At 68.1% G+C, this 54,763-nt stretch carries 53 protein-coding genes, 1 tRNA gene and 2 pseudogenes (1 of these 56 cut by a window edge); 32 read left to right on the top strand and 24 right to left on the bottom strand.

Features of this window, described 5'->3' with window-relative positions; translation table 11 throughout:
- The first annotated feature begins 74 nt into the window (after positions 1-74).
- Positions 75-758: a GntR family transcriptional regulator gene (locus tag AC3FJ6_RS11660; RefSeq protein ID WP_488772367.1), complete on the top strand. Its 684-nt coding sequence runs from the start codon at positions 75-77 to the stop codon at positions 756-758.
- A 19-nt stretch (positions 759-777) separates the two neighbouring features.
- On the opposite strand, the gene AC3FJ6_RS11655 is transcribed toward AC3FJ6_RS11660, so the two are convergent.
- Together AC3FJ6_RS11655 and AC3FJ6_RS11650 are read right to left on the bottom strand one after the other, a co-directional pair.
- The gene (locus AC3FJ6_RS11655) at positions 778-1,239 is read right to left on the bottom strand and encodes a (2Fe-2S)-binding protein (RefSeq protein WP_487522286.1); all 462 of its coding nucleotides are present in this window, start codon (positions 1,237-1,239) and stop codon (positions 778-780) included.
- Entirely contained in the window at positions 1,206-3,572 is a 2,367-nt protein-coding gene (locus tag AC3FJ6_RS11650) for a xanthine dehydrogenase family protein molybdopterin-binding subunit (protein ID WP_488771995.1), read from the bottom strand. Before AC3FJ6_RS11650 ends, AC3FJ6_RS11655 begins: the two co-directional genes overlap by 34 nt.
- A gap of 229 nt (positions 3,573-3,801) precedes the next feature.
- On the opposite strand from AC3FJ6_RS11650, the gene AC3FJ6_RS11645 reads away from it, so the two are divergent.
- The 10 genes from AC3FJ6_RS11645 to AC3FJ6_RS11600 all read left to right on the top strand — a co-directional run bounded on the left by AC3FJ6_RS11645 (position 3,802) and on the right by AC3FJ6_RS11600 (position 13,823).
- Positions 3,802-6,159 (top strand): hypothetical protein, encoded by a 2,358-nt coding sequence (locus tag AC3FJ6_RS11645; protein WP_488771994.1) that lies wholly within the window; start codon positions 3,802-3,804, stop codon positions 6,157-6,159.
- Positions 6,160-6,165: 6 nt separating this feature from the next.
- Entirely contained in the window at positions 6,166-7,131 is a 966-nt protein-coding gene (locus AC3FJ6_RS11640) for an NAD(P)/FAD-dependent oxidoreductase (RefSeq protein ID WP_488771993.1), read from the top strand.
- Positions 7,132-7,293: 162 nt separating this feature from the next.
- Positions 7,294-8,112 carry a class I SAM-dependent methyltransferase gene (locus AC3FJ6_RS11635; RefSeq protein WP_488771992.1) on the top strand — a complete coding sequence of 273 codons (819 nt, stop codon included), beginning with the start codon at positions 7,294-7,296 and terminating at the stop codon, positions 8,110-8,112.
- A gap of 179 nt (positions 8,113-8,291) precedes the next feature.
- A complete protein-coding gene (locus AC3FJ6_RS11630; protein WP_488771991.1) occupies positions 8,292-8,684 on the top strand; it encodes a hypothetical protein in 393 nt (130 codons plus the stop codon).
- A 136-nt stretch (positions 8,685-8,820) separates the two neighbouring features.
- Complete coding sequence (locus tag AC3FJ6_RS11625; RefSeq protein WP_488771990.1) at positions 8,821-9,525, top strand: cysteine hydrolase family protein; 705 nt, start codon at positions 8,821-8,823, stop codon at positions 9,523-9,525.
- A gap of 54 nt (positions 9,526-9,579) precedes the next feature.
- The gene (locus AC3FJ6_RS11620) at positions 9,580-10,470 is read left to right on the top strand and encodes a LysR family transcriptional regulator (RefSeq protein WP_488771989.1); all 891 of its coding nucleotides are present in this window, start codon (positions 9,580-9,582) and stop codon (positions 10,468-10,470) included.
- A 200-nt stretch (positions 10,471-10,670) separates the two neighbouring features.
- Positions 10,671-11,009 carry a hypothetical protein gene (locus tag AC3FJ6_RS11615; RefSeq protein ID WP_153945944.1) on the top strand — a complete coding sequence of 113 codons (339 nt, stop codon included), beginning with the start codon at positions 10,671-10,673 and terminating at the stop codon, positions 11,007-11,009.
- A gap of 268 nt (positions 11,010-11,277) precedes the next feature.
- On the top strand, positions 11,278-11,571 hold the full coding sequence (locus AC3FJ6_RS11610) for a GYD domain-containing protein (RefSeq protein ID WP_153945945.1): 294 nt from the start codon (positions 11,278-11,280) through the stop codon (positions 11,569-11,571).
- Positions 11,572-11,853: 282 nt separating this feature from the next.
- The gene (locus tag AC3FJ6_RS11605) at positions 11,854-12,159 is read left to right on the top strand and encodes a DUF485 domain-containing protein (protein WP_153945946.1); all 306 of its coding nucleotides are present in this window, start codon (positions 11,854-11,856) and stop codon (positions 12,157-12,159) included.
- Positions 12,156-13,823, top strand: a complete 1,668-nt coding sequence (locus tag AC3FJ6_RS11600; protein WP_488771988.1) for a cation acetate symporter — start codon at positions 12,156-12,158, stop codon at positions 13,821-13,823. Before AC3FJ6_RS11605 ends, AC3FJ6_RS11600 begins: the two co-directional genes overlap by 4 nt.
- An 86-nt stretch (positions 13,824-13,909) precedes the next feature.
- On the opposite strand, the gene AC3FJ6_RS11595 is transcribed toward AC3FJ6_RS11600, so the two are convergent.
- Positions 13,910-14,242 (bottom strand): DUF2322 family protein, encoded by a 333-nt coding sequence (locus tag AC3FJ6_RS11595; protein ID WP_488771986.1) that lies wholly within the window; start codon positions 14,240-14,242, stop codon positions 13,910-13,912.
- 74 nt (positions 14,243-14,316) lie between these two features.
- A tRNA-Val gene (locus AC3FJ6_RS11590) sits at positions 14,317-14,393 on the bottom strand.
- Between the two features lie 242 nt (positions 14,394-14,635).
- On the opposite strand from AC3FJ6_RS11590, the gene AC3FJ6_RS11585 reads away from it, so the two are divergent.
- Positions 14,636-15,514 (top strand): c-type cytochrome, encoded by an 879-nt coding sequence (locus tag AC3FJ6_RS11585; RefSeq protein ID WP_488771985.1) that lies wholly within the window; start codon positions 14,636-14,638, stop codon positions 15,512-15,514.
- Between the two features lie 38 nt (positions 15,515-15,552).
- Here AC3FJ6_RS11585 and AC3FJ6_RS11580 read toward each other — a convergent pair whose 3' ends face one another.
- A complete protein-coding gene (locus tag AC3FJ6_RS11580) occupies positions 15,553-17,190 on the bottom strand; it encodes an acyl-CoA synthetase (RefSeq protein ID WP_488771984.1) in 1,638 nt (545 codons plus the stop codon).
- Positions 17,191-17,379: 189 nt separating this feature from the next.
- On the opposite strand from AC3FJ6_RS11580, the gene AC3FJ6_RS11575 reads away from it, so the two are divergent.
- Together AC3FJ6_RS11575 and AC3FJ6_RS11570 are read left to right on the top strand one after the other, a co-directional pair.
- Entirely contained in the window at positions 17,380-18,060 is a 681-nt protein-coding gene (locus AC3FJ6_RS11575; protein ID WP_400395990.1) for a Crp/Fnr family transcriptional regulator, read from the top strand.
- 95 nt (positions 18,061-18,155) lie between these two features.
- Positions 18,156-18,911 (top strand): HAD family hydrolase, encoded by a 756-nt coding sequence (locus tag AC3FJ6_RS11570; protein ID WP_488771983.1) that lies wholly within the window; start codon positions 18,156-18,158, stop codon positions 18,909-18,911.
- A 1-nt stretch (position 18,912) separates the two neighbouring features.
- Here AC3FJ6_RS11570 and AC3FJ6_RS11565 read toward each other — a convergent pair whose 3' ends face one another.
- The 4 genes from AC3FJ6_RS11565 to AC3FJ6_RS11550 form a co-directional block, all read right to left on the bottom strand.
- Positions 18,913-19,092 (bottom strand): hypothetical protein, encoded by a 180-nt coding sequence (locus AC3FJ6_RS11565; protein ID WP_249641031.1) that lies wholly within the window; start codon positions 19,090-19,092, stop codon positions 18,913-18,915.
- A gap of 90 nt (positions 19,093-19,182) precedes the next feature.
- Positions 19,183-19,497 (bottom strand): hypothetical protein, encoded by a 315-nt coding sequence (locus AC3FJ6_RS11560; RefSeq protein WP_488771982.1) that lies wholly within the window; start codon positions 19,495-19,497, stop codon positions 19,183-19,185.
- A gap of 89 nt (positions 19,498-19,586) precedes the next feature.
- Entirely contained in the window at positions 19,587-20,837 is a 1,251-nt protein-coding gene (locus AC3FJ6_RS11555; RefSeq protein ID WP_488771981.1) for a serine hydrolase domain-containing protein, read from the bottom strand.
- A 45-nt stretch (positions 20,838-20,882) separates the two neighbouring features.
- Positions 20,883-21,788 carry a DMT family transporter gene (locus tag AC3FJ6_RS11550; protein ID WP_488771980.1) on the bottom strand — a complete coding sequence of 302 codons (906 nt, stop codon included), beginning with the start codon at positions 21,786-21,788 and terminating at the stop codon, positions 20,883-20,885.
- 141 nt (positions 21,789-21,929) lie between these two features.
- Here AC3FJ6_RS11550 and AC3FJ6_RS11545 point away from each other — a divergent pair, with 141 nt between their 5' ends.
- From AC3FJ6_RS11545 to AC3FJ6_RS11515, 7 genes are all read left to right on the top strand, one after another.
- Positions 21,930-22,367 carry an Lrp/AsnC family transcriptional regulator gene (locus AC3FJ6_RS11545; protein WP_488771979.1) on the top strand — a complete coding sequence of 146 codons (438 nt, stop codon included), beginning with the start codon at positions 21,930-21,932 and terminating at the stop codon, positions 22,365-22,367.
- A 150-nt stretch (positions 22,368-22,517) separates the two neighbouring features.
- Positions 22,518-24,377, top strand: coding sequence for a dihydroxy-acid dehydratase (gene ilvD, locus AC3FJ6_RS11540; RefSeq protein ID WP_400392783.1), 1,860 nt, complete (start codon positions 22,518-22,520; stop codon positions 24,375-24,377).
- Between the two features lie 368 nt (positions 24,378-24,745).
- Complete coding sequence (locus AC3FJ6_RS11535; protein WP_488771978.1) at positions 24,746-25,720, top strand: Bug family tripartite tricarboxylate transporter substrate binding protein; 975 nt, start codon at positions 24,746-24,748, stop codon at positions 25,718-25,720.
- 9 nt (positions 25,721-25,729) lie between these two features.
- Complete coding sequence (locus AC3FJ6_RS11530) at positions 25,730-27,004, top strand: 3-isopropylmalate dehydratase large subunit (RefSeq protein WP_488771976.1); 1,275 nt, start codon at positions 25,730-25,732, stop codon at positions 27,002-27,004.
- Positions 27,001-27,519 carry a LeuD/DmdB family oxidoreductase small subunit gene (locus AC3FJ6_RS11525; protein WP_488771975.1) on the top strand — a complete coding sequence of 173 codons (519 nt, stop codon included), beginning with the start codon at positions 27,001-27,003 and terminating at the stop codon, positions 27,517-27,519. Before AC3FJ6_RS11530 ends, AC3FJ6_RS11525 begins: the two co-directional genes overlap by 4 nt.
- 5 nt (positions 27,520-27,524) lie before the next feature.
- Positions 27,525-28,382 carry an isocitrate lyase/PEP mutase family protein gene (locus tag AC3FJ6_RS11520; protein WP_488772365.1) on the top strand — a complete coding sequence of 286 codons (858 nt, stop codon included), beginning with the start codon at positions 27,525-27,527 and terminating at the stop codon, positions 28,380-28,382.
- A gap of 100 nt (positions 28,383-28,482) precedes the next feature.
- Positions 28,483-29,268, top strand: a complete 786-nt coding sequence (locus AC3FJ6_RS11515) for a GntR family transcriptional regulator (RefSeq protein ID WP_488771974.1) — start codon at positions 28,483-28,485, stop codon at positions 29,266-29,268.
- On the opposite strand, the gene AC3FJ6_RS11510 is transcribed toward AC3FJ6_RS11515, so the two are convergent.
- Positions 29,269-29,835, bottom strand: a complete 567-nt coding sequence (locus AC3FJ6_RS11510; protein WP_488771973.1) for a helix-turn-helix domain-containing protein — start codon at positions 29,833-29,835, stop codon at positions 29,269-29,271. It lies immediately after the preceding gene.
- A 152-nt stretch (positions 29,836-29,987) separates the two neighbouring features.
- Between AC3FJ6_RS11510 and AC3FJ6_RS11505 the strand changes: the two genes are divergently transcribed.
- The 3 genes from AC3FJ6_RS11505 to AC3FJ6_RS11495 are packed head-to-tail and all read left to right on the top strand — an operon-like array spanning position 29,988 to position 33,140.
- Positions 29,988-31,361, top strand: coding sequence for an LLM class flavin-dependent oxidoreductase (locus AC3FJ6_RS11505; RefSeq protein WP_488771972.1), 1,374 nt, complete (start codon positions 29,988-29,990; stop codon positions 31,359-31,361).
- 11 nt (positions 31,362-31,372) lie between these two features.
- Complete coding sequence (locus AC3FJ6_RS11500) at positions 31,373-31,876, top strand: flavin reductase (RefSeq protein ID WP_488771971.1); 504 nt, start codon at positions 31,373-31,375, stop codon at positions 31,874-31,876.
- Between the two features lies 1 nt (position 31,877).
- The gene (locus tag AC3FJ6_RS11495; protein ID WP_488771970.1) at positions 31,878-33,140 is read left to right on the top strand and encodes an MFS transporter; all 1,263 of its coding nucleotides are present in this window, start codon (positions 31,878-31,880) and stop codon (positions 33,138-33,140) included.
- Positions 33,141-33,234: 94 nt separating this feature from the next.
- On the opposite strand, the gene AC3FJ6_RS11490 is transcribed toward AC3FJ6_RS11495, so the two are convergent.
- The 3 genes from AC3FJ6_RS11490 to AC3FJ6_RS11480 form a co-directional block, all read right to left on the bottom strand.
- Positions 33,235-34,290, bottom strand: coding sequence for a porin (locus AC3FJ6_RS11490; protein ID WP_488771969.1), 1,056 nt, complete (start codon positions 34,288-34,290; stop codon positions 33,235-33,237).
- Between the two features lie 203 nt (positions 34,291-34,493).
- Positions 34,494-35,291 (bottom strand): ABC transporter permease, encoded by a 798-nt coding sequence (locus AC3FJ6_RS11485; RefSeq protein WP_488771967.1) that lies wholly within the window; start codon positions 35,289-35,291, stop codon positions 34,494-34,496.
- Positions 35,288-35,950, bottom strand: a complete 663-nt coding sequence (locus AC3FJ6_RS11480) for an ABC transporter ATP-binding protein (protein WP_488771966.1) — start codon at positions 35,948-35,950, stop codon at positions 35,288-35,290. The genes AC3FJ6_RS11485 and AC3FJ6_RS11480 overlap by 4 nt, the downstream gene beginning before the upstream one ends.
- A 365-nt stretch (positions 35,951-36,315) precedes the next feature.
- Here AC3FJ6_RS11480 and AC3FJ6_RS11475 point away from each other — a divergent pair, with 365 nt between their 5' ends.
- Both AC3FJ6_RS11475 and AC3FJ6_RS11470 read left to right on the top strand, forming a co-directional pair.
- The gene (locus AC3FJ6_RS11475; RefSeq protein WP_092598271.1) at positions 36,316-36,495 is read left to right on the top strand and encodes a CsbD family protein; all 180 of its coding nucleotides are present in this window, start codon (positions 36,316-36,318) and stop codon (positions 36,493-36,495) included.
- Positions 36,496-36,713: 218 nt separating this feature from the next.
- Positions 36,714-37,619, top strand: a complete 906-nt coding sequence (locus tag AC3FJ6_RS11470; RefSeq protein WP_488771965.1) for an EamA family transporter — start codon at positions 36,714-36,716, stop codon at positions 37,617-37,619.
- Here AC3FJ6_RS11470 and AC3FJ6_RS11465 read toward each other — a convergent pair.
- The 5 genes from AC3FJ6_RS11465 to AC3FJ6_RS11445 all read right to left on the bottom strand — a co-directional run bounded on the left by AC3FJ6_RS11465 (position 37,543) and on the right by AC3FJ6_RS11445 (position 43,966).
- Complete coding sequence (locus AC3FJ6_RS11465) at positions 37,543-38,955, bottom strand: FAD-binding oxidoreductase (RefSeq protein WP_488772364.1); 1,413 nt, start codon at positions 38,953-38,955, stop codon at positions 37,543-37,545. The genes AC3FJ6_RS11470 and AC3FJ6_RS11465 overlap by 77 nt on opposite strands.
- A 72-nt stretch (positions 38,956-39,027) precedes the next feature.
- A complete protein-coding gene (gene hpaI, locus AC3FJ6_RS11460) occupies positions 39,028-39,831 on the bottom strand; it encodes a 4-hydroxy-2-oxoheptanedioate aldolase (protein WP_488771964.1) in 804 nt (267 codons plus the stop codon).
- A 49-nt stretch (positions 39,832-39,880) separates the two neighbouring features.
- Positions 39,881-41,350 (bottom strand): NAD-dependent succinate-semialdehyde dehydrogenase, encoded by a 1,470-nt coding sequence (locus AC3FJ6_RS11455; protein ID WP_488771963.1) that lies wholly within the window; start codon positions 41,348-41,350, stop codon positions 39,881-39,883.
- Positions 41,351-41,395: 45 nt separating this feature from the next.
- Positions 41,396-42,919, bottom strand: a complete 1,524-nt coding sequence (locus AC3FJ6_RS11450; protein ID WP_488771962.1) for a UxaA family hydrolase — start codon at positions 42,917-42,919, stop codon at positions 41,396-41,398.
- Between the two features lie 21 nt (positions 42,920-42,940).
- On the bottom strand, positions 42,941-43,966 hold the full coding sequence (locus AC3FJ6_RS11445) for a tripartite tricarboxylate transporter substrate binding protein (RefSeq protein ID WP_488771961.1): 1,026 nt from the start codon (positions 43,964-43,966) through the stop codon (positions 42,941-42,943).
- A 145-nt stretch (positions 43,967-44,111) separates the two neighbouring features.
- Between AC3FJ6_RS11445 and AC3FJ6_RS11440 the strand changes: the two genes are divergently transcribed.
- The 3 genes from AC3FJ6_RS11440 to AC3FJ6_RS11430 all read left to right on the top strand — a co-directional run bounded on the left by AC3FJ6_RS11440 (position 44,112) and on the right by AC3FJ6_RS11430 (position 47,475).
- On the top strand, positions 44,112-45,134 hold the full coding sequence (locus tag AC3FJ6_RS11440; protein WP_488771960.1) for a LysR substrate-binding domain-containing protein: 1,023 nt from the start codon (positions 44,112-44,114) through the stop codon (positions 45,132-45,134).
- Positions 45,131-46,396, top strand: coding sequence for an NAD(P)/FAD-dependent oxidoreductase (locus tag AC3FJ6_RS11435; RefSeq protein ID WP_488771959.1), 1,266 nt, complete (start codon positions 45,131-45,133; stop codon positions 46,394-46,396). Before AC3FJ6_RS11440 ends, AC3FJ6_RS11435 begins: the two co-directional genes overlap by 4 nt.
- Before the next feature lie 326 nt (positions 46,397-46,722).
- Positions 46,723-47,475, top strand: a complete 753-nt coding sequence (locus AC3FJ6_RS11430; protein WP_488771958.1) for an SDR family NAD(P)-dependent oxidoreductase — start codon at positions 46,723-46,725, stop codon at positions 47,473-47,475.
- A 19-nt stretch (positions 47,476-47,494) separates the two neighbouring features.
- On the opposite strand, the pseudogene AC3FJ6_RS11425 reads toward AC3FJ6_RS11430, so the two are convergent.
- Positions 47,495-47,647 (bottom strand): annotated as a pseudogene (locus AC3FJ6_RS11425) (L-rhamnonate dehydratase); the annotation flags it as partial.
- Here AC3FJ6_RS11425 and AC3FJ6_RS11420 point away from each other — a divergent pair.
- The 3 genes and pseudogenes from AC3FJ6_RS11420 to AC3FJ6_RS11410 form a co-directional block, all read left to right on the top strand.
- Positions 47,644-47,793, top strand: a pseudogene (locus tag AC3FJ6_RS11420) (L-rhamnonate dehydratase); the annotation flags it as partial. The pseudogenes AC3FJ6_RS11425 and AC3FJ6_RS11420 sit on opposite strands and share 4 nt — an antisense overlap.
- A gap of 220 nt (positions 47,794-48,013) precedes the next feature.
- A complete protein-coding gene (locus tag AC3FJ6_RS11415; protein ID WP_488772363.1) occupies positions 48,014-48,874 on the top strand; it encodes a sensor histidine kinase in 861 nt (286 codons plus the stop codon).
- Positions 48,871-49,632, top strand: coding sequence for a LytR/AlgR family response regulator transcription factor (locus AC3FJ6_RS11410; RefSeq protein ID WP_488771957.1), 762 nt, complete (start codon positions 48,871-48,873; stop codon positions 49,630-49,632). Before AC3FJ6_RS11415 ends, AC3FJ6_RS11410 begins: the two co-directional genes overlap by 4 nt.
- A 16-nt stretch (positions 49,633-49,648) precedes the next feature.
- On the opposite strand, the gene AC3FJ6_RS11405 is transcribed toward AC3FJ6_RS11410, so the two are convergent.
- The 5 genes from AC3FJ6_RS11405 to metC all read right to left on the bottom strand — a co-directional run.
- A complete protein-coding gene (locus tag AC3FJ6_RS11405; protein ID WP_488772362.1) occupies positions 49,649-49,981 on the bottom strand; it encodes a 2TM domain-containing protein in 333 nt (110 codons plus the stop codon).
- A 153-nt stretch (positions 49,982-50,134) separates the two neighbouring features.
- Positions 50,135-52,381, bottom strand: coding sequence for a molybdopterin-dependent oxidoreductase (locus AC3FJ6_RS11400; protein ID WP_488771956.1), 2,247 nt, complete (start codon positions 52,379-52,381; stop codon positions 50,135-50,137).
- A gap of 4 nt (positions 52,382-52,385) precedes the next feature.
- On the bottom strand, positions 52,386-53,306 hold the full coding sequence (locus AC3FJ6_RS11395; protein ID WP_488771955.1) for a Bug family tripartite tricarboxylate transporter substrate binding protein: 921 nt from the start codon (positions 53,304-53,306) through the stop codon (positions 52,386-52,388).
- A gap of 98 nt (positions 53,307-53,404) precedes the next feature.
- Positions 53,405-54,436 (bottom strand): M14 family metallopeptidase, encoded by a 1,032-nt coding sequence (locus AC3FJ6_RS11390; protein ID WP_488771954.1) that lies wholly within the window; start codon positions 54,434-54,436, stop codon positions 53,405-53,407.
- Positions 54,420-54,763: the final stretch of a cystathionine beta-lyase gene (gene metC, locus AC3FJ6_RS11385; protein WP_488771953.1), read on the bottom strand. 871 nt of this gene lie beyond the right edge of the window; the window shows 344 of its 1,215 coding nt (coding positions 872-1,215); its start codon lies off the right edge, out of view — the gene reads right to left on this strand; its stop codon occupies positions 54,420-54,422. The genes AC3FJ6_RS11390 and metC overlap by 17 nt, the downstream gene beginning before the upstream one ends.

The following is a 54,763-nucleotide window of genomic DNA, read 5'->3' as shown; positions in this document are numbered from 1 at the left end:
GGTGCAGATTCCCTATTCTGGTGACGTTCGTGACACAAGTGCTTCCTAAAACCGCCCGCCTGCGCACACTGGGCATGTCGGCCGAAATCGCGGCGCGGCTGCGCACGATGATCCAGGAGGGCGAGTTGCCGCCCGGCGTGCGCATCGACGAGAAGGCCTTCTGCGACGCGTTCGACGTATCGAAGACGCCGTTGCGCGAGGCGCTCAAGGTGCTGGTGTCCGAAGGGCTGGTGCTCCATCGCCAGTACATCGGCTATCGCGTGGCACCGCTCGACCTTGACGAACTGCGCGCCACCTTCGAGACGCTGCACGGGCTTGAGGCCCACGCGGGCGATCTGGCCGCGCAACGGCTCGACGATGCGGCGCTGGCGAAGATCGAACGCAAGCATCGAGCCATGGTCGACGCCCACGATGCCGGGCGCCGCACCGACTACTTCCGCATCAACCAGGAAATCCACCAGATGATTGTCGACAGCGCCGACAACGCCGTGCTGTCGGGCATCTATGCCACGCTGATGAGCAAGGTGCATCGTGCGCGCGGCGCGGCGAATGCCGACCTGATGCGCTGGCAGGAATCGCACGAGGAACACGAGGCCATCATGACCGCGCTGCACGAACCGGGGCGTCCGCGCCTGGCGGGCATCCTGCGCGAGCATTCGGAAAACACGGCCCGGGAAGTGCTGCGTGTGGTGGAACTGACGCTGGCCGAATCCGCCGAGCCGGCAGCCCGCGTGGCCAACGCGCGGCGCGGCCGCTGACGCTTCCGGCGCCAGCCGCTCAGCCGCGCCGGCACATGGCGGCTGCCTTGTGGATGGCCTTGCGGATGCGCGGAAACGTGCCACAGCGGCAGACGATGCCTCGCATCGCCATATCGATCTGCAGGTCTGTCGGCACCGGGCAGCGGGCCAGCAGCGCCGCGGCCGCCACCAGCTGACCGCTCTGGCAGTAGCCGCACTGCACCACATCGAATTCGATCCACGCCGCGCGCAGGGCCTGCGCGACCGGGCCTTGCAGGCCTTCGACCGTGGTGATGCGCGCACCGCGCAGATCCTTCAGCAGCAGCTGGCATGCCGGCGTGGCACGGTTGTCGAGCAAGACCGTGCACGCGCCGCACACGCCGATGCCGCACCCGAACTTGGTGCCGGTCAGGCGCTGCTCGCAGCGCAGCGCCCAGAGCAGCGGCGTGTCGGTGGCGGATTTCAGGTCTACGGTCTTGCCGTTGAGACGGACTGACACCATGGGTCGTTGCCCTCCGGTACGGCAGGTGTCGCCTGTAGCGGCAGCCTGCGGTGGCGCTGCCCGGTCAGCGCGAACAAGGCGTTGGCCACGGCGGGCGCGATGGGCGGGGTGGCGGATTCCCCCACGCCTTCTGGCGCCGCGTCGCTGTCCAGCACATAGGTCTCGATGACGGGACAGGTCTCCATGTCGATGATCGGGAAGTCGGGAAAGTAGTGCTGTTGCACCTGCCCGTTGCGCAACGTGATGGCCTGTTGCAGCGCGGCCGACAGCCCGAACACGATGCCGCTTTCCATCTGTTGCTCCACCAGGTTCGGATTGATGGGGCGGCCGCAGTCGATCACGCAGACCACCCGCGTCACGCGGAAATCACGCTCGGCCGGCGCGCCCTGTCGCTCGACCTCCGCCACCTCGGCCACCTGGGCTACCACGCTGCCGAACGATTCGTGCATCGCCATGCCGCGTGCGAAGGTCACGCCATCGCGGTCCGTCCATTGCGCGGGTCCGCGCCATGCGGCGCGCTCGCGCAGCGTCTCCAGCACGCGTACGTGGCGCCGGTGCGCCGGCTGCGTGAGCAGTGCCAGCCGGAATGCGATCGGGTCCTTGCCAGCCGCCGCCGCCATCTCGTCGAGAAAGCACTCGACGAAGAACGCCTGGTGCGAATGGCCGACGGAGCGCCAGTAGCCGACGGGCACGGGCAGTTCGACGCGATGGTGGTGCACCCGCATGTTGGGGCACGCGTAGGGCTGGTCGAACGCGCCCTCGGCCATGGTGGCATCGGGCAGCAACCGGGTCAGGAAGCGCGGCTTGCCGAACGCGCGCGGCAGCGCCTGTTCGGCGATCGACTGGCTGGCCGTGACGCTTTCCCACCCCACAAGCCGCCCATCGGCGTCCAGCGTGCCGCGGCAGACCGCCATGCAGGCGGGCCGGTAGAAATCATGCGTCATATCCTGCGGGCGCGACCAGATGGTCTGCACCGGGTTGGGCGAAGCGTGCCGTGCGATGGCGGCGGCCTGCACGATGAAGTCGATTTCGAGCCGTCGCCCGAACGCGCCGCCCAGCAGTAGCTGGTGGAGCTGCACGTCATCGACGCTCAGGCCCAGCATGTTTGCCACCGCCTTGCGCGCGGCCATCGGCACCTGTGTGGACACCCACACCTGGGCCTTGCCGCCGTCCACCTGCACCGTGCAGTTGACCGGCTCCAGCGCGCCATGCGCGAGGTAGGGCACCTCGTAGCGCATTTCCAGCACCTTGCCGCGCTTGAGCGCCGCTTCGGCGTCGCCGGTACGATAGAACGTGTGGCCGCCGCTGCCGGATTCCAGCGCACGGGTCAGCGCCGCGCGCACGTCTTCGGTGTTCAGACCCGCGGCCGGCCCGTGATCCCATTCGACCGGCAATTCGCACAGCGCGCGCATGGCGAGGAACGGATTCTCGGCGATCGCTGCCACGCCCCCCGTGCCGCCGTGGTAGGCATCGATCGGATAGAACCCCTTTACGCCGATCTTGTGCATCACCCTGTTCACGTCGAACTTGCGCACGGTGCCGCCGAGGGTCGGGCACATCAGCACGCTCGCATAGAGCAGGTGGTCGGGCAACGCGTCGATGCCGAAGCGCGCGGTGCCATCGAGCCTGGCCTTTGCCTCGATACGGCCCAGGCGCTTGCCGATCAGCGTGAACGTCTTCGGGTCCTTAAGCGTGAGATGGGCGGGATGGGGCACGTCGCGCGCGTCCGTGGCCAGTTCGCCAAAGCTGGCCGAACGCCCCGATGCCGCGTGGAACACGCGTCCGGAGCGGGCCTGGCACTGTTCCGCGGGCACATCCCAGCGGCGCGCGGCCGCGCCGCACAACATGGCGCGCGCGGAGGCGCCTGCTTCGCGCATCGGCTGCCACAGGTCCACGATGCTGGTCGATCCGCCGGTCACCATCGACCCCAGCAGGCGCGCGCCGCGCCGGGCCAGGTATTCGCTGATATGGGCCAGCGCGCCGTCGTCGTCGGGACGGAACGGCAGGCTGCGCGGCAGGTTTTCGTGATTGACGTAGAGCGGTGCGATGGCGGACTGCTCCACGCGCACCTGCGACCAGTCGGCATCGAGTTCCTCGGCCAGCAGCATGGCGGCGCCGGTATGCACGCCCTGGCCCATTTCGGCCTTGCTCATGACGATGGTCACGTGGTTGTCGGCGCCGATCACGACCCAGCCGTTCAGGCGCGCATCGCCGGTGGTGGCGGGCGGCGGCAGGTCGGCGTCGAGACGGTCCTCGGGCCGCAGCAACGTCCATCCCACCACCAGCGCGCCCGCCGCCGCACCGCCGAGTAGAAAGGTTCTGCGCGTCAGCATGACATGGCCCCTGGTCGCAAACGCAAGCGCAAGCCCGATTCTCTTGCTGCTGCGATCACCTATATTAGTCAATGTCGCCCGCCATCGCGAGGCGGCAACGGTACGTCTAGGCCTAAAGGCCAACGCGTACCCGCCAGACATCAATGCGATGGAATACGGATGGAAATCCGATGAAAGCGCGCGCCCCGCGCATGCGGGCACGCCGCCAGCTGTCGGGGGGAGGTGCGCGATGCCCGTCGAAGCGATGCATGCCTGGGTGCTGCGATTGTCGGCGCCGTGGAAACAGGCGCTGCTGCGGCATGGCCTGGACCTGTCCATGGTCCGATCGGCCGACGACACCGCCGACATCCTCGAACGTCCGCTGCGGATCGACTGGTCGGACCCGCGCGTGGCCGAACTTAGCCGTGCCACGCAGCGTGCCGTGGAGCCGGGGGACCCCGCGCGCAGCCTGCTCTATCACATGCTGGCGCTGGCGGAGTGCCCGACGCTGGATATGGGAGTCGAGCTGGCCGACCTGGACCTGCTGGAAAACTACATCTATTCGCGCGCGCCGTTGCCCGGCGACTGGGCATCGCTCGATATCGCGGTGCTGGCCTGCCAATATCGGCCGGCACGCCGCACCGGGCACCAGCAGCACGCAGACCTGGTCTTCTCGCGGCTCGGCATCGCGCGCAACGGCGACACCGAATCGAGCTACGACCCCCGCACGCGCAGCCACGTGCCGACCGTGGCGGGGCACCCGGACCACGTACGCGTGCTGCCCGCCCACTACGCGGCATTCCTGGTGCGCAGGACGCGCGGTGCCGGCGCGCTGAGCCTGGTCGAAGGCGAACGCGAGGGCGACGCAGCGCGCGAGTTCCTGGTGCCCGTGCGCAAGCTGTTTGCCAGCGGTTGCGTGCCGGGGCAGGACCTGACGCTGGAATTTGGCCACCATCACGTTGGCGACAAGCTGCGCCGCGCCGTGCAGGCGCGCTGGGGCGTGAAGCCGGAGCCCAAAGCCGTGCTGGCCGATCCGCCGTATTCGCAGTCGTGGCGCTTCCCGGATGCCGCGCAGAGCGCCGCGCCGGAGCCGGGCTCCACGGCACCGCCGATCGCGCTGGTGCGCAAGGGCGATTCCGTGTGGTTGATGCCGGGGGCGTTGCCGTTGATCGAGCCCCTGACGCCTGAGCATTTCAGGATTCGGGGCTTCCGCGTGCCGGCGCAATGGCGCGTGGTGCCGGTGGTCAACCGGCGCTTCACCACCCAGCGCATTTTCTCGGACCTGTTCAAGCTGTTCCTGGAGGGCATCAACGCGTTGCGCGAGCGATATATCCCGCATTTCGCCCCGGCGTTCCTGCGCTATCCGGAGCCTCGCAACGCCCCCGAGTACATCAATATCCGACACCGCTGGCAAGACGACGGGGCCACCTATCGCGACATGTGCGCGGAGCCGTCGGACCGCGACCAGTTCCTGGCCGAAGTCAAGCAGGGCGGCTATCACGCACAGCTGTTCCTGGACCACTGCGCGGAAGGGGCGGTCAGCGTGCGCGTGGCGCAATGGCCGCGCCGCCATGTGTTTCCGGCCTATTCCGTGGTGGCCGCGCCCGATTTCTATCCCTACGCCGACCAGGCGGAGTTGCAACGGTGGTTCCGCGAGCAGAACATCGACCCGAAGTCGCAATTTCGCAGCGGATCGCCGCTGTCGCTCAGTGCGGAACGGCTGCCCGCCAATCCCATGCACCGGGACCCGTTCAGCGGGGCGCGGGCGTTTGCGCCCGGCGAGACCACCATGCCGGTGTCGTTCAGCCTGGCGCCACGCGGGCAGGCACCGCAGGCAGACGGCATGCATGTGCCGCGCATGGTGTCGTTCCTGTCCGATGCATCGTCCAGCGTGTTCGCGCCGGGCTGGGATGTGACCTATGCCGGCGGATGGGGTGGCATCTATCTGGCCACGTTCGGGCTGGGCAGCCCGTTTGCGGAGGACATCAAGCTGTGCGCGGCGTCGAACAGCTTCTGGCCGGCGCTAAGCCCGGATGCGTCGCGCACGTTCCGTCGCGCCGATGCCCCCACGGCGCTGCCGATGCTCGATGACGAACTGGGCTATCACCCGTCGCATCCGCTGGCGCATGGCGGGGCGGCACGGCCGGGCTGGGACGGGGAGTACGGCCCGTACCTGACCCCGGCGGGCGAGGTGGACTACGCCGACATCCATCGTTCGGATTACGTGGCCAATGCGTTGCGTGGCCAGATGCTGTTCGGTGCGTTCGAGCATGTCGACTCGGCCGAGCTGATTCGCCGGATCAGTGCGCTGCGCCACGCGGTGGCGGCGTGCGACAACGGGCAGGTGCCGTCGCACACGCGGTTGTGGCTGGTGTCGGCGCGCAGGCTGGACGCCGCTCCCGCACTTGCCCACGATGGCGCCGCCGATATCGTCTATCGCTTCGTGTTCGTGCTTCCCGCCGATGCCAGCGCCGTGCCCCGCCAGCATGAACCCGGGCGGCTGCGCGTGCCGTATGCCGAGGCGCTGCAATGCGATGCCACCCCGGCGGGCCTGATCGGCGCGGTGCGGCGCCGGCCGCCGGGCCCGCAAGCACTGGCGCTGTACTGACCAATCATGCGCAATGGTGGCGTGCTGGTGATCGGCGACGGTCCCGCGGGATGCGCGGCGGCCATTGCGGCGGCCCGAGCCGGCTACCCGGCGACGATGGTGGGCGCCGGCCGTACGCGGGCGGTGCCGGAATGCGCGTCCGAAGGGGCGTTGCGGCTCCTGGATGCGATCTCACCTGCATTGGCTGCCCGGTCCGACATCTGGCTCGACCATGCAGGGCACGAAACTACCGTTCCTGCACAGCGAGGCCGTGCCGTCGATCGTGCGCAGCTCGATCGCGGTCTGCGCGAGGCGGCGGTGCGTGCCGGAACTGACTACCAGGTCATGCCCGCGGCCATGTTGCGGCCGGTTGTGGCCGGCCATCGCGTGAGGGGTGTGGAAGGCATGTCCGGCCGAGGCCTTGCTGCCGGCGCATACGTCGTGATCGACGCGTCCGGCGTGAACGGCTGGCTGCGCCGCTGCCTGGGCCTGCCGGAAGGCATCGACTCGCGGGCCTGGTGGCTGCAGCGCGGCTTTGGTGTGCTGGTTGCGGAGCAGGCCAGCGCACCGGGTACGCAATTCGTGATTGGCCCCGGCGGATGGCTGTGGCGGCACGCCACCCCGCAGGGCTGCATCTGGACGGCGCTGTGCGGCACGCGCGACGCCAGCGTGGCATGGCCTCCCGGCATGCGGCCCGTTGGCCGGATCTGGCGCGAGTGCCGCCGTTGGCGGCATCTGCGGCAGGCCGCAGGCGCGGGGTACTTCGTTTGCGGCGATGCCGCCGGCTATCTCGATCCGGCTACCGGCGACGGCCTGCGCTTTGCGCTGGAATCGGGTGCCCGTGCCGGCGCGCTGGCCGCCGATGTGGTGCGCTGGCCGCAGCGGAGCAGCCTGGTGGCCGCGTTGTACGCGGACTGGGTGTTGCAGACCTACCGCGCCAGTCGCGCCGCACTGAGCGACGTGTACGCCCGCGCGCATCTGGCTGTGCGGTGACCGCCCGGTCCCCCGGGTGTCTTGTCCGTCGCGCGGGGCTTCGGTCCCATTGCCCGCCACTGTCCCATGCACTACAAAACCAGAACCCGCAACGCGGGTGCCGTGTGCCGACGGTATCGGCACGGGCAACGATCCAACGACATGGCAACAAGGGGGCACCCGATGAATCCGAACAAGGCGCTGTGGGAAAAGGGCGACTTCACGCGGCTGGCGGCGACCATGCGCGAGAGTGGCGACGAACTGGTGGCGCGGCTGGGCGTCGCGCCCGGCATGAAGGTGCTGGACCTGGCTTGCGGGGACGGCACCACCGCACTGCCCGAAGCGAAGCGCGGGGCCGACGTCCTGGGCGTCGATATCGCCAGCAACCTGGTGGCCGCCGGCAACCGGCGCGCGCAGGAAGCGGGGCTCGGGAACCTGCGCTTCCAGGAGGGCGATGCCTGCGCGCTGACGGACCTGCCGGATCACACCTTCGACCTGGTCGTCAGCATGTTCGGCGCCATGTTCGCGCCCAAGCCGGCGGAGGTGGCCAGCGAGATGGTGCGCGTGGCCAAGCCCGGCGGGCGCATCGTGATGGGCAACTGGATTCCGAACGATCCCACGCTGGTCGCGCAGGTGCTGAAGATCAGCATGGCCTATTCGCCGCCACCGCCGGAAGGGTTTATCAGCCCGATGCTGTGGGGCCACGAGATCATCGTGACCGAGCGATTCGGCGCCGCAGGCGTGCCGCCGGAGAACATCGGCTTTGACCGCGACACCTATGTCTTCTGGTACGCCGGCAAGCCCTCTGACTTCCTGGCGACGTTCCGTGATTTCTACGGCCCGACCATGAACGCGTTTGCCGCCGCAGAGGCGAACGGCAAGCGCGACGATCTACAGCGCGAACTCGAGGCGCTGTTCAACGCGCAAAACCGGAGTGGCAAGCCCGACGTCACCGAGATTCCGGCGACCTACCTGCGCGTGACGGTCATGACGCCGCCCTGATCGTGCCGCCGCACGCGACCCACGCCAGGTGGCGGCCGATGCACGCGCGCGCAAATACCGCGCATGAATGTCGGCCGCAAGCCTCGTTAATGACAGTTGCAAAACGGAACACTTTGTCAGGTGCCTCGACGCTACAGTGGGCGTTCCCAAGTCTGTAGGCTTTTTCTGGAGGTACACGAATGAAGCAACATCTGGCGAAATCCCTGTTGATGGCTGGCGCACTGATCGCGTCGTACCCACTGCTCGCGCAGCAGTTGGCCCCAGCCCAGCAGGCCCAGCCGATGCCCGCCACCCAGGCAGCGCCGGGCGCGCCTGTTGCCCCTGCCGCGTCCACGGGCTACGCAGCGCCGGCCGCACCGGCCGCACCCGTTGGCGTCGCGCAGCAGCAGCCCGCCGCCAATCCCTACGCCCAGGGTTCGATGGAAACCGTGCAGATGGGCGTGCCGCCGGCGCCGGGTGTCGCGACCATGGCACCTGCGCCGGGCGCCGTCGACCCCGCCAGCATGAGCCTGCCGCCGGACGCCCTCGGCAGTCGCCTGGGCCGACGCAACGTCTACCTCGACGGCGCCTGACCTGATCGACGCCGGTGCCACCGGCGTGGCACCGCGCACCTGTGCATGCGCCGCACAAATGCTGTGCGGCGCATGGCGTTGAACAGGCCACCCGTGCAAACCTAGACTGGCGCCTCGATTCATTGAGGAGCCTGTCATGACCCTGACCCTGTTGCGTTGCTTCCGCCTGGCCACCGTGAGCCTGTCGCTTGCGGCATCTGCCGGCGGTGCCGTCCACGCGGCGCCCGACAACGCCCACCCGGGCATCCGTGCGATGCTGGGTGCCAAGCCTGTCGAGCATCTCGATCCGCGCAGCACGGCGCTGGTCGTCATCGACTTCCAGAAGGAGTACTTCTCCGGCCGGATGCCGATTCCCGATGGCCAGCGCGCGATGGAAAACGCGCAGCGCCTGCTTGCGTTTGCCGATCGCCACCGTATTCCCGTCTTCCAGATCCAGCACATCGCGCCGGCCGGCGCCGCCGTCTTTGCCGAGGATGGCCAGACGGTGGACTTCCAGCCCGGCATGGCGCCGCGCCAGCAGGACGTCGTGCTGCGCAAGGAAACCGTGAGCGTGTTTGCCAGCACGGACCTGGAGCGCCGCCTCAAGGCAATGGGCATCAAAACCATCGTGCTGGCGGGCCTGATGACCCATGCCTGCGTGGCAGGCGCTGCGCGCGACGCGGTGCCGCTCGGGTTTCACGTTGTGGTAGCATCCGACGCCTCGGCCACGCGCGCCATCACGCGCGCCGATGGCCGTACGATCGGCAAGGATGCGCTGCATGATGCCGCGCTTGCGGAGATCGAAGACACCTTCGGCGATGTAATGACCACTGCAGCCATCACGCATCTGCCGCTGCGCTGACACTATCCTGGAACGCCCCGTGGGGCGTTTCTGCTTTTGGGGGACGGCATTTTCATGGACCAGCTGCTTGCCATGCGTGTCTTTCGCGCCATCGTCGAGGCCAGGGGATTCTCGGCGGCGGCGGAGCGGCTCGACCTGTCCCACTCCACCGTGTCCCGGCAGCTCAAGCAACTGGAAGCCAGCATGGGCGTGCAGCTGCTGAACCGCAACACGCGGCGCTTCGCGTTGACGGACGCCGGCGAACGCTACCACCGCCACTGCGCCGATATCCTCACGCGCATCGACGCCATGAACATGGCGATGACGGGTGAAGGCGCGCAACTGTGCGGGCCGCTGCGCGTGACGGTGCCGCTGGCCATCGGCACGCTCGAACTGCAGGACTGGCTGCCTGCGTTTCGTGCGCGCTATCCGGAGATCCGGCTGGAACTGTCGTGCAGTGACCAGTTTGTCGACCTGGTGGCCGAGCGTTTCGACATGGCGCTGCGCATCTGCAGCGCACCGCTCGCCGACAGCAGTCTGATGGCCAGGCGTCTGGCCAGGTCCGATACGGTCCTGGTGGCGTCACCGGCCTACCTGGCCACAGCGGGCCTGCCGGTGAACGCCAGCGATCTGGCCCGCCACCGGTTGCTGGCATTCGCCGCAGCGCCCGACACCTGGCAACTGACCGATGCCAAAGGCCAGACCGAACGGGTGGCCGTGCGCGGCGCGCTGGCTGCAGATGCGATCACCGCGCTGTATGCGGCGGCGCTGGCCGGCGCCGGCATCGCGGCCTTCACCGAGCGCACGGCGCGCAGCGAACTGGCGCGTGGCGGTCTGGTGCGTGTGCTGCCGCAGTACCACGCGGGGGCCAGCCACTACTACGCGCTCTATCCGCAGACCCGGCACCTGACGCCCCGTGCGCGCGCCTTCATCGATTTCATGGCGGAGCACTACGGCGCGCAGTGATGCACGCGACGCATGGCGGCACGGCGACCGGCATCGATGCGCGGTGCATCGCCCCGGTGCAGGTGTCTGTCCGATGCGAGGGCGGGCGTGAAAAATCCGCCTGGTGCGCCTGAAGCGCCTAAAGTAGTGAAAGTCCCGGCGCCGGAAGCGGCGTGGGCACGGTCTTTGCGCGATACGGCCAGAGTTGGCCCACCCTCATCATGCAAGAGCTTGCCTTTCGCACCCTGCTGTATCGGTACTTCTTTTTCGACTGGATGTTCGCGGACGCCAGCCGGGGGGACCTGATCGCGCGCACGGCGGCCTGGCGCTTCAACCAGGCCCGCGCGCACTGGCTGCTGACCTATATGCGGCGGTGGCTGTGGTGTGGCGTGCTGCTGTACGGGCTGGGCGGTGCCGTAGAGGTGCTGATGCGCGCGCCGGTGCTGTCGGCGTGCTTCTATGTGCCGGGCGCGCTCAGCGTCCCGGTCAATATCGTGATTGGCGTGATATGGCTAGGGCTCAAGGCGTGTCCGGGTCCGGTGCGCACGCCGTCACGCTGACTGTTTCAGGCTTGCAACGGCCTGGGCGCGAATCATCCGCGTAATGGATGGCCGCTGCCCGCCAGCCTGCATGGTGCGGCCAGTGGCTCGCTCCTTGCATCGATGCGAAGTTGCTCACACTCCCCGGCGTGTCGCCTGCAAGGTGTACGCGTCCACGATCCGGTTTTGCCAGGACGGTGCGTTGCGCGCACCTGTCGGGTCACGCTCCGAAGCCATGAGCCGTTGTCAGCGCGCTGACGACGCTGTCCCATCCTGTCGGAGATTTGCCATGACCCGATACATCGTGCTCGCAAGCTTTACAGACCAGGGCATACGCACTGTCAAGGACACCACCAAACGCGCCGCGGCCGTGCGCGAAATGGCGCCGCAGTTCGGCGTGAAGGTGACCGACGTGTTCTGGACGCTCGGAAAATATGACGTGATCCTGACGCTGGAAGCGCAGGACGACGCCTCCGTGACGGCCTTTGGTCTGTCGATCGGCTCGCAGGGGAATGTTCACACGCAGACACTGCGCGCCTTCACCGAAGACGAGATGAAGGCGATCCTCGGCAAGATGCGCTGAACGGCGCTTGCCACGCCGCGCGCGTCGCACCCGCGAACGGGTCGACGCGCGCGGCGCCCCCCGGCGCAGATTCCCTGCGGCCATCCGGATGACGCGACCTCCCTGGACCTCGACGGACTTACGCACAGGCTAGGCGTTTACCCCCGCATCGCCAGGCGCACCGTGTAAGAACCGGGTAAGGGGCGCGCATTACCTTGTCACCACGCCATGCGGAGGAAACCCGCACGGCAAACGCAAAACTATGTGGCAAGCACGTGCAGCAGCGATGCGCAGGAGACAAGCATGCAAGAGGATGTGATCGAGAAACTGAAGGCCAGCCGGCAGTATCAGGAACTGGTGCGTCGGCGCGGCCGGCTTGGCTGGCTGCTGACGGCCGTGATGCTGGTGGTGTACTACGGCTACGTGCTGCTGATTGCCTTCGACAAGGAGCTGTTGGCAACGCGCGTGGGACAGGGCGTCATGACCTGGGGCATGCCGATCGGGCTGTTCGTGATTCTCTTTACCGTCGTGATTACCGGCCTGTACGTGCGCCATGCCAACCGCGTCTATGACGACCTGACCGATCGCATCAAGCAGGAGGTGGCATGATGACCCGTCACGCATTTGGCGCCGCCGCGCTCGGCGCGGCACTGCTGCTGTCCGCCAACGCCTTCGCCGCCGGTGGCGATCTGGGCCAGGCCGTGAAGCAGGCCACCAACTGGACGGCCATCGGCATGTTCGTGGTGTTTGTCATCGGCACGCTGTTCATTACCAAGTGGGCGGCCAAGAAAACCAAGTCCGCCGCCACGTTCTACACGGGCGGCGGCATCACGGGCTTCCAGAATGGCCTGGCGATTGCCGGCGACTTCATGTCGGCCGCGTCGTTCCTGGGCATTTCCGCAGCGGTGTACACCAATGGCTACGACGGGCTGATCTATTCGATCGGCTTCCTGGTCGGCTGGCCGATCATCACATTCCTGCTGGCCGAACGGCTGCGCAATCTCGGCCGCTTCACCTTTGCCGATGTGGCGGCGTACCGCTTCAAGCAGGCGCCCATCCGTGCCTTCGCGGCGTCGGGCACGCTGGTGGTGGTGGCGTTCTACCTGATCGCGCAGATGGTGGGCGCGGGGCAACTGATCAAGCTGCTGTTCGGTCTGGAATACTGGGTGGCCGTGGTCATCGTGGGCGCGCTGATGATGATCTACGTGCTGTTCGGCGGCATGACCGCCACCACGTGGGTGCAGATCATCAAGGCCTGCCTGCTGCTGGGCGGTGCGTCGTTCATGGCCTTCATGGTGCTGGCGCAGTATCACTTCAGCCCGGAGCAGCTGTTCGCCAAGGCCGTGGAAGTGCATGCGAAGAAGGACTCGATCATGAGCCCCGGCAACTTCATCAAGGACCCGATCTCGGCCATCTCGTTCGGCATCGCGCTGATGTTCGGTACCGCCGGGCTGCCGCACATCCTGATGCGCTTCTTCACCGTGCCGAACGCCAAGGAAGCCCGCAAGTCGGTGTTCTGGGCCACCACCTGGATCGGCTACTTCTACATCCTGACGTTCATTATCGGCTTTGGCGCGATCGTGCTGGTCGGCACCAACGCCAGCTTCCAGGACGGTAGCGGCAAGCTGCTGGGTGGCGTGAACATGGCTGCCGTTCACCTGGCCAGCGCAGTGGGCGGCAATGTGTTCCTGGGCTTTATCTCGGCGGTAGCCTTCGCGACGATCCTGGCCGTGGTGGCGGGCCTGACACTGGCCGGTGCGTCGGCGGTGTCGCACGACCTGTACCAGACGGTGTTCAGGCACGGCAAGGCCACCAGTGCCGAGGAACTGCGTGTGTCGAAGCTCACGACCATCGTGCTGGGCTTCATCGCCGTGGTGCTGGGCATCGTGTTCGAGAAGCAGAACATCGCGTTCATGGTGTCGCTGGCGTTCGCGGTGGCGGCATCGGCCAACTTCCCGGTGCTGTTCCTGTCGGTGCTGTGGAAGGGTTGCACCACGCGGGGCGCGATGGTTGGCGGCTTCCTGGGGCTGGTGTCGGCGGTGGTGCTGACCGTGCTGTCCCAGGCGGTCTGGGTCGATGTGTTCCACTTCAAGAACGCGCCGTTCCCCTACACGTCGCCGGCGCTGTTCTCGATGACGATCGGTTTCGTCGGCATCTGGCTGTTCTCGGTGACCGACAAGTCACGGCGCGCCCTGCTGGACAAGGCTGGTTTCGAGGCGCAGGAACTGCGCTCCGAGACGGGCATCGGCGCGGGCGAAGCGACCGCGCACTAGGATCTCGCCACTCCGTAGTAGTAGAACGGCCCCTCGCAAGGGGCCGTTCGTCTTTTTCTGCGTCGCGCGGCGGACGGCAGGCCGCTTTAGGCGCGGGCGACGACTTCGATCCGCAGGGCTTCGCCGCCGCTGGCGACGGCCAGCAGGCGGTCCACGTTCGGGTGTGCGCCCGGCCGGTTGCGCGCATCGGCGGTGTGTTCGGCAAAGACGGCCAGGCCATGCTCGGCGGCCTGGGCATCGAGCTTGCCGAAGACCTGCTGGAGGTAGTGGTACACGGCCAGCGAGCCTTGCTTGCCCGGTACGTTCTCGATGCTGGCCACCACGGTGCCCCCGGTGTCGACCAGGTCGATGCGGGCGATGCCGTCGATGGCGGGCAATTGGGCGAGGTTGTCCTTGAATACCGGGCTTGGCTGGATCATGAAAGGGTTCCGTTCGGTCTGGAATGCAAAAACGGACGGTGCCGAGGGGCGACCGTCCGTTCCTGTTTGTGCGTTGGTAGGCTCGATTGGACTCGAACCAACGACCCCCACCATGTCAAGGTGGTGCTCTAACCAGCTGAGCTACGAGCCTAGCGAAGGCGCGAATTCTATAGACGACTTTGGCAAAGCGCAAGCATTTCTTTTGCAAAACCTTTGCTGGGGGGCGGCGCGCCACATGCCGACCGCCAGCCAGCATCCCCCGAAGCATGCGTCATGCGGGCGGACAGGTGTGTTGGGGGACAGGGAAGATTGCAGCCTGTCATGGGCATCGTTTAGGGTTACGGCCAGGGCGCCCGCCTCGATAACACCCCAGCGCCCGCACGAGGAGAGAACATGACCCCCTGGCTCACCCGCGCCGCCGCAGCCATCGGCTGCACGCTGGCCCTGATCGGCGCCGCCCCCGCGCACGCCGAGGACGCCGCCAAGCTGACCATCACCGCTGGCGACCAGCAGAAGATCCTGACCCGCGATGCGCTGCTGAAAGACCGGCGCCTGGCCAGCGTCACCGTCGATGACGACAACTACAAGCGCCGCATGACGTTCAAGGCCATCCCGATGGCGGCGCTGCTGGCAGGCCTGCCGGCAACGCCGGACGGCAGCGCCACCACGGCCGCCACCGATGGCTATGTCTCGCATTTGCCGCTGGGCCTGCTGCTGGCCGACCGCCCCGACGGCCCGCGTGCGTGGCTGGCGGTGGAAAACCCGGCAAAGCCGTGGCCGAAGCTGAAAGGGCAGGACATCGGCCCGTTCCGGCTGATCTGGACCGTGCCGAAGTCGGCCAGGCAGCCCGAGGCGCCGGTGCGGATCACCGAAAGCCTGTGGACCTGGGCGATTGCACGCATTGATCTGGGCGGCGCCGCCGCCGAGCGTTTTGCGGCGATCCGCCCGGCCGAAGGCGAGCCCGCCGACGGCCCGGTCATGCGCGGCTTTGCGGCGTTCCAGCGCGTCTGCTTCTCGTGCCATTCGATGAACCGCGCCGGCGACGCCAACCTGGGGCCGGACCTGAACGTGCCCTACAACCCGGTGGAATACCTGGGCGACGACAAGCTGTCGAAGCTGATCCGCGACCCGCAGGCGCTGCGCTGGTGGCCGGGCTCGAAGATGTCGTCGATCGACCAGAAAACGCTGTCCGACGCCGAGCTCAAGGATCTGCTGGCCTACCTGCACCACATGGCAGGGCGCAAGGCGGACGCCCCGGCGCCCAAGCCCTGAAGCGCGGCGGCGCGGCGGTGTTGCACGGCGGGGGGGCGTCAGACGTCGATCGCGGCGGCAGACTGCAGCTGGCGCCGGAGTTCGAACTTCTGGATCTTGCCCGTCGATGTCTTGGGCAGCGGGCCGAAGTACACGGCCTTGGGCACCTTGAAGCCGGCCAGCAGCGTGCGGCAGTGGGCGATGATTTCCTCGGCGGTGGCGCTCGCGCCGTCCTTGAGTTCGACGAACGCGCACGGGGTTTCGCCCCACCTGGCGTCGGGCTGGGCCACCACGGCGGCGGCCATGACGGCCGGGTGGCGGTAGATCGCGTCCTCGACCTCGACGCTGGAGATGTTCTCGCCGCCCGAGATGATGATGTCCTTGCTGCGGTCCTTGATCTTGATATAGCCGTCGGGCATGCACACGCCCAGGTCGCCCGTATGGAACCAGCCGCCGGCAAACGCCTCGCGCGTGGCGCGGTCGTTTTTCAGGTAGCCCTTCATGCAGATATTGCCGCGGAACATGATCTCGCCGATGGTTTCGCCGTCGCGCGGCACCGGCTGCATGGTGTCTGGGTCCAGTACGGCCACGCCTGCCTGCAGGTGGTAGCGCACGCCCTGGCGAGCCTTCAGGACGGCCCGTTCTTCCATCGACACGTGGCGCCAGTCGTCCTGCTCCGCACAGGCCGCGGCCGGGCCGTACACCTCGGTCAGGCCATAGACGTGCGACAGTTCGAAGCCCATCTGTTCCATCTGCGCCAGCACCGCAGCCGGCGGCGGTGCGCCCGCCACCATGCCGCGCACCGGCCCGCGCAGGCCTTCGCGCCACGTGGCCGGTGCACTGACCAGCGCGGTATGGACGATGGGCGCCGCGCAGTAGTGGGTCACGCCCTCGTCGCGCATCAGATCGAACACCAGCTTCGGATCGAACTTGCGCAGGCAGACGTTGACGCCGGCGCGGGCGGCCACGGTCCACGCAAAGCACCAGCCATTGCAGTGGAACAGCGGCAGCGTCCACAAGTAGACCGGATGCTTGGCCATGTCCCATTCCAGGATGTTGGACACCGCGTTCATGGCCGCGCCACGGTGGTGGTAGACCACGCCCTTGGGGTCGCCCGTCGTGCCGGACGTGTAGTTGAGCGCGATGGCATCCCATTCGTCAGCCGGCATCTGCCAGTCGTAGTCGGGGTCGCCGCCGGCCAGGAAGCTCTCGTAGTCGGTGTCGCCAAACGGCGCGTCGGGCTCGGGGCCGAGCACATCATGGACCGCGATGACCTTGAGCCCCTGCACCTCGCGCGCAAGCTGGCGCGCCACATCGGCGAACTCGGTATCAGCCAGCAGCACGCGCGCCTCGCCGTGGCGCAGCATGAAGACCAGGTTGGCGGCATCGAGGCGGATGTTCAGCGCGTTGAGCACGGCGCCGGACATCGGCACGCCGAAATGCGCCTCGATCATGGCCGGCGTGTTGGGCAGCAACGCGGCGACCGTGTCACCCTTGCCGACGCCGGCGCGCGCAAGAGCACTGGCCAGCCGGCGGCAGCGTGTATAGGTATCGCGCCAGTTCTGCCGTAGCGGACCATGCACGATGGCCAGCCGCTGGCCGTAGACTTCGGCCGCGCGGGCGATGAAGTCGAGCGGGGTCAGCGGCACGAAATTGGCGGCGTTGCGGGCCAGCCCGGTATCGAAGTCGGTCGGCATGATGCGTGTCTCCTGTCTGGATCCTGTTGGATTCGTGTTGTGTGCTCGGGGGCCACGCTATCATTCTCGCGCGGGCCGACTCTGTCATGCAGGCGACAGATCTGCCCCAACCGCGACATTGATGCATCTTGTGCCCCGTTGGCGTAAGTTTCGCGTCAGATTTCATTGCGTAACCGTTGCCGCAGGCTCATGAACGTCCACGAATTGCTTGAACAACACGACTGGTATCGCGCGCTGGCGCCGGAACACCAGGCGCTGGCGGCGTCGGGCACCGGGGTGCGGACGTTCGCGCCCGACAGCTATATCGCGCGGCGGGGCGAATATTCCCGCCACTGGATCGGCGTGGATGCTGGCCTGATCAAGCTGGCGGTCTACACGCCGGACGGGCGCGGCTGCACCTTCTGTGGCGTGCCGGCCGGTGGCTGGTGCGGGGAGGGCAGCGTCATCAAGCGCGAAGACCGGCGCTACGATGTGATCGCCATTCGCGAATCGCGCGTGCTGCTGGTGGCGGAAACGGTCTTCAACACGCTGCTGGCGGACAGCCTGCCCTTTGCGGGCTACGTGGTGCGCCAGCTCAACGAGCGCATGGGCCAGTTCATCGCCATGGTGCAGAACGACCGCCTGCTGGGCGCCGATGCCCGCGTGGCGCAGGCCATCGCCCAGCTGTTCCACCGGGCGCTCTATCCGAAGACGACGGCGGTGCTGGAGTTGTCGCAGGAGGAAATCGGCCTGCTCACCGGGCTGTCGCGCCAGCGCGTGAACCAGGCGCTGCGGCGGCTGGAGGCCGAAGGCATGGTCGGGTTGTCGTACCAGACCATCCGGGTCACGGACCTGGAGGCGCTGCGGCGTTTCGGGATATCGGAACTGTAAGGCGGCCAGCGTACCGAATGCGGGCGATTGCCGTACGGGGCGCGGCGAACCCTGGCACAATTCGGACCGATTCCCCATTCCGTGCCCCTGTCCCCATGCAACAACCACTGGCCAACCTCGCGGCCATTTCGCTCGATCTCGACGATACCCTGTGGCCCTTCACGCCCGCCGTCATCCGGGCCGAGCAGACCCTGCACGACTGGCTGCTGGCGCAGGCGCCGCGCACATCGGGCCTGCTGACGTCGCCGCAAGTGCTGGGGGAGCTACGCGCGCGGTTCCAGGCCGAGCGCCCCGACCTATCGCACAGCCTGCGCGAACTGCGGCTGGGATCGATCCGCATGCTCCTGCAACTGTCGGACGAAGACCCGCAACTGGCCGAGGCGGCCTATGACGTATTCTTTGCCGCGCGCCAGCGCGTGGATTTCTTCGACGATGCATTCCCGGCGCTGGAATGGCTGAGCGCCCGCTTTCCGCTGGTGGCCGTGTCCAACGGCAACGCCAGCCTGCAGGTGACGGGCGGCCATCACTTCTTCCATGCGGCGTTGAATCCGGAGACCGCGGGGTGCGCCAAGCCCGATGCCGCGATCTTCCATGCGGCGGCCGAACTGGCCGGGTGCCGGCCCGAACGGATGCTGCACGTCGGCGACGATGCGGATCTGGATGTGGTGGGTGCGATCGCGGCTGGCTTTCAGGCCGCGTGGGTGGTGCGCTCGGACGATGCCGCTGCGGCGCGCTGGGCCCGCAGCAGCCCGGCGCCGCATGTGATCGTGCGCGATCTCTATGCGCTGTGCCGGGCCATCGACCCGACCTGCCCGGTGGCGCGCGCGATGCCGGCGGCCCCGGCGATTTGATTCAGTCCTCGGTTTTTTCCTGCGGCACGGCCTTGCCGAGCAGCTTGCCGAGCAGGCCATTCTTGCCGGTGCCCTGCTGGCGCTGCGACTTCGGGAGCCCACCTGCCCGGTTGGCGCCGGCCTGCTTCAGATTGTTGTTGATCTTCAGGCCCTTGTTTTTTTCCAGGTCGGTTTTCTTCACGGACAGCTTTCCAATTGGTTAAGCCGCGCATTGTACGCATGTGCGGCGGGGCGGCGCGACATCGGGCCTGATCGTCCGCGCAATCCGGGATTAATCCTCGCCTCGGCCTTCGCTCTTCCCGTCGCCCTTGATGGCCTGCTTGGTCGCCTGATAGCCGCGTTTCGTGGTGTCGGCCACCGCGTGGCCGGCGTCCCGTGCGCCATGGCCGATGGTGATGCCGGCTTCCTTGGCGCCGTGGCCAATCGTGCGGGCCACATCGGCCACCGCGTGGCCGGTTTTCTTGCCGGCTTCCTTGACGCCTTCCTTGAAGGCGTGTGCATCGGAAGACACACTGGCGTGCGCCAGGGGGCTCAGGGCGCCCATGGCGGCCAGCGACATCGTGACGATCGTCGTGCGGAGCTTCATGTTTCGGTCGGGTCCGTAGCGGGTTTCACGTGGCCGCATTTTACTCGCGCCCGCGCCGGGCCGCTCTGGCTCTAGCGCGGGCCGCCGGGCTAGCGCGGTGCGGGCCCCGATTCCGTGATCGCGCTGTAGACCAGCGTGCGCAACTGGCGGCGCACCGGGTAGGCCGACGACGGCAGCAGTTGGGTCAGGAACAGGCCGATCAGGTCTTCTTTGGGATCGACCCAGAAGAACGTGCTGGCGGCGCCGCCCCAGAACATGTCGCCGGCGCTGCCCGGAATCAGCGTGCTGGCCGGCGCGATGGTGGTGGCGAAGCCCAGGCCGAAGCCCACGCCTTCGTAGGTGGCTTCACTGAACATCGAGCGCGACAGGCGCGGCAGGTCCACCCCGCCGGGCAGGTGGTTGGCCGTCATCAGCGCCAGCGTCTTGGGACCGAGCAGGCGTACGCCGTCGAGTTCGCCGCCGTTCAGCAGCATGCGGGCAAAGCGCATGTAGTCGGCGGCCGTCGATACCAGGCCGCCGCCGCCCGACAGGAACCCGGGCGGCTGCAGGTAGGGGCTGGTCTGCGGATCGTCCTGCAGCATCGGGCCGCGCGGCGAGATCACCTTGGAACCGAGCGCACCGACCGCGTAGCACGCGCAGAACCGGGCGGCCTTGTGCGCGGGCACGTGGAAGCCGGTATCGACCATGCCCAGCGGATCGAAAATCCGCTTTCTCAGGAAGGTGTCGAACGGCATGCCGCTGATCTTGCCGACCAGGTAGCCCAGCACGTCGGTGGCCACCGAGTAGTTCCAGGCCTCGCCGGGCGAGAATTCCAGCGGCAGTGTGGCCAGCTTCTCGATCATGTCGTCGAGCGTGCCGTCGGTGGCCAGTTCGCCGATCTTCAGCTTGCGGTAGGCCGCGTCGACGTTGCTGTTCTGCTGGAAGCCGTAGGTCAGGCCGGCGGTATGGCGCAGCAGGTCCACCACCAGCATCGGCCGTGCGGGCGGGCGGGTCTGGAAGCTCTCCATGAAGCCACCCGCGAACACGCCCAGTTTTTCCCAGGCCGGGATGTACTTGCTGACCGGGTCGTCGAGGGCGATCCTGCATTCCTCCACCAGCATCATGATGGCCACCGACGTGATCGGCTTGGTCATCGAATAGATGCGGAAAATGGCGTCTTCGGCCAGCGGCACCTGCCGCTCGCGGTCGGCCTGGCCCAGCACAGCATTCAAGGCCAGTTCGCCGCGCCGCCAGACCTGCACCAGCGCGCCCGACAGCTTGCCGGTGGCGACGTAGGTCTCGTCGATAAAGCGTCCGATCCGGTCCAGCCGATCCCGCGACATCCCGTGCGTCTGCTGCATCTGCGCGCCTCCCTGTCAGATTTGAAGTCGGGGCGCGGGCCGCCGTCAGGCAGAGGGCTTGCGCGCCCCCCACGGCAGCATTCCGCGCCAGGGCCATCCCAGCGTCATGCCCGCGGCGGCCAGCAGGATCAACGCCGCGCCGCCGATTTGCGACAGGAGCAGATGATGTCCGAAGGCCAGCCGGTCCACCAGAATGGCCACGATAGGATAAATGAACGACAGGGCGCCTGTCAGGTGCGTGGGCAGCTTCTGGATCGCGCCATACAGCAGGATGTACATCAGCCCGGTATGGACAAAGCCCATGGTCGCCAGCGTGGCCCAGGGCAGGGCGCCGGTCGGCAGGTCGGCGCGCAGCGCCATCGGCAGCAGCATGACGGTGCCCACCAGCACGTGGATCAGCGCGATCAGGTGCGGCGGCACGCCCTTGAGCTGCTTGGCGATCAGCGCCGCCAGCGCGTAGAAGAAGGCCGCGCCCAGTGCCAGCCCGATGCCCAGCAGGTAGTTGCCGTGCGCCGCGCCAGCGCCGGGCTTGCCCTGCACGATCAGCAGCATGCCGCCGAACGCCAGCAGCAGCCACGCCACCTTGGCCACGGTCAGGCGCTCGCCCAGGAACAGCGCGCCCAGCGCCACCAGCATGAACGGCTGGGTGTTGTACACCGCCGTGGCAATCGAGATCGATGCGCCTTCGTAGGCTGAAAAAAGAAGCAGCCAGTTGGCGACGATGGCCACCCCGCCGGCCACCGCCAGCAGCGCCTGGCGCAGCGAGATGCCGCCCGGCCGCAGGTAACCACGCGCCAGGCAGACCGGCACCAGCACCACCGCGCCGAAGGCGCACCGCCAGAACACCACCTGGGTGACCGGCCGCCCCGATACCACCACCAGCCAGCCGATGGTGCCCGAGATCACCATCGCCGCCACCATTTCCAGCATGCCCCGCGTTCTGTCGTCCACGGCTATCTCCTGTCCCTGTGCGTGCATCGTTGCAAAATGAGGGTTGCAGTTTAAGGCCTGTGGCCTACAATCCACAGTCGAAAATGCAGGCATATCTCGCTTTCTTTTGTATTTTGTAAGGCGTTTTCAGGAAAATACCTTATGTCGCTTGACGATATCGACCGTCGCATCCTGGTCCTGCTGCAGCAGGACGCCCGCATGCCGGTAAAAGCCCTGGCCGAGCAGGTGGGCCTGTCGTCCCCCGGCGCGTCGGAACGGCTGCGCCGGCTGGAGGACCGTGGCGTGATCCGCGGCTTCACGGTCGATGTGGAACCGCGCACGCTCGGCTTTCCGATGCAGGCCATCGTCCGCATCAGGCCGCTGCCCGGCAAGCTGCAGGCGGTGCAGAAGCTGATCGAGGCCATCCCCGAATTCGCCGAATGCGACAAGGTGACCGGCGACGACTGTTTCATCGGTCGGCTGTATTTGCGATCTATCGAGCACCTGGACCATATCCTGGAGCAGATCACCGAGATGGCCGAGACCAGTTCGTCCATCGTCAAGTCGCAGCCGGTCAAGCGAAGACTCCCGCCGCTGTAGCCTCAGACCGGCACCCAACCCGGGCAAGGGCTGTGGGATAATCCCCAGCTTTGCCCGGCGCCCGGCTCACAAGGCCGCCCGCACGGGTTTGTCCTGGCCCTGTCGATCCGCTGTGGGCCGCTGCGTTTGCGTTATTTCCAAGCACCCACAATGCCCACATACCGTTCCAAGACTTCCACCGCCGGCCGCAACATGGCAGGTGCGCGCTCGCTGTGGCGCGCCACCGGCATGAAAGACGAAGACTTCCAGAAGCCGATCATCGCGGTGGTCAATTCGTTCACCCAGTTCGTGCCGGGCCACGTCCACCTGAAGGATCTGGGCCAGCTCGTCGCGCGCGAGATCGAAGCCGCCGGCGGCGTGGCGAAGGAATTCAACACCATCGCCGTGGACGACGGCATCGCCATGGGCCACGACGGCATGCTGTATTCGCTGCCCAGCCGCGACATCATCGCGGATTCGGTGGAATACATGGTCAATGCCCACTGCGCCGACGCCATGGTGTGCATCTCGAACTGCGACAAGATCACCCCGGGCATGCTGATGGCCGCCATGCGCCTGAACATCCCCGTGATCTTCGTGTCGGGCGGCCCGATGGAAGCCGGCAAGACGCGCCTGGCCAACCCGGTGACCAAGACCATCGAACTGAAGAAGCTCGACCTGGTGGACGCCATGGTGATGGCCGCCGATCCGTCGTATTCGGACGAGGATGTGGCGCAGGTCGAGCGTTCGGCCTGCCCCACGTGTGGCTCGTGCTCGGGCATGTTCACGGCCAACTCGATGAACTGCCTGACCGAGGCGCTGGGCCTGTCGCTGCCCGGCAACGGCACCGTGGTGGCCACGCACGCCGACCGCGAACAGCTGTTCAAGCGCGCCGGCCAGCGCATCGTCGATCTGGCCCGCATGTACTACGAGCAGAACGACGAGCGCGTGCTGCCGCGTTCGGTGGGTTTCAAGGCGTTCGAGAACGCCATGACGCTGGACATCGCCATGGGCGGGTCCACCAACACCATCCTGCACCTGCTGGCGATTGCCCGTGAAGCCGAGATCGACTTCACGATGGCCGACATCGACCGCATGTCGCGCTCGGTGCCGCAGCTCTGCAAGGTGGCGCCGAACACCAACAAGTACCACATCGAGGACGTGCATCGCGCCGGCGGCATCATGGCCATCCTGGGCGAGCTGGACCGCGCCGGCAAGCTGCACACCGACGTGCCGACCGTGCATACGCCCACGCTCAAGGACGCGCTGGACCAGTGGGACATCGTCCGCACGCAGGACGAAGCCGTGCGCACGTTCTACATGGCTGGCCCGGCCGGCATCCCCACGCAGGTGGCGTTCAGCCAGAACACGCGCTGGCCGAGCCTGGACCTGGACCGCGCCGAGGGCTGCATCCGCTCGTACGAGCACGCGTTCTCGAAGGAAGGCGGCCTGGCCGTGCTGACCGGCAATATCGCGCTGGACGGCTGCGTGGTGAAGACCGCCGGCGTGGACGAGAGCATCCTGGTGTTCGAGGGCACGGCCCACGTGACCGAATCGCAGGACGAGGCGGTCGAGAACATCCTGAACGACAAGGTCAAGGCCGGCGACGTGGTGATCGTGCGCTACGAAGGCCCGAAGGGCGGCCCGGGCATGCAGGAAATGCTGTACCCGACCAGCTACATCAAGTCCAAGGGACTGGGCAAGGCGTGCGCGCTGCTGACGGACGGCCGCTTCTCCGGCGGCACGTCGGGCCTGTCGATCGGCCACTGCTCGCCCGAGGCGGCGGCCGGGGGCGCCATCGGCCTGGTACGCGATGGCGACAAGATCCGCATCGACATTCCCAACCGCACGATCAACGTGCTGGTGTCGGACGAGGAACTGGCCACCCGCCGTGCCGAGCAGGACGCCCGTGGCTGGAAGCCGGCCAAGGCGCGTCCGCGCAAGGTGTCGGCCGCGCTCAAGGCCTATGCCAAGCTGGTGATGTCGGCCGACAAGGGCGCCGTGCGCGACCTGTCGCTGCTCGACGACTGATCTGCCGGGCCCGCGTGGCCCGCTCGATCGCGCAACGCCGCGCGCCCCGCCAGTCGGGAAGCGCGGCGTTTTTGCATCGGGCACCGGTTTCAGCCGGTAAATGGCGCTTTCGCGTCGCCCCCGACATTCCCCCTTTGCATTGCATTGCGTTGTATTGACTTGCGCCATGTCTGTGTACCATGGCGCGCTTTCGGACGGCGCGGCGCGGCGTGCACATGGATGCCTGCCATGCGGGGCCGACAATGTCTGTACATCCATTGCGCTGACTGGTCCCGTGGATAGGACCAGCTGGTTCCATTGAGTGACCGGGCCATGGGGCATAGAGTCCGCCTGAACCCCACAGGAAGTACACAGAGGCGGAGACACGGATGTTGATCAGTCGAAGAAAGCTGTTGGCCGGCGCGACGCTGGCCTTGTTTGCGATATTGGCCCCGGTCCAGCGCGCGGCGGCACAGGACAAGCCCATCACGATCGTGGTGGGCAGCCCGGCAGGCGGCACCACCGACGCACTGGCGCGCCTGATTGCCCGCTCGCTGGGCGACACGCTGCACCGGACGGTGGTGGTGGACAACCGGCCCGGCGCTGGCGGCAATATCGCCGCGCAATATGTGGCGCGCGCCACACCGGACGGCAGCACGCTGCTGATGAGCTTTACCGGCCATACCATCAACGCGTCGCTCTACAAGAACCTGCCGTTCGATCCGGTCAAGGACTTCACGCCGATCACGATGGTGGCGCGCGTGCCCAGCGTGCTGGTGGCCCGCAAGGGCGTGCCGTTCGACAACACGGCAGGGCTGATCGCCTACGCGAAGAAGCACCCCGGCAAGCTCACGTTTGCGATTGGCGCGCAGGGCTCGTCGCTGCATCTGGCCAGCGCGCAGTTCAAGCTGGCCACCGGCACCGACATCGTGAACATCCCGTACAAGGGGACCAACCCGGCGCTGACCGATGTACTGGGCAACAACACCGTGGACCTGATGTTCGCCAGCACCGTGAACGTGCTGCCGCACCTGAAGTCGGGCACGCTGAAGTTCCTGGGCGTCAGCAGCCGGGATGCACTGCCGCAGTTCCCGGGTGTGCCGCCCATCGGCCAGACCGTGAAGGGCTTCGAGTCGTCGGCGTGGTTTGGCCTGTTCGGCCCGGCCCAGCTGCCGCCGGCCGTCACGGACCAGCTCTATCGCGCGGTGAAGGTGGCCGTCGAAGACCCGGCCTACAAGCAACGCATGGAGACCGAAGCCGCCACGGCCGTCAGCATGACGCCGCAGGCGTTCGGCGCGTTCGTGCGCAGCGACATCCAGCACTGGGCCAAGGTGATCCAGGCGTCCGGTACCAAAGTCGAGTAAGGAATAGCAATGACGGGCCAGACATTGGCGCAGAAGCTGTTGGCCAGGGCCGCGGGCCGGGCCGACGTGGCGCCCGGCGAGATTGTCACGTGTCGCGTGGATCTGGCGATGATGCATGACTCCAGCGGCCCGCGCCGCGTGAAGCCGATGCTCGAAAAGCTCGGCGCGAAGGTGTGGGATCCGGACAAGGTGGTGCTGGTCACCGACCACTACGTGCCCGCGCATGACGCCGACAGCCGCAGGATCGTGCAGATCGCGCGCGACTGGGCGCGCGACGAAGGCGTGGCGCGCTTCCATGACATGGAGGGCATCTGCCACGTGGTGGTGCCGCAGAAGGGCTATCTGCGCCCGGGCATGTTCGCGGTGGGCGGCGACAGCCATTCGTCCACCGGCGGCGCGTTCGGTGCCTACATGTTCGGCATCGGCGCCACCGAGATGCTGGGCGTGCTGGTGACCGGCGAGATCTGGGTGCGCGTGCCGCAGACCATCCGCATGCGCTGGCATGGCCGCCTGGGCGCCGGGGTCTCGGCCAAGGACATGATGCTGCGCATGTGCACGCGCTTCGGCATGGACGGCGGCCAGTACCAGGCCGTGGAGTACACCGGCGACGCCGTGTCGGCGCTGTCGATGCAGGATCGCATGACGCTGTCGAACATGACCGCCGAACTGGGCGGGCAGGTGGGGCTCATCGCCCCCGACGCAACCACGCGCGACTGGCTGCTGGCCGCCGGTGCGCCGGCCGATGCCATCGATATCGACGGCTGGCAGTCGGACGCCGACGCGGCCTGCCTGGCGGTGCATGACTTCGATGCCGCGACGCTGGCGCCGCAGGTGTCGCGGCCGCACACGCCGGCCAACGCCGACGACGTGGGCACGTTCGGCAGCGTGGGCATCGACATCGCCTATATCGGTGCCTGCACCGGCGCCAAGCTGGACGACCTGCGCATGGCGGCACAGGTGCTGCGCGGCAGGCGCGTGGCACGGGGCACGCGGCTGCTGGTGGCGCCCGCCAGTGCCGCCGACCAGCAGCGCGCCGCGCAGGAAGGCACGCTGGCCGTGCTGACCGATGCCGGCGCCGAGCTGCTGCCCAACGCCTGTGGCGCCTGCGCGGGCTATGGCGAGCACCGGTTTGGCGAAGACAGCGTGGTGATCAGCGCCACGGCCCGCAATTTCAAGGGCCGCATGGGCGCGGCATCATCGCAGGTCTACCTCGGCTCGCCGTACACGGTGGCCGCTTCGGCCATTGCCGGCCGCATTGCCGATCCACGGGAGGTGCTGGCATGAGTCGATTTTCCGGCCGGGCCTGGGTGTTCGGTGACGATATCAATACCGATTTCCTGGCGCCGGGCGCCTACATGAAGTTTGGCATCGAAGAGATTGCGCGCCATTGCCTGGAAGCCGTGGACCCGTCGTTCGCGGCACAGGTGCGCCCCGGCGACATCGTCTTTGGCGGGCGCAACTTTGGCGCGGGATCGTCGCGCGAGCAGGCGGTCGAGGTATTGCGCCACCTGGGCGTGGTGGCGGTGGTGGCCCCCTCGTTCGCCGGCCTGTTCTACCGCAATGGATTCAACCTCGGGCTGCCGTTGTTGACCTGCCCGGCGCTGCCGCCGGTGACGCCCGGCCAGCGCGCGGGATGCGAGATCGACACGGCCCAGGTCTATATTGACGACGCGCCGGCGCTGCAGTGCGAGCCGGTGCCCCCGCATCTGGTGGCCATGATCCGCGATGGCGGACTGGTCCCGCACCTGGCGCGCCGGATCGCGTCGGGCCAACTTTCGGTCAAAGAGGGAGTGCAATGACTGCAATGACGCTGAAGCAACGCCTGCAGGGCACCGGCATCGTGACCGCACCGGGCGTCTACGACCCGTTTTCGGCCCTGCTGGTCGAACAGGCCGGCTTCCAGGCCGCCTACCTGTCCGGCGCCAGCATCGCCTACACGCGGCTGGGGCGGCCCGATATCGGCTTCCTGTCGCTGGATGACGTGGCATCGGTCACGCGCAATATCCGCGAACGTTGCCCCACGCTGCCGCTGATCGTGGACGCCGACACCGGTTTCGGCAATGCGCTGAACGTGATGCAGACGGTGCGCGTGCTGGAACGTGCTGGCGCCACCGCCATCCAGTTCGAAGACCAGTCGATGCCCAAGCGTTGCGGTCATCTGGATGGCAAGACCGTGGTCAGCGCCGCGGAAATGGCCGGCAAGATCCGCGCCGCCTGCGATGCGCGGCGCGACGGCAATACGCTGATCATCGCGCGCACCGACGCGGTTGCCGTGGAGGGCATGGACGCCGCACTGGCGCGCGCCGAGCAGTACGCCGAAGCCGGCGCCGATGTGCTTTTCGTGGAGGCCCTGCGCAGCCGCGAGGACATGACGGCAGCGATCGCCCGCCTGGGCGGGCGCGCGCCGCTGCTGGCCAACATGGTGGAAGGCGGCAAGACGCCCGTGCTGCCGGCCGCCGAACTGGAGGCCATCGGCTTCCGCATCGTGATCTTCCCGGGCGGCACCGTGCGCGCGCTGAGTTTTGCGTTGCGCGACTACCTGGCCAGCCTCCACGCCAACGGCACCACCACGCCGTACCTGGACAGGATGCTGTCGTTCCAGGCGCTCAATGACGTCATCGGCACGCCGGAAATGCTGGCGCTGGGCAAGCAGTACGAATAACCCGATGCGACGCGTGCTTGCCTGACCGGGGCGGCACGCGTACCGTGGCGGCATCGCCCGCAGTTCCCGGCCCACCTGCCTGATTGCCGCCTCCCGCCCGATGCTCGATGCCCACGCCCCGCTGACCTCGCTGCCGCGTTTCCAGCAGGTTCGCCTGATCCTGCGCGAGCGCATTCGCGGCGGCCACTACGCAGCCGGCCTGCCGCTGCCCGGCGAACGCCAGCTGGCCGAGGAGTTCGGCGTGGCGCGCGTGACCGTGCGGTCGGCCCTGGCGCGATTGCAAGAAGAAGGCCTGGTGATACGGTTGCGCGGCAAGGGCACGGTGCCGACCGCGCGCAACGTGCCGCAGGCCGGGACCGCCGTGCAGACCGTGCGAGGCGGCCTGCTCGACAACATCGTCAGCGTCAGCATGCGTACGCGCGTGCAGGTGCTGGAATGGAAGCGCATGGCGGCGCCCGTCGCCGTCAGCGCCGCACTGGACTTGCCGCCTGGCGCACCCGTGCTCAAGGTGGTGCGGGTGCGCAAGTTCAAGGCGCAGCCCATTTCCTATACCGAAGTGTTCGTGCCCGACGATCTGGCGGCGGCGCTGGACCGCCATACGCTGCAGGACACGCCGATGCTGGTGGCGCTGGCGCAGCACGGCGTCGAAGTGGTCTCGGCCGAGCAGACGCTGGGTGCCGCCGTGGCCGACCTGGACGTGGCCCGCATCTTCCGCATCGCGCCCGGCGTGCCGTTGCTGCGCGTGTCGCGCGTGGCATCCGACGCGAACGGCCGCCCGGTGCAGTTCCTGGTCGGGCTCTACCACCCCGAACGCTATACCTACCAGATGCGGCTGACGCGCGCGGGGGCGTCGACGCGCGTGTGGATCGACGCCGACCAGCCCTGATCAGCGGCGCACCAGCGCCACCACGTAGACGCAGGCGTCCGGGCCGGGATTGATGAACGTGCAGGGCGCGGGCGGCCCCAGCTGCAGGCAGTCGCCGGCGCCGAGCGTGTGCGCCAGCTCGCCTTCCTCGAAGACCAGCGTGCCATCGAGCACCCAGATCTGCTGATGCTGGAACGTGAAGGCCGACGATGGGTACGATACCCGCGCGTGGCCGGGCAGCGTCACCTCCACCAGTTCAAGCATGCCGCCATTGCGCGGCGATACCGCACGGCGCGTGTAGCCCGTTTCCGGGTCCTGCCACACCGGCTGTTCGGCGGCGCGGCTGAGGCGTTCGCCAGCCTGCTCGGCCAGCGCCAGCAGCATCGACAGTTGCAGCCCGAACGCGCCTGACAGGCGTCCCAGCACGGTAGCCGTGGGGCTGGCCTCACCACGTTCGATCTTGCTGATCATCGCCTTGGACACCCCGGAGCGGTCCGCCAGCTCCGCCAGCGACCAGCCGCGCGACTCGCGCTCGATGCGCACGCGGGCGGAAATGGCGGTGGTGGGGTCGTCGGGCAGGCGGCTCATGGTGGCGAAGGCGCTGGGAAGGTGGTCCGATTATAGAAGCGGCGTTGCATGGCGCGGGTTAACCCTCTGGCTGAAATCCTCACGATGATGCTCATTTGTCCACTATAGTGGATGAAGACCAGACCTGCCCCTTTCCCCTTCTGAGCCGCCCCATGCCCCGTGAAATCCGCCTGAACGCTTTCGACATGCACTGTGTGGGCCACATCCAGCAGGGCCTGTGGACCCACCCGCGCGACCAGTCGCACCGATACGCCGAACTTCAGTACTGGATCGACTACGCGAAGACGCTGGAGCGCGGCCTGTTCGACGGCATCTTCTTTGCCGACGTGGTGGGCGTCTACGACGTCTATGGCGCCAGCCCCGACGCCGCATTGCGCGGCGCGGTGCAGGTGCCGGTCAACGACCCGACGCTGGTGATACCGGCCATGGCGGCCGTGACCCGGCACCTGGGCTTTGGCGTGACCGCCAACCTGACCTACGAGCAGCCGTTCCTGTTTGCGCGCCGCATGTCCACGCTGGATCACCTGACCGGCGGGCGCATCGGCTGGAACATCGTCACGGGCTATCTGGACAGCGCGGCGCGGGCCATCGGCATCGATGGCCAGGTGGCCCACGACGACCGCTACGACCTGGCTGACGAGTACATGGCGCTGGTCTACAAGCTCTGGGAAGGCAGTTGGGACGACGGCGCCGTGGTGGCCGACCGCACGGCCGGGGTCTATGCCGATCCCGAAAAAGTGCGCGTGATCCATCATCGCGGCCCGCAGTACAAGGTGGATGCGATGCACCTGTGCGCGCCGTCGCCGCAGCGCACGCCGGTGCTGTACCAGGCCGGGTCGTCGACGCGGGGCCGCCGCTTTGCCGCCACGCACGCCGAGTGCGTGTTCGTGAACGGGCAGAAGAAGGAGGGCGTGAAGGAAATCGTCGACGACATCCGCGCGCAGGCCGTGCAGCTGGGCCGGCAGGCCGACGACGTGAAGGTGTTTCTGGGTGCCACGCTGGTGGTCGGGCGCACCGACGCCGAGGCGCGCGACAAGTTCGAGGAATACCGTCGCTACGTCAGTTCCGAGGCCGCGCTGGTGCACGCGGCGGCGTCGCTGGGTATCGACTTCTCGCGCTACGACCTGGACGAGCCGATCGATACGGGCAAGAGCCAGGCCATCGTGTCGAACGTGGAAGCCATGACGCGCAGTGCGGGCCCGCAATGGACGCGCCGCAAGCTGCTGGAACAGATGGTGCTGGGCAGCCGCCAGCCGCCGTGGGTGGGCGCGGCCGACCATGTGGCAGACCTGCTGATGGCCTGGAGCGAGGAGACCGGCGTGGACGGCTTCAACCTGTCGCGCACGGTGGTGCCGGAGTGCTTCGAGGACGTGATCGACCTGGTGGTGCCGCTGCTGCAGGAGCGCGGCGCCTACAAGACCGCGTACCAGCCGGGCACCTATCGCGACAAGCTGTTCGGCACGGCCCGCTTGCCAGCCACCCACGCGGCGGCGCAATATCGCGGAACCGGCGCCAATCCGGTATAGACAGACGCATCATGGTAGACAAGACAACGTTTCGCGACGCGATGGCGGGCCTGGGTGCCGCCGTCAACGTGATCACCACGGACGGCGTGGCCGGCCTGGCCGGCTGCACGGCGTCCGCCGTCTGTCCGGTTACCGATGATCCGCCCACCGTGCTGGTCTGCATCAACCGCTCCAGCCGCAACAACGCCGCCATCCGCCAGAACGGCCGGCTCTGCGTGAATGTGCTGGCCGCCGGGCAGCGCGACGTGGCCATGCGCTTCGCCGACAGGGACCTGTCGCTGGACGAGCGGTTTGCCTGCGCCGAGTGGCGGCAACTGGCCACGGGCGCGCCGGTGCTGCATGGCGCCATCAGCGCGCTCGATTGCGAGATCACGTCGGTAACCGAAGTGGGCACGCATACGGTGTTCTTCTGCGCCGTCAAGGCCGCGCAAAGCGCCAGCGGCCAGGCGGGCCTGATCTACTTCGGGCGCGACTTCCATCCCGTGGGCACCGTCGCACACCCGGCGGCCGTCTGAGATGACAGCACCCACTTCGGCGGCCGCGCCGGTGCGGCAGCGCCAGCGCGGCAAGCTGTTCTCGATCGCCATCCTGCTGCTGGCCGAAGTGGCGGCGATGGGCGTGTGGTTCTCTGCCAGCACCGCCGTGGCGCTGATCCAGCGCACCGAGGCCATTTCGGCGTTCGACGAGGCGCTGCTGACCAGTGCCGTGCAGTTCGGCTTTGTCGCCGGTACGCTGATGTCGGCGCTGCTGTCCTTGCCGGACCGCTACGACCTGCGCCGGCTGTTCGCCGGCTCGGCCCTGGTGGCGGCGCTGGCCACGGGCATGCTCGCGTTCATCGCGCCCACGGGCGGCGCGGTGGTGGCGTTGCGTTTTATCACCGGCATGTGCATGGCCGGGGTCTATCCGGTGGGCATGCGGCTGGCGGCAACCTGGGCGCGCGCTGACCTGGGCCTGCTGATCGGGTTGCTGGTGGGGGCGCTGACGCTCGGGTCGGCCAGCCCGCATCTGGTGGCCGCGTGGCTGACGCCCGCTGCGGGCGGCGGCCCCGACTGGCGCACGATCTACGCCGTGGCGGCGGCCTGCGCGGCCGGCGCGGCGCTGCTGATTGGCATGGCGGCGATCGGCCCCAATCTCCGGAAGGCCGCACGCATCGACCCGACCAAGATCGCGCAGGCCTGGCGCCAGCCCGCAGTGCGCCTGGCCAACCTGGGCTATCTGGGCCATATGTGGGAGCTTTACGCGATGTGGGCGTGGCTGGCGCTGTTCCTGCAGCAGACGTTTGCCGCACGCGGCATGGCCGATGCGCGGGGGCGGGCGGAACTGCTGACCTTCGCTGCGATTGCCGTTGGCGCGCTGGGTGCCTGGGCGGGCGGATGGCTGGCCGACCGCGTGGGCCGCACGGCCGTCACCATCGGGGCCATGGCCATCAGCGCAAGCTGCGCGGCGCTGATGGGCTGGCTCGATACGGCTCCGATGGCGGTGCTGGTGACGGTGGCGCTGGTCTGGGGCGTGTCGGTCATCGCCGATTCCGCCCAGTTCTCGGCCAGCGTGACCGAACTGGCCGAACCGTCATCGATCGGCACGCTGCTGACGGCGCAGACATGCGCCGGCTTCCTGCTGACGCTGGCCAGCATCCACCTCGTGCCCGATGTGGTCGAATGGCTGGGCTGGCGAGCCGGCTTCGGCATGCTGGCCATCGGTCCGGCACTTGGCTGCGTGGCGATGTGGCGACTGCGCGGGCATCCCGATGCGCGGAAGCTGGCAGGTGGCCGGCGCTGAGTTGCCGGCACGTCCGCGGGCGGTTTTTCGATCAAGCCGACATAAAAAAGCCCGGCGCGCGGCCGGGCAAATCGGAAAGTGTCTTGCGGCGGGGTCAGAAGCGGTGGCGTACCCCCACCATCGCGCCGAACTGGCTGTCGCCTGCCCGGATGTTGTCCGCGCTCAGGCTGGCGCGCGACGCAACGCCCTTGCTGGTGCGGTTCCACGCGTAGCCCAGGTCCAGGTAGGCGCTGGTGCGCTTGGAGAACGCGTAGTCGGCCGTGGCGACGAAGACGACCGGGTCGGCGCTGGTCTCGGCATAGTCGTTGTAGTACACCGCGCCCTTCAGCATCAGTGCCGGTGTGGCCTGGTAGCCCAGTCCCATCCAGTAGATGTTGCTGTGCTTGAAGGCCGCGCCCGCGCCGCTCAGGTTTTCCCACCGATAGCCAGCAAAGACCTTGGCCGGGCCGAAGGCATAGCTGCCGGCCACGGACGCGCGCTGGTCCTTGATATCGGTGTCGGGCTGGCGCAGGTCGTACACCAGGCCGACGTCGAGCGGGCCCCTCGTGTAGCGCAGGCTGGCGGCGTACTCGCGGCCCTTCTTGTAGTTGCCCGGCACCTCGCCGCTGCCGAAGCCCAACGGGGCGCTGTTGTCATAGCCGAAGCTGTAGAGCGCCGCCGCCGTCAGGCCGCCGAACGTGCCCTTGTACTGGATGGCGTTGTCGGCCCGGCTGGCCATGAACGGGTCCAGATTGACGATCGAGTATTGCGAGGTGGCGGCCATCGGGTCGAACGCCAGCGTGAAGTCGTAGATCGGCGTCTGCTGGCGGCCCAGCATCAGGGCCCCGAACCGGCCCTGCAGGCCCACGAATGCCTGCCGGTTGAAGAGACGGCTACTGGCCGATGTGCCGGTGTCCAGGTTGAAGCCGCTCTCCAGCACAAACACGCCCTTGAGACCGCCGCCCAGGTCTTCCGTGCCGCGCATGCCCCACCAGGAGCCGGTGGTGATGCCGTTGCCGGACTGCATGCGCACGTTGCTGTGGTCGCCGGCGGTGCGGTTCAGGTATTCCACGCCGACGTCGGCCACGCCATACAGGGTGACGCTCGACTGCGCCTGAGCGCCGGCGGCAAACATCGTGATTGCAGCAGCCGCTGCCAGTTTCAGTTTCATGCCTTGTTCTCCAGGTTGGGAAGGAATCCGCAATGATCGGAAGGCATGAATTTTTCGGCTTTGATTTGGCTCGCTTCTTCGTCACTCTGAATGAGATTTTTCTCATTCGAGATGAGACTGTTGCACGGAAATGCGTCACTACATGGCAGTTCTACGAAGTGCCATGTCAATGGTGTCAGGGCTGTTGCAGTTGGGGTGGCGGTTCAGGCCGCGTGCAGACGGTCCAGGCGCAGGCGGTGGCGCTCGTCGGTCAGGCGCCATACGGCCAGCCAGCCAGCTACCACCACGGCCAGCAGGCTGCCGCCGGCCAGCAGGAACATCAGCAGGATCTGATAGCGTGCGGCGTCCATTGCGTCCATGCCGGCCAGGATCTGGCCGGTCATGATGCCCGGCAGCGTGATGATGCCCGCTGCCGCCATCGTATTGATCGTCGGCAGCAGTCCGCCGCGCACCGCCTGCCGCAGGATCGGACGCAAGGCGGCATGGCGGTCGTCTCCCAGAGCCAGCCTGGCCTCGATGGCCTGGCGCTGGTGCCAGGCGGCGTTGAGCGTGGCGTGCAGCGTCAGGCTGGCCGCGTTCATGGCGTTACCCAGGATGATGCCGGCCAGCGGAATCGCGTGGCGTGCGTCGTACCACGGTGTGGGGCGCAGGGCGGTGAGCAGTGCCAGCACCGTGATGACCAGCGTGGGGGCGCTGACCGACGCCAGCCCGATCGACATCTGCCAGCGCGGCGCGAAGCGGCGCTCCAGCCGGCTGCCGGATTCACGCGCCGCGGCGAAGATCATCGCCGTCACCACCAGCAGCGTGAGCCATGGCGACGACAGCGCAAAGACCGCGCGCAGTACCAGGCCTACCAGCATCAGTTGCACCACCATGCGGGCCGCGGCCCAGAGCAGGGCGCGATGGATGCCCAGCGACATGGCCAGCGACAGCGCCGCGCCGGCCACGATCAGCAGGCTGGCCAGCGTCAGATCGCCCGTTGTCAGCAGGATCGGGTTCATGGGTGCAGGGGCTCCAGTCCGGACGGGCACAGACGCCAGTGCGCGTGCTGCAGGCGCGCTGCCTGTTCGGTGTTGTGGGAAACGACCAGCAATCCGACGCCCTCGGCCATGACTTCGCGCAGCACGGCTTCCACGGCCAGTGTGGTGTCGTGATCCAGCGCCGAGGTGGGCTCGTCGAGCAGCAGGAAGCGGGGGCGGCGGACGATGGCCCGCAGCAGCGCCAGCCGCTGCCGCTCTCCGGTGGACAGATGGCTGACGCGCGCGGCCAGGATGTCGTCGCGCAGGCAGAGCCGGCGCGCCAGGCGCGCGAGCCGGGTATCGGCGGTGCCGGGTGTTCCGGAGCCACGGGTCGTATCGGCGATGTCGGCCGGGCCGAGGTCGTCGAAATGGCTACGCACGTCGTCGGCCCACCAGCCCGATTCCGCCGCCACATAGATCACCTCGCGTCGCCAGGCCGGCCCGCTCAGCGCCTCGCGCGGCGTGGTGCCGATGCGTACGCTGCCGTTGCTGGGATCGAGGTCGGCAATCATGCGCAGCAGCAGGCTCTTGCCGCTGCCCGACGGGCCCGACAGCACCGTGCATTTGCCGCCCGTCACATCGAACGTATAAGGGCCGCGGCCGTGGCCGGTCAGGTCTTGGATATGCAGGTGGCCGTCCATAGGGCGGGGCGGGGGCAAGGCGGGTGGAAGGCGGAGTGCTGCAAGCGTATCGTCATTCGATGAATGGCGGATTAAGTGAGAGTGAGGCATATGGCATGACGTCAGGCGGCATCAGGTGCGATGCATGCGCAGGCCCGGCTCCAATTGTCGGCGCCGACGCGGCGTGTGCAAGGGCGAGCCGCACCGGCGCCGGGAGAACCGCATTGGCACCGTCCGACATCCTGTTGCGGCTATGTCCTACACGACAGCTCCCGTGCCCTTTCTACACTGTCCAGTAGCGCCGTTGCCTGCCGCAGCGCCCGCCAGCCGGGCCAGCGCGCGGACGCCGGACGCCCTACGAACCGACCCATCAGGAGAGTGCGATCATGAACAAGGACCAGGTGAAGGGCCGCATGAACGAGGCCAAGGGCAAGGCAAAGGAACTGGCCGGCAAGGTAACCGGCAAGACTTCCACCGAAATGAAGGGCAAGGCCCAGCAGGTGGCCGGCCGCACGCAGGCCAGCTATGGCGATACCAAGGAAGACATGAAGAAGAACCCGCGCTAGGGCCTGATCCGGCGCGAGGCAGGGGCCGCCAGCCACTGGCGGCGCCCGATCACCGTAAAGCGGGGCTGCGGCCCCGCTTTTTGCATGGTGGCCCCGATTCATGACGGGCGGTAAATGCTGTGTTCCATATCCGTCGGCTTCCGTCGGACGGTGCAGTGCTGTAATGTGCGCACATTCATCGTGTTCCTCCACCTGCACTGGTCCCAAAGGGAATCTCCATGGCCACACGCCGTTCGACAGACCTGTTGCTGACCGCGCTGGCGCCCGCCATCTGGGGCACCACGTACCTGGTGACCACCAACTGGCTGCCGGCCGGCTATCCGCTGACGGTTGCCACGCTGCGTGCGCTGCCGGCGGGTATTTTGCTCTGGTTGCTGGGGCGGCAGTTTCCGGCGCGCAGCTGGTGGGCCAGGCTGCTGGTGCTGGGCGCGCTCAATTTCTCGTTCTTCTGGGCCATGCTATTCGTCTCGGCCTACCGGCTGCCCGGCGGCGTGGCGGCCACGCTCGGTGCCATCCAGCCACTGATCGTGATCGCGCTGTCGCGTGTGTTGCTGGGATCGGCGATCCGGGTGGGCGCGATTGCCGCGGCGCTGGCCGGGCTGGCGGGCGTGGCGTTGCTGGTGCTGACCCCGAAGGCCACGCTCGATGCGGTGGGCGTGGCGGCCGGACTGGCTGGCGCAGTGTCGATGGCGCTAGGCACCGTGCTCACGCGCCGCTGGCAGCCGCCGGTGCCGGCGCTGACATTTACGGCCTGGCAACTGACGGCGGGCGGCATCCTGCTGGTGCCGTTCGCGCTATGGCTGGAGCCGCCGCTGCCCACGCCCACGCTGGCCAACGCGCTGGGCATGGCGTGGCTGACGGTGATCGGCGCGGCGCTGACCTACGTGCTGTGGTTCCGGGGCATCGCGCGGCTGGGCCCCGGCGCCGTGGCAACGCTGGGGTTCCTGAGCCCGCTCACGGCGGTGCTGATCGGCTGGATCGTGCTGGGCCAGACGCTGAGCACGGCGCAGATCGCGGGCATGGTGCTGGTGCTCGGCGGGGTCTGGCTCAGTCAGCGGGCCCAGCGATCGGTGGCAGCACCCGCCCCGGGTTCAACAGGTTCTTCGGATCGAGCGCGCGCTTGACCTGCCACATCAGCTCCAGCTCCACCTGCGACTTGTAGCGGCCCAGGTCGTCGCGCTTGGCCACGCCGATGCCGTGCTCGGCCGAGATCGAGCCGTTCTCGGCGTGGGCCAGACCATCGACCAGATCCGACACGGGCTTGTACCACTGCGCCAGGAAGTCCCTGGCATCGCGGTCTTTCGGGCGCAGCGGGTTGAAGTGGACGTTGCCGTCGCCCATATGGCCGTAGATCACCATGCGGGTGGCCGGCTCGAGCGCCAGCACCTCGGCCGACGCCTTGTCGATGAACTGCGCGATGCGCGACACCGGCACCGAGATATCGCACTTGATGCTGCCGCCGGTGCGCGTCTGGGCGTCCGAGATTTCCTCGCGGATGCGCCAGAACTGCTGCACGTCGGCCAGGCTCGACGCCACGGCGGCATCCACGACCCAGCCATTGCCGAGGCCCGATTCCAGGATTTCCATCAGCGTGCCGCCGAGGGTTTCCTCGTCGGTGCCCGATGTCAGTTCGATCAGCACCATCCAGTCATGACGCCCCGGCAGCGGCGACGGCACGTCGCCCAGGTATTCGAGCACCAGGTCCAGCGCCGGGGCCGAGATCAGTTCGAAGGCCGTGACCGCGCCGCCCGACAGCGCGCGGGCCTCGCCCAGCAGCTTGACGGCAGCCTCCGGGCCGTCCACGGCCACGAACGCCACGGCGGTGGAGCGCGGCTGCGGCATCAGCTTCAGCACCGCGCCGGTGATGATGCCGAGCGTGCCTTCGGCGCCGATGAACAGGTGCTTGAGGTCGTAGCCGGTGTTGTCCTTGCGCAGGCCCTTGAGCGACGAAAAGATGCGCCCGTCGGGCAGCACCACCTCGATGCCCAGCACCAGATCGCGCATGTTGCCGTAGCGCAGCACGGCCGTGCCGCCTGCGTTGGTCGACAGGTTGCCGCCGATCTGGCACGAGCCCTCCGAGCCGATGCGCAGCGGAAACAGGCGGCGGGCATCGTCGGCCGCGGCGCGTGCGCCGGACAGCGTCACGCCGGCTTCCACGGTCATCGTGTCGTTGACGGTGTCGATGGCCAGCACGCGGTTCATCTTCTTCAGGCTGATGACCACGGCCGTGCCGCTGTCGTCGGGCACGGCGCCGCCCATCAGTGACGTGTTGCCGCCCTGCGGGACGACGGGCACGTCGTGCTCATGGCACCAGGCCATCACGCGGCTGACCTGTTCGGTGGTGGCGGGCATGACCACCAGCGGTGACTTGCCGCGATAGATGCGGCGGTAGTCGGTCACGTACGGCTCGGTGTCGGCGTCGGCGGTCAGGCAGCCGTTGGGGCCGACGATGGCCAGCATGGCCTGCAGCAGGTCGGCTTGCAGGGCTTGAGAGGGCAGGGCTTGGGAAGGCAGCGGGGACATCCTGGATACTCAGTAGGCGGCGCCGGGCGCGGACACCTGTTGGGCGCGCTCCGGCAGGAATTCGGCGGCGAGCCTGCGCGCCGCGTTGGCGTAGACCAGCACGTCGACGCCGGTGGCCACGAAGGTGCAGCCCAGTTCCAGGTAACGACGCGCCAGCGCATTGTCTGACGTCAGCGTGCCGGCGGCCTTGCCGCTGGCGATGATCGTGCGCATGGCCGTCTCGATCTGGGCCTGCACCTCGGGGTGGCCCGGGTTGCCGCGATGACCCATCGACGCGGCCAGGTCGGCCGGGCCGATGAAGACACCATCCACGCCATCGACCGCGCAGATCGCTTCCAGATTCTGCATGGCGGTCACGGTCTCGGCCTGCACCAGCAGGCAGACCTCATCATCGGCCACGGCCAGGTAGTCCTTGCGGGCGCTCCATTGCGACACGCGCGCCACGGCGCTGCCCACGCCACGCACGCCGAACGGCGGGTAGCGCGTGGCGCGCACCAGTGCGGCGGCCTGTTCGGCGGTGTCCACCATCGGAATCAGCAGCGTACGGGCGCCGATGTCCAGCAGCTGCTTGATCAGTGCGGTCTCACCCGACACGGCGCGCACCACGGGCTGCGAGCGGTACGGGGCCAGTGCCTGCAGCGTCTGCAGGATGGTGCGCACGTCGTTGGGCGCGTGTTCGCCGTCCACCAGCAGCCAGTCGAAGCCGGCCGTGGCGCTGATTTCGGCGACGTAGGGGGTGGCGGCGGACATCCAGAGGCCGATCTGGGCCTGGCGGGCGGCCAGCGCGGCCTTGAACGGGTTATGGGCGGGCATGGGGTGTCTCCTGTCGGTGCGGGTGTCGAACGGGGTTCGATGGGCGTTGTCAGTGCAACTGGCCCTGGCACAGATACTTGGTATGCATGTAATCGTCAAGCCCGTGGCGCGATCCTTCGCGGCCGTAGCCCGATTCCTTCACGCCGCCGAACGGCGCCGCCTCGGACGCCAGCGCGCCTTCGTTGATGCCCACGATGCCGGTTTCGAGCGCCTGCGCCACGCGCCAGATGCGCCGCACGTCGTTGGAATAGAAGTAGGCGGCCAGCCCGAACGGCGTGTCGTTGGCGTCGCGGATCACTTCATCCTCGCTGGTAAAGCGGAACACAGGCGCCACGGGCCCGAAGGTTTCCTCGTGCGCCAGCGCCATCGCGGGCGTGGCGCCGGCCAGCACGGTGGGGGCGTAGTAATGCGGGCCGTCGGCGGTGCGCACGCGCTCGCCGCCCACCACCACGCGGGCGCCCTGGTCCACGGCATCGCGCACATGGCGGTCGATCTTGTCGACGGCGCGGGCGTTGATCATCGGACCGATCTGCGCGGCGGGGTCGGTAGCCGGGCCCACGTGCAGCGCACCCACGCGGGCGGCCAGCTTGCTGACGAAGGCGTCGTGGACGCCGGCCTGCACGTACACGCGGTTCGGGCACACGCAGGTCTGGCCGCCGTTGCGGAACTTGGCGGCCATCAGGCCCTCCACGGCCGCATCGAGGTCGGCATCGTCGAATACGATGAACGGGGCGTTGCCGCCGAGCTCCAGCGACAGCTTCTTGAGCGTGCCGGCCGACTCGCGGGCCAGGTGCTTGCCCACCGGCGTGGAGCCCGTGAACGTGATCTTGCGCACGCGCGCATCGGCCAGCCAGGCATCGACCACGGCGGGGGTGTTGCCGCGCGATGCGGTGACGATGTTCAACACGCCTTGCGGCAGGCCCGCGCGTTCCGCCAGGCGGACCAGCGCCAGCGCGGTCAGCGGGGTGTCTTCGGCGGGTTTGGCCACCACGGTGCAGCCGGCGGCCAGCGCGGGCGCGATCTTGCGGGCGATCATCGCCAGCGGGAAGTTCCATGGCGTGATGGCGGCTACCACGCCCACCGGCTCCTTGAGCACGATCATCTTGCGGCCCGGCACGGCCTCGGCCACCACGTCGCCGCAGATGCGCGTGGCTTCCTCGGCGAACCATTCCACGTACGACGCCCCGTAGCGCACTTCGCCCACGCTCTCGTGCATGGGCTTGCCCTGCTCGGCGGAGATGATGCGGGCCAGGTCCTGCTCGTTGGCCAGGATCAGCGCGTGCCAGCGTTTGATGATCTGGGCACGGTCGCGGGCGGTGCGGCGGCTCCAGGCCGGGAAGGCCGCCGCGGCGGCGTCGGCGGCGCGCCGGGCGTCGGCGGCATCGCTGTCGGGCACGTCGGCGATCACTGCGCCCGTGGCCGGGTCGGTCACTTCCAGGCGGGCGCGGCTGTCGCACCATTGCTGGTCGATAAAGTTCTGGCTACGAAGCAGGGTGGGGTCGGTGAGGGTGGTCAGCATGCGATGGCGGGGTCGGATGTTGGAAGCGTCTGATATGCGAGGGGCCTAGCTCACGATCCCCACGTGCCAGGGCACGAATTCGTGATCGCCCAGCCCAAGCAGCTCGCTCTTGGTGGGTTCGCCGGATGCGGCGCGCAGGATGTGTTCGAAGATCCGTTCGCCCATCTGCGCCACGCTGAGTTCGCCATCGAGCACCAGGCCGCAGTTGATGTCCATGTCTTCCTCCAGGCGGCGGAACATCGGCGAATTCGAGGCCAGCTTGATGGTCGGGGCGGGCTTCGAGCCGAACATCGAGCCGCGGCCGGTGGTGAAGCAGATCAGGTTGGCGCCGCTGGCGATCTGGCCGGTGGCGGCCACCGGGTCGTAGCCGGGGGAATCCATGAAGACCAATCCGGCGCGGTCGATCGGCTCGGCGTACTCGTACACGGCCTGCAGCGGCGTGGTGCCGCCCTTCATGGCCGAGCCCAGCGATTTCTCGAAGATGTTGGCCAGGCCACCCTGCTGGTTGCCGTGCCCCACCACGCCGTTGAACTGGGCGTTGTGTCCGGCGGTGTAGCGTTCCCACCAGGCCAGGCGATCGAGCAGCTTCTTGCCTACCTCGGGCGTCACCGCCCGGCGCGTGAGCATGAACTCCACGCCGTGGATTTCCGGGGTTTCCGACAGGATTGCGGTGCCGCCGTGGCGCACCAGGATATCCATGGCCGCACCCAGCGCCGGGTTGGCCGTGATGCCCGAGAAGCCGTCCGAGCCGCCGCATTCGAGGCCGATCTTGATATGGCTGGCGCTCACTGGCTGGCGCCGGAAGGCATTGGCGGCCGGCAGCATGGCCTCGATGGCGCGGATACCCGCCTCGATCGTGGCGCGCGTGCCGCCCGTGTCCTGCATCACCAGCGTGTGCAGGTTCTCGCCGCGGACCAGCCCTTGCGATTCCACCAGCGAAGCCACCTGGTTGCGCTCGCAGCCCAGGCCGACGATCAGCACGCCGGCCAGGTTCGGATGCCGCGCATAGCCGGCGATGGTGCGGCGCAGGAGGTCGAAGTGCTCGCTTGGCGATGACATGCCGCAGCCACTGCTCTGCGCGAATGCCACCACCCCATCGACATTGGGATAGGCGGCCAGCCGCTCCTTGGTGAAATGCGCGGCGATGTGCTTGATGACCGTGGCCGAGCAGTTCACCGACGACAGGATGCCGACGAAATTGCGCGTGCCCACGCGCCCGTCCGGCCGCACATAGCCCATGAACGTCGCGCGTTCGCGTTCCGGCACGTAGGCCACGGGGCGCACATCGGCACAGAACGCGGGATCGCGGTAGTCGTCCACGAGCCGCAGGTTATGGCTGTGCACGTGCTCGCCGGCGGCAATGTCGCGGTCGGCCACGCCGATCACGGTATCGTACTTCTTGACCTGCTCGCCGCGTGCAATCGCACGGGCGGCGATCTTGTGGCCGGCGGGCACCTGGGCGCGCACGCGCACGTCCAGATCCTCCAGGTGCTGGCCCAGCGTCAGGTCGGCGCGGGCGATCAGGACGTTGTCGTTGGCGTGCAGGCGGATGACGGGGTTCAGGGTCACGATTGACAGGATTGGGGCGGGTTAGCTCTGGGCGAGCATTTCCTTGAGTTTCAGGCGCTGGATCAGCTGCGTTTCCTGGCCGTAGACCTCGGCCACGTACTTCTTGTAGTCGGGGCCGTCCAGATACATGATCGGCGCGTCGATGCGGGCGGCCACGGTCTTGAATTCGGCGCTGGCCACGGCGGCGCGGAACGCATCGCGCAGCTTCTTTTCGATGTCGGGCGGCAGGCCCTTGGGCGCGCCGATGCCGTTGGGGGCTTCCACGACGACGTTGTAGCCCAGTTCCTTGAGCGTGGGCGTGTCCTTGAAACGCGGCGTGCGCTGCTCGCCCCAGGTGGCCAGCAGGCGCAGCTTGCCGGCTTCCACATGCGGCGCCCACGAACTGGAATCGGCCAGCAGGTCCACCTGGTTGGCCAGGACGTCCTGCAGGGCCTGCGAGCCGCCCTTGTAGGCGATGGCGTTGAATTTCACGCCCGCGGCCAGTGCGAACTGCTCCATGCCGACGTGCGTGGCGCCGCCGATGCCGGCATGTGCGTAGGTGAGCTTTCCCGGGTGCGCCTTGGCCTCGGCCACCACATCGGCCAGCGTCTTGAAGCGCGAGCCGGCCGGCACGGCGATGCCGAAGGTCTGGCCAGAGGTGCGTGCCAGGTAGGTCAGTTCGGTGCGCGGGTCCAGCTGCAGCATGCCCAGCTGCGAGAAGCGCGTGACCGAAATCGGGATCTGGCCAATGGTGTAGCCATCGGGGGTGGCGCGGGCCAGCGCCTTGGTCCCGATCATGCCCGATGCGCCGGCGCGGTTTTCCACCACGATCGACTGCTTGAGAATCCCCGACGCCACCTGGCACAGGGCCCGCATCGACTGGTCGGCCGTGCCGCCCACCGGCCAGGGGCAGATGAACGTGATGGGCCGGTCGGGATATTCTGCCGCGGCGCGTGCCATGCGCGGCACAAGCAGGCTGGCCGTGCCGGTGGCGGCAACGGCGGCGGTGGCGGCGCTGCCCAGCAGTAGCCGGCGGCGCGAAAGGCTGGCGGGAAGACCTTGCGTCATGGGGGATGTCTCCAATCTTGTTTTAGGTCGCGGACCGGCGTCGATGCCAACCCGCTCTGGGACGGATTGTGGGCGTCCCGAACATAACCATCCAATAGAAAATTGGCATTGCTTCATAACCTTCCGGTTAGGTAGACTCGCTGCCATGGCGCATATCGACCGGGCCTTCCGCTCCAATATCAAGCTTCGCCACCTGCAACTGCTGGTGGCGCTGGACGAGTTCCGGCATCTGGGCCGCACCGCCGAATTCCTGTCGGTCAGCCAGCCGGCCGTGTCCAAGGTGCTGGCCGAAGTGGAGAAAATGCTCGGGCTGACGCTGTTCACGCGCTCCACGCGCGGCACGGAGCCCACGCCGGCTGGCGAATCGCTGGTGCGCTTTGCGCGCGCCGTGCTGGCCCAGTACGACGTGACGCGCGACGAGATCGAGGCCGTGGCCAGCGGCGCGGCAGGCCGTGTGCGCGTGGGATCGATGGGCGCCACGCTGCCTGTGCTGCTGGCCCGGGCCGTGGCGCGCCTCAAGGACCGCTCGCCGCGTGCGACGGTGCTGGTCGAGGAGGGCGACCTCACGCATCTGCTGCCCCGCCTGCGGCTGTCGGAACTCGACGTGATCGTTGGCCGCCTGGAACCCAGCTACGCCGCGCCGGACCTGATCACCGACGCGCTCTACGAGGATCCGATGGTGGCCATCGTGGCCGCCGGCCACCCACTGGCGCGGCAGGCCAGCCCCGACTGGACCGACCTGGCGCGGCATCCGCTGGTGTTGCCGCCGCCGTGGGCATCGCTGCGCGTCAAGATCGAGCAGGCGTTCTTCCGCCACGGGCAGCCGCCGCCGGCCGACGTGATCGAGTCGTCGTCGTACCTGGCCGTTACCACCTTCGTGGCGCAGCGGCAGGTGGTGGGTTTCGTGGCAGGCTCCGTGGGCCGACAATGGCAGGCCGAAGGGCGCTTCCACGTGCTGGCGATGCCCGTGGAAGTGGAACTGCCGCCCGTAGGTCTCATCACGCTGCGCGACCGCCGGCTGCCGCCGAGCGTGGCCGAACTGGCCGATTGCCTGCGCGAGACGGCGCGGGACATCGACATGGCAAACAGCAGCCCCGGCAGCCCCGGCAGCCCCGGCAAGGGCGCCCGGACGCGCAAGACCGCTAAACCCGCAAGCAAGACCTCATGACAGAAACTTCCAGAACGTCCCGCCAGACCGAAGTCGTTGTGCTGGGTGCCGGCATCGTTGGCGTTGCCACGGCGCTGGCGCTGCAACAGCGCGGCCATGCCGTGTGCCTGATCGACCGCAACCCGCCGGGCCGCGAGACCTCGTACGGCAATGCCGGCATCATCCAGCGCGAGGCGGTGCAGCCGTATGCGTTTCCGCGCGCCTGGCAGGCGATCCTGCGGGTGGCGGCGCGGCGTGGCAATGACGTGCATTACCACCTGCGGGCGCTGCCGTCGCTGGTGCCGTCGCTGGCGCGCTACTGGCACGCGTCGGCGCCGGAACGCTATATGGCCACGGTCAGTGCCTACGCGGCGCTGATCCGCCACTGCATCGACGAACATGCGCCGCTGATCGAACGCGCCGGTGCCCAGGACCTGGTCCGCAAATCGGGCTGGCTGGAGGCCTACCGGACGCCGGCCGCGTTCGACGCGGCGGCCAAGGCGGCCGGCACCGTCGCGGCCGCGCACGATCTGCGCCACGCGGTGCTGGACAGCGCGGCACTGGCCGCCGCCGAGCCGGTGCTGCAGCGGCCGATGGCCGGCGCGGTGCACTGGCAGGACCCGTGGACGGTCAGCGATCCCGGCGAACTGGTGGCGCGCTACGCGGCGCTGTTCGAGCGCGAGGGGGGCGTGCTGCTGCAGGGCGACGCCGATACGCTGCGCCAGTCGGGCAGCGGCTGGACGGTGCGCACGCGCGATGGCGCGGTGCAGGCCGAACATGCCGTGATCGCGCTGGGGCCATGGGCGGCGGGGCTGACGCGCCGGCTCGACTACCGGCTGCCGCTGTTCGTCAAGCGCGGCTACCACCGCCACTACCATGTGGACGCCATGCCGGACAGGCCGCTGCTCGACGCCGAGAACGGCATCCTGCTGGCACCGATGCGCCAGGGCCTGCGGCTGACCACGGGCGCCGAGTTCGCGCATCATGAATCGCCGCCCACGCCGGTGCAGTCGGTGCGGGCGGAAATGCTGGCCGGCGATCTGGTGCGGCTGGGCCAGCCCGTGGAAGCACAGCCGTGGATGGGCGCGCGACCGTGCATTGCCGACATGCGCCCGGTGGTGGGGCGCGCGCCGCGTCATGCCAACCTGTGGTTCCACTTCGGACATGGCCACCAGGGCCTGACGCTTGGGCCCGCCACGGCGCGCCTGCTGGCCGAATTGTTCGACCGCGAAACGCCGTACGTGGACCCCACGCCGTACGATCCGCGCCGCTTCGGCCGTTAAGCTGCCGAAGCCGCCGCGGCCTTCGACTGCGCGCGCGCCTGCAGGTGGCCGACGAACGCCGTGGCCACGTCCGACAGCGCCTCGTTCTTGCGGTGTCTCCCTGGCTATTCCAGAATGGAATGGCTTGCTCTTATAAATTGATTGGAACGATATAGGCTGGCGGCTTACAGTGCAACGGACGCTTCTCACCCCACCAAAAAGACAGGAGACAAGATGAAGCTGATTCGCTACGGTGCGGCCGGCCAGGAACGGCCCGGCCTGATCGATGCCCAGGGACGCCTGCGCCAGCAGCAGCGCACCGTGGCGGCCAACGTGGGAGACCCGCAATGAACCAGCTCGACCTGAAGGGCCGCGTGGCCGTGATTACCGGCGGTGCGCAGGGCATTGGCTACGCCGTGGCCGAACGGATGCTGCGTTCGGGTGCCGTGGTGTCGCTGTGGGACGTCAACGAGGCGCAGCTGGTCAGGGCTTGCGACGCGCTGTCGAAGCTGGGCCAGGTCACCGGCGAGGTCGTGGAACTGACCGACGAGCATGCCGTCGACCAGGCCACGCAAGCCACGATCCAGAAGCTGGGGCACATCGACGCGCTGGTCAACAGCGCCGGCATCACGGGCGGCAATGCCCCCACCTGGGAACTGGACCCCGCCGTCTGGCGGCGCGTGATCGAGGTGAACCTGATCGGCAGCTACCTGACCTGCCGGTCTGTGGTGCCGCACATGATGGCCCGCAAGTTCGGGCGCATCGTCAATATCGCGTCGGTGGCCGGCAAAGAGGGCAACCCGAACGCATCCCACTACAGCGCGTCGAAGGCGGGCGTGATCGGCCTGACCAAGTCGCTCGGCAAGGAACTGGCGCAGAGTGGCGTGCTGGTGAATGCCGTGACGCCCGCGGCGGCGCGCACGCCGATCTTCGACTCGATGACCGAGCAGCACATCGCGTTCATGCTGTCGAAGATCCCGATGGGCCGCTTCCTGGAAGTGGAAGAGGCCGCGTCGATGATCGCCTGGCTGACGACCGAGGACTGCGCCTTCAGCACGGGCGCGGTGTTCGACCTGTCGGGCGGACGCGCCACCTACTGAGCGAAGTCATCTGGTCCCTGATACCGAAGCTCTGCCGGCTGCGGCGGTATTCGGGGGACTTCGCCATCGGCGCGGCGATGTGGTCGTCGATCCAGTGGCCAGCGCCCTGGTCGTGATAGTCGGCGCCCGCGCCGCGCAGCGTGAAGGCACGGACGCGCCCGATGGTGGGCATGTCAGATCGTGCCGATGTTCGATCCGCAACTGCTGGACGAGCCGGTGCCCGTCAACGGCCGGATGAAGGCGTCCGCGCTCGATGCGCCAGGGTTTGGCGTACGGCTGAACCCGGAACTGCCGCTGCACCGGCCGCATCCGAGGTAGTCCGGCGGAGATCTGCGTAGATCCGTCGCTGGCGCCGCATAGCGACGGGCGGCGCCGGATTCCTGTCGATCCGCACTTTTCCCATGTCCGCCGTGCCGGGCCGGTGGTAATCTCGCGGCAACTCCACCCCCGCCCCCGGGATTCCACCTTGCGTTCCGTCGATCCAGAACTCTGGCGTACCGCCGCCGACCAGCGCGCCTATCAGGACGCGCGCCGCCGCGTGCGGGCGCTGCGCTTCTTCTACATGCATGCGCTGGTCTATGTGGGGGTCAACGCGCTGCTGATCGTCGTCAACCTGGTGACGTCGCCCGAGCGGCCGTGGGTGCGTGCGCCGCTGATGGGCTGGGGCATCGGCCTGGCCGTGCACGGCATCATGACCTGGAGCCGTGTCGGCCTGCTGGGCAGGAGCTGGGAAGAACGCAAGATTGCCGAATTCATGGCGCGCGACCAGGTGCGCACGCTGTCCACCGAGAAACAGCTGGTGGAAGCGCAGATGCGGCTGCTGCAGGCGCAGATCGAGCCGCATTTCCTGTTCAACACGCTGGCCAACGTGGTGAGCCTGATCGAGCCCGCGCCGCAGAAGGCCACGCTGATGCTCGAACACTTCATCGCGTACCTGCGGGCATCGCTGGCGGCCAGCCGGGCCACGCAGGGCACCGTGGCGCAGGAAGCCACGCTGCTGCGCGACTACCTGGCGCTGATCAAGATTCGCATGGGCGAGCGGCTGCAGTACACGGTGGACGTCGATGGATCGCTGGACACCGTGCCGCTGGCGCCGATGCTGCTGCAGCCCGTGGTGGAAAACGCCGTCAAGCACGGGCTGGAGCCCAAGGTGGAAGGCGGCCGCCTGCTCGTGAGGCTGGAACGGCGCGGGGCACGCATGCTGGCCACGATCGAGGACGACGGCATGGGCTTCAGGCCGGGCGGCAATGCCGGGGTGGGCTTGTCCAACCTGCGCGAGCGGCTGACCGTGCTCTATGACGGCGATGCCCACGTCCGCATCGAGGACCGCGCGCCTGGCACCGCCGTGCTGATCGACATCCCGCTGCCACGCGCGCACCGGAACGGAGACCCCGCATGAAGCCCACCGCGTTGATCGCCGATGACGAGGAACACCTGCGCGCGCACCTGCGCGGCAAGCTGGCCCGGCTCTGGCCGGAGCTGGACATCGTGGCCGAAGCCGCCAACGGCCTGGAAGCGGCCGAGGCCATCGCCCGGCTGGCGCCCGCCGTGGCCTTTCTCGACATCAAGATGCCGGGCCTGTCGGGGCTGGAAGTGGCGCAGGGCATCGAGACCGACACGCGCCTGGTGTTCGTCACCGCCTACGACGAGTTCGCGCTCGACGCGTTCGAACGCGCCGCCGTCGACTATCTGGTGAAGCCAGTCACCGACGAGCGGCTGGGCCGCACCATCGAACGGCTGCGCAAGGCGTTTCAGGAGTCCGCGCCGCTGCCCGAACTGGCGCAGCTGCTGGGTCAGCTGGCGCGTGGACAGGCGCGCGCGGAAGGTGCCGGGCCGCTGCGGTGGGTGCGCGCGAGCCGGGGCAACACCACCAGCCACGTGCCGATCCAGGACGTGCTGTATTTCCAGAGCGACGACAAATACCTGGTGGTCCACACGCAGGACGGTGAACACCTGATCCGCACGCCGCTGCAGGAACTGATCGACGGACTGGACCCCGAAGTCTTCTGGCAGGTGCACCGCTCGACCATCGTCAACATGGAGCACGTGGCCGGCACGCGGCGCGACGATTCGGGGCGCCTGTTCGTGCGGATGCGCGGCGCCGACACGGAACTGCCGGTATCGCGCGCCTACGTGCACAAATTCCGGCAGATGTAGCCCCCGGGCCGGCTGGTCACTGGTGCCGGTTCATGAATTCCTGGATCTTGCGGGTTTCCCAGTCGCGGCCCCAGCGCGACAGGCGCGTCCAGACCAGGATGCCATGCACGCCCAGCCCCAGCCCCCAGGCCAGCGTGGTCGTCAGCGGCCACGGCCAGCCCGAGGTGGCGTAGTGCGACCAGGACGGTGTCGGAAAGTAGAAAAAGCGCAGCCACAGCCAGCTGTTCACCACCACGTAGACCAGCAGATGGATATACCAGCCGCGCAGCACCCGCACCATGCGGCGGGCACGCCAGTAGGCCCAGGCCTGGTCGTCATCGGCGCTGGCGTTCGGAAAGGGGGGATGCATATGGCGCATGGCTCGTTCCTCGTCGTGAATGTCGTTGCGATGTGACAGGTATAAGCCACGGCGAAGGCACTTGCCAGGGGCAGGGGCTGAATCGACGGCAACGTGTCGCCAATGACGGCGAGGTGGCGCGAGTGACGGGCATGGTTTCGGCGTCTACCCCTCCCGCGACACCTCCACCAGGCAACTCATCGCGTTTGGCCCCTGGGTCAGGTCCGATGTGCCGATGTCGAGCGTCAGCGTATTGGCGGCGCCGGCGCGGTCCACGCCTTCGGCATCGGGGTCGTACCAGGCGCCAGTGGCGATCATTGCCACGCCCGGGGCCACGCCGTCGCTCACCGCCAGGCCGGCGGCAATGGCGCCGCGGGCGTTGTGCACGCGCACCCGCATGCCGGGGTGCAGGCCGCGCGCGGCGGCATCTGCCGGATGCAGCGTGATCCGTTCGGCGCCGGCCACCTTGCCGGCCTGGGCCAGTGGGGCGGCATCGAGCTGGCTATGGAGCCGGTCGGCCGGCTGCACGGAAACGAGGTGCAGCGGGTGGCGCCGCGCTTCGGCCGCGCCCAGCCATTCGACGGGGGGCTGCCAGTTCGGATGGGTGCCGCAGTCTTCGGACATGGCGCCCAGTGTCGGGCTGGCAAGCTCGATGCGGCCGCTTGGCGTGCGCAGCGGATGCGCCAGCGGGTCTTGCCGGAAATCGTCGAACAGCACGAAGTCGTCGGTGGGTGCGGGCAGGGCCACGTGCCCGCTGCGCCAGAACTGATCGAACGGCGGCAGTTCGATGCCGGCGCTTGCCTGGGCGTCGCGGCAGCGGGCGTAGATCGACGCGATCCAGCCGCGTTCGTCGCGGTCCTCGGTAAAGGCCGCGCGATAGCCGAGGCGGTCGGACAGATCGGTAAAGATGTCGAGATCGCTGCGCGCCTGATGCAATGGGGCGATGGCCTGGTGCATGGCCAGCACATAGCGGTCGCGCGAAGAGCCGCCGATATCGTTGCGTTCCAGCGCGGTGGTCACCGGCAGCACGATATCGGCATGACGCGCGGTGGCCGTCCAGCAGATGTCCTGCACGATCACGGTCTGCGGGCGCGCCCATGCCTGGCGCAGCCGCCCCAGCTGCTGGTGGTGATGGAACGGGTTCCCGCCGGCCCAGTGCACCAGCTTCACATCGGGATAGTGGCGCGTCTCGCCCTTGAAGCGGTAGGCGGTGCCCGGATTCAGCAGCATGTCCGACAGCCGTGCGCAGGGGATGTCGACTTTGGCCGGGTTGCGCCCGACCGGCATTTCCGGGCCCGGCGTGGCCACGCGCGGGTTGCCCACGCCATTCATCGATCCATGCCCGAAGCCGAAACCGCCGCCGGGCAGGCCGATCTGGCCCAGCATGGCCGCCAGCGCAATGGCCATCCAGTATGGCTGCTCGCCGCGATGCTGGCGCTGGACGGCGAAGCTGCAGGTGAGGTAGCTGCGCTTGCCGGCCAGCTGGGCGGCCAGTTGGGCGATACGCGCAGCCGGAATGCCGGTAATGGCGGCCGCCCACGCCGGCGTCTTCGGCTCGCCGTCGGCGTGGCCCAGCAAATAGGATTCGAGTTCGGCCCAGCCGCTGCAATGCGACTGCAGGAATGCCGCGTCGTGCGCGCCCGTGCGCCGCAGTTCGTAAGCCAGCGCCAGCATCAGCGCGACATCGGTGTTCGGCCGGATCGGAATCCATTCGGCGCCCAGGAAATCGGGGCAATCGTCGCGCGTGGGGCTGATATTGATGACCGTGGCGCCGCTGGCTGCCAGCTTGCGCAGCCAGGACTCCTGCGTATGCTCGGCGGCGCCGCCCGACGACACCTGGCCGTTCTTCAGCGCCAGTCCGCCGAAGGCCACGAAGACCTCGGTATGGGCGATCAGGCTGGGCCAGGCCGTGACGCGGCCCGTCAGGGGCCGGTCGGTGCCGATGACGTGGGGCAGCAGGAATTGCGCGGTGCCCCAGCTGTAGTTGCCCACCTGGTCCACGCAGCCGCCGCCCGTGAAATGAAAACGGCGGATCAGCGAGCGCGCGTGGTGCAGCCGCCCGGCCGACGACCAGCCGTAGGACCCGCCGAATACGCCGGCCGGGCCATGTTGCTCGCGGACGCGCCGGATCTCGCCCGCCACCAGGTCGAGCGCGACGTCCCACGGCACCTCGACGAAATCGTCGCGTCCGCGTGCATGGCCGTCGCTGGCCTCGCGCTGCGCCAGCCAGCCGCGCCGCACCATCGGCGTACGGATGCGCGTGGGCGAGTAGACCATCGGCACGATGGCATCGAGCAGGGGCGACGGGTTGGGATCGGCGGCGAACGGTTCGCAGCGGACCAGCCTGCCATCGTCGACGACGGCCGTGAAGGCCCCCCAATGCGCCAGTTGCGGGTAGCGGCGGACGGTCACGGGTTCAATCGCCCTGGATGCCGGCCTTGCGGATCAGGTCGCCCCACTTGGCGCGCTCGCTGTCGAGCAGCTTCGCGAACTGCTGCGGCGTGTCCGAGGTGGCATCCATGCCCGATATGGCCAGCCGGTGGCGGATCTCGGGGTCGGCCATGACCTTGACCAGCGCCTTGTTCAGCTGCGTGATGACATCGGGCGGGGTGCCGGCCGGCGCCACCAGCCCGTACCAGTTGGTGACCTCGTAGCCGGGCACGCCGGCTTCGGCCACGGTTGGCACGCCGGGGAACTGCGGCGAGCGTCTGGCAGTGGTCACCGCCAGCACGCGCAGCTTGCCTGACGCGATCAGCGGCTTGGCCGACGGATCGGAGAACGTGATCGGCACCACGCCGCCCATCACGTCGGTCAGCGCGGGGGTGGTGCCCTTGTACGGTACATGCTGCATCTGCACGCCGGCCAGCATCTTGAACTGCTCGGCAGCGATCTGGCCGATCGTGCCGTTGCCGCCCGATGCGTACGAGAACTTGCCGTCCGCGCGCTTCACGGCCGCCAGCAGGCCCTGCACGTCCTTGTATGGCGTGTCGGCGCCCGTCACCAGCACGTTGGGCATGGTCACCAGCACGCTGACCGGCGCGAAGTCTTTCTGCGGGTCGTAGGCCAGCTTGCGCAGGTTCGGCCAGATCGTGAACGATCCCGGCGTGGCGATGTAGAGCGTGTAGCCGTCGGGCGCGGCCTTGGCCACCATGTCGGTGGCAATCAGGCCGCCCGCGCCGGGCCGGTTGTCGATGATGACGTTGGCCTTGAGCTGGTCCGACAGCGCCGGGGCAATGGCACGCGCCAGCGCGTCGGCACCGCCGCCGGGCGGAAAGCCAACCACCACGCGGATCGGCTTCGACGGATCGGGCCAGGCCGCATGGGCCAGGGGTGTCATGAGGGCAAGGCAGAGAACGAGGGCGCGGCGGGCAAACATGGTGAGGCTCCGATGGTCTTGCTTCAAGGCTTGGTAAGGCGTTGTGGCGCGGGCCGTTGTCATGCCGTAAGTAAAGGCTGGATCGACACCGTGTCCCATTCCCACGCCACGAACGCCAGGCGCTCGCCGGTGTGGACCACGGGGTCGCTGCGCAGGCCGATCAGCACGCCGTCGCGCGTGAGTGGCTTGACGGGCGTGAGCGAGGCGTCGAGCTTGAGCGTGTCGCCAATCGATGCGCCTTCGCCGAGCTTGTCTCCGGCCCGTGCCGCCGGAATGAACAGGCCGCCGTCATCGGCGGTGATCCAGCCGCGCCGTGTCACGCGCCGCAGCGTGGTGGCGGCGGGCCTGGCCGGCGGGCCGTCGAGAATGCCCATCTGCACGGCCAGCGTGTGGAAGCCGGTCTCGGCCACGGCGATGTTGTCGGCCTCGAAACGGCTGCCGCTGCCCAGTTCGAGCATGAACGCGCAGACCCCGGCGGCCAGGCACTGGTAGTCGAGCGCGCCCGCGATGTTGCCGGGCAGCTCGCCCTTGCCGCCCACGTCCTGCTGGCAGGCCACGTGGGGATGAAACGGCGCCATGGCGGCCAGCACTTCGGCCTCGGTCACGCTGCTGCCCGGGTGGACCTTGTAGACCGTGTAGGGGCGGGCGTCGAACAGCGGATTCATCGTATGCAGGTTGATGAGCACGTCGGCCACGCCGCGCACCTCGCTCATCAGCGCATGGGCCAGCCGCTCGGATACCAGGCCGCCGGCGCTGCCCGGATAGGTCTGGTCCAGGTCCAGCTCGTCATAGGGATTGCGCTTGCGCCGCGCGTCCAGCGCCTGCGGATTGCCGGTGGGCGTGACCACCACGTTGCCGCGCATGGCCGCGGGGTCCAGGCTGCGTGCGAAACGCAGGGCCGCCACCATGCCGTTGATCTCGTCGCCATGCACCTGTCCATGCAGCCAGAGCGTGCGCCCCGGCCGTGCGCCACGTACGGCCACGTAGGGCAGCGTGACTGACATGCCCGAGGCCATCGAGCCAACGGGTAGCTGCCCGCTGGTGCGGGCGGGGCCGGATTGCTGGCGCAGCCAGTCACCGATGATGGGCATGGGAAGTGTCCTTTTCTGTCGAGTCGAGATGAGCGATGGCGGCGAATGCCTGATCCAGGTCCGCCAGCAGGTCGGTGACGGCTTCCAGGCCGATATGCAGGCGGATCACGGTGCCGTGCTGCGACCAGTCCGTGACGCTGCGCGCGCGGCGCATGTCGGCCAGCACGGCCAGGCTTTCGAAGCCGCCCCACGAGGCGCCGATGCCGAACAGCTGCAGGCTGTCGACGAAGCGTTCGGGCGCCACCGGCGCCTGCGAGCGCAACGTGAACGACAGCAGGCCGTTGGTGCCGTGGCAGTCGCGCTGCCACAGCGCGTGATTGGGATCGT

This window comes from Cupriavidus sp. 94F1 (genome assembly GCF_057798875.1).
This window is presented reverse-complemented; position numbering and strand designations above follow the sequence as displayed.

Bases quoted from the DNA above. Each gene is read 5' to 3' on its own strand.
- AC3FJ6_RS11660 (WP_488772367.1), top strand. From the start codon at position 75: ATGTCGGCCGAAATCGCGGCGCGGCTGCGCACGATGATCCAGGAGGGC.
- AC3FJ6_RS11655 (WP_487522286.1), bottom strand. From the start codon at position 1,239: ATGGTGTCAGTCCGTCTCAACGGCAAGACCGTAGACCTGAAATCCGCC.
- AC3FJ6_RS11650 (WP_488771995.1), bottom strand. From the start codon at position 3,572: ATGCTGACGCGCAGAACCTTTCTACTCGGCGGTGCGGCGGCGGGCGCG.
- AC3FJ6_RS11645 (WP_488771994.1), top strand. From the start codon at position 3,802: ATGCCCGTCGAAGCGATGCATGCCTGGGTGCTGCGATTGTCGGCGCCG.
- AC3FJ6_RS11640 (WP_488771993.1), top strand. From the start codon at position 6,166: ATGCGCAATGGTGGCGTGCTGGTGATCGGCGACGGTCCCGCGGGATGC.
- AC3FJ6_RS11635 (WP_488771992.1), top strand. From the start codon at position 7,294: ATGAATCCGAACAAGGCGCTGTGGGAAAAGGGCGACTTCACGCGGCTG.
- AC3FJ6_RS11630 (WP_488771991.1), top strand. From the start codon at position 8,292: ATGAAGCAACATCTGGCGAAATCCCTGTTGATGGCTGGCGCACTGATC.
- AC3FJ6_RS11625 (WP_488771990.1), top strand. From the start codon at position 8,821: ATGACCCTGACCCTGTTGCGTTGCTTCCGCCTGGCCACCGTGAGCCTG.
- AC3FJ6_RS11620 (WP_488771989.1), top strand. From the start codon at position 9,580: ATGGACCAGCTGCTTGCCATGCGTGTCTTTCGCGCCATCGTCGAGGCC.
- AC3FJ6_RS11615 (WP_153945944.1), top strand. From the start codon at position 10,671: ATGCAAGAGCTTGCCTTTCGCACCCTGCTGTATCGGTACTTCTTTTTC.
- AC3FJ6_RS11610 (WP_153945945.1), top strand. From the start codon at position 11,278: ATGACCCGATACATCGTGCTCGCAAGCTTTACAGACCAGGGCATACGC.
- AC3FJ6_RS11605 (WP_153945946.1), top strand. From the start codon at position 11,854: ATGCAAGAGGATGTGATCGAGAAACTGAAGGCCAGCCGGCAGTATCAG.
- AC3FJ6_RS11600 (WP_488771988.1), top strand. From the start codon at position 12,156: ATGATGACCCGTCACGCATTTGGCGCCGCCGCGCTCGGCGCGGCACTG.
- AC3FJ6_RS11595 (WP_488771986.1), bottom strand. From the start codon at position 14,242: ATGATCCAGCCAAGCCCGGTATTCAAGGACAACCTCGCCCAATTGCCC.
- AC3FJ6_RS11585 (WP_488771985.1), top strand. From the start codon at position 14,636: ATGACCCCCTGGCTCACCCGCGCCGCCGCAGCCATCGGCTGCACGCTG.
- AC3FJ6_RS11580 (WP_488771984.1), bottom strand. From the start codon at position 17,190: ATGCCGACCGACTTCGATACCGGGCTGGCCCGCAACGCCGCCAATTTC.
- AC3FJ6_RS11575 (WP_400395990.1), top strand. From the start codon at position 17,380: ATGAACGTCCACGAATTGCTTGAACAACACGACTGGTATCGCGCGCTG.
- AC3FJ6_RS11570 (WP_488771983.1), top strand. From the start codon at position 18,156: ATGCAACAACCACTGGCCAACCTCGCGGCCATTTCGCTCGATCTCGAC.
- AC3FJ6_RS11560 (WP_488771982.1), bottom strand. From the start codon at position 19,497: ATGAAGCTCCGCACGACGATCGTCACGATGTCGCTGGCCGCCATGGGC.
- AC3FJ6_RS11555 (WP_488771981.1), bottom strand. From the start codon at position 20,837: ATGCAGCAGACGCACGGGATGTCGCGGGATCGGCTGGACCGGATCGGA.
- AC3FJ6_RS11545 (WP_488771979.1), top strand. From the start codon at position 21,930: ATGTCGCTTGACGATATCGACCGTCGCATCCTGGTCCTGCTGCAGCAG.
- ilvD (WP_400392783.1), top strand. From the start codon at position 22,518: ATGCCCACATACCGTTCCAAGACTTCCACCGCCGGCCGCAACATGGCA.
- AC3FJ6_RS11535 (WP_488771978.1), top strand. From the start codon at position 24,746: ATGTTGATCAGTCGAAGAAAGCTGTTGGCCGGCGCGACGCTGGCCTTG.
- AC3FJ6_RS11530 (WP_488771976.1), top strand. From the start codon at position 25,730: ATGACGGGCCAGACATTGGCGCAGAAGCTGTTGGCCAGGGCCGCGGGC.
- AC3FJ6_RS11525 (WP_488771975.1), top strand. From the start codon at position 27,001: ATGAGTCGATTTTCCGGCCGGGCCTGGGTGTTCGGTGACGATATCAAT.
- AC3FJ6_RS11520 (WP_488772365.1), top strand. From the start codon at position 27,525: ATGACGCTGAAGCAACGCCTGCAGGGCACCGGCATCGTGACCGCACCG.
- AC3FJ6_RS11515 (WP_488771974.1), top strand. From the start codon at position 28,483: ATGCTCGATGCCCACGCCCCGCTGACCTCGCTGCCGCGTTTCCAGCAG.
- AC3FJ6_RS11510 (WP_488771973.1), bottom strand. From the start codon at position 29,835: ATGAGCCGCCTGCCCGACGACCCCACCACCGCCATTTCCGCCCGCGTG.
- AC3FJ6_RS11505 (WP_488771972.1), top strand. From the start codon at position 29,988: ATGCCCCGTGAAATCCGCCTGAACGCTTTCGACATGCACTGTGTGGGC.
- AC3FJ6_RS11500 (WP_488771971.1), top strand. From the start codon at position 31,373: ATGGTAGACAAGACAACGTTTCGCGACGCGATGGCGGGCCTGGGTGCC.
- AC3FJ6_RS11495 (WP_488771970.1), top strand. From the start codon at position 31,878: ATGACAGCACCCACTTCGGCGGCCGCGCCGGTGCGGCAGCGCCAGCGC.
- AC3FJ6_RS11490 (WP_488771969.1), bottom strand. From the start codon at position 34,290: ATGAAACTGAAACTGGCAGCGGCTGCTGCAATCACGATGTTTGCCGCC.
- AC3FJ6_RS11485 (WP_488771967.1), bottom strand. From the start codon at position 35,291: ATGAACCCGATCCTGCTGACAACGGGCGATCTGACGCTGGCCAGCCTG.
- AC3FJ6_RS11480 (WP_488771966.1), bottom strand. From the start codon at position 35,950: ATGGACGGCCACCTGCATATCCAAGACCTGACCGGCCACGGCCGCGGC.
- AC3FJ6_RS11475 (WP_092598271.1), top strand. From the start codon at position 36,316: ATGAACAAGGACCAGGTGAAGGGCCGCATGAACGAGGCCAAGGGCAAG.
- AC3FJ6_RS11470 (WP_488771965.1), top strand. From the start codon at position 36,714: ATGGCCACACGCCGTTCGACAGACCTGTTGCTGACCGCGCTGGCGCCC.
- AC3FJ6_RS11465 (WP_488772364.1), bottom strand. From the start codon at position 38,955: ATGCTGGCCATCGTCGGCCCCAACGGCTGCCTGACCGCCGACGCCGAC.
- hpaI (WP_488771964.1), bottom strand. From the start codon at position 39,831: ATGCCCGCCCATAACCCGTTCAAGGCCGCGCTGGCCGCCCGCCAGGCC.
- AC3FJ6_RS11455 (WP_488771963.1), bottom strand. From the start codon at position 41,350: ATGCTGACCACCCTCACCGACCCCACCCTGCTTCGTAGCCAGAACTTT.
- AC3FJ6_RS11445 (WP_488771961.1), bottom strand. From the start codon at position 43,966: ATGACGCAAGGTCTTCCCGCCAGCCTTTCGCGCCGCCGGCTACTGCTG.
- AC3FJ6_RS11440 (WP_488771960.1), top strand. From the start codon at position 44,112: ATGGCGCATATCGACCGGGCCTTCCGCTCCAATATCAAGCTTCGCCAC.
- AC3FJ6_RS11435 (WP_488771959.1), top strand. From the start codon at position 45,131: ATGACAGAAACTTCCAGAACGTCCCGCCAGACCGAAGTCGTTGTGCTG.
- AC3FJ6_RS11430 (WP_488771958.1), top strand. From the start codon at position 46,723: ATGAACCAGCTCGACCTGAAGGGCCGCGTGGCCGTGATTACCGGCGGT.
- AC3FJ6_RS11410 (WP_488771957.1), top strand. From the start codon at position 48,871: ATGAAGCCCACCGCGTTGATCGCCGATGACGAGGAACACCTGCGCGCG.
- AC3FJ6_RS11405 (WP_488772362.1), bottom strand. From the start codon at position 49,981: ATGCATCCCCCCTTTCCGAACGCCAGCGCCGATGACGACCAGGCCTGG.
- AC3FJ6_RS11395 (WP_488771955.1), bottom strand. From the start codon at position 53,306: ATGACACCCCTGGCCCATGCGGCCTGGCCCGATCCGTCGAAGCCGATC.
- AC3FJ6_RS11390 (WP_488771954.1), bottom strand. From the start codon at position 54,436: ATGCCCATCATCGGTGACTGGCTGCGCCAGCAATCCGGCCCCGCCCGC.